The organism is Streptococcus sp. CSL10205-OR2 (assembly GCF_025660655.1).
Classification (GTDB): Bacteria; Bacillota; Bacilli; order Lactobacillales; family Streptococcaceae; genus Streptococcus.
This window is the reverse complement of sequence record NZ_JAOTIN010000010.1, coordinates 1-57,671: the sequence shown is the minus strand read 5'-3', so window position 1 is coordinate 57,671 and position 57,671 is coordinate 1. Positions and strand designations below refer to the sequence as shown.

Here is a 57,671-nt window from a genome sequence, read left to right as displayed (position 1 = left end):
AATGGTATTGTTGGTGGTGGTTATGCTTTAGCAGTTGGTGCAGCATTGACACAACAATACAACGGAACTGACAATATTGTTGTTGCTTATTCTGGTGATGGTGCGACAAATGAAGGTTCATTTCATGAGTCAGTAAATATGGCAGCAACATGGAAATTACCGGTTATTTTCTTTATTATCAATAACGGTTATGGTATTTCTATGAATATCAAAAAAGCAACCAACACACCTCACCTATATACACGTGCTGAAGCTTATGGTATCCCAGGTTACTATGTAGAAGATGGTAACGATGTTATGGCTGTTTATGAAACAATGGAAAAAGCAGTGAAGCATGTTCGTGGTGGCAATGGCCCAGCGATTGTTGAAGTTGTTTCATACCGTTGGTTCGGACACTCAACAGCTGATGCTGGAGCATACCGTTCAAAAGAAGAAGTTAATGAGTGGAAGAAAAAAGATCCCCTTCTTAAATACCGTGACTTCCTAATCAAAAAGAAAATTGCTACAGCTAAAAAACTTGATAGTATTGATGCTGATGTGGTTAAAGAAGTTGATGCAGCTTATGAGTTTGCACAAAATAGCCCAGATCCAGAACTTTCTGTAGCTTTTGAAGATGTTTGGGTAGACTAAGGAAAGGAAGAGGAGAAATTAATAATGACTGAAACTAAAGTAATGGCTTTACGTGAAGCAGTTAACCTTGCAATGACTGAGGAAATGCGTAAAGATGACACTATTTTCTTAATGGGTGAAGATGTCGGTATTTATGGAGGCGACTTTGGAACTTCTGTAGGAATGTATGAAGAATTTGGTGAAAAACGTGTCAGAGACACTCCAATTTCTGAAGCTGCAATTGCAGGTTCAGCAGTTGGTGCCGCAATCACAGGCTTACGTCCTATTGTTGACTTAACCTTCATGGATTTCTTGACAATCGCTATGGATGCTATTGTTAACAATGGTGCTAAAAACAACTACATGTTTGGTGGTGGGCTTAAAACACCTGTAACCTTTAGAGTGGCTTCAGGTTCTGGTATTGGATCAGCTGCTCAACACTCACAATCTCTTGAGGCTTGGTTAACTCATATCCCAGGGATTAAGGTAGTTGCACCAGGAAATGCTAATGATGCTAAAGGCCTATTAAAATCTGCGATTAGAGACAATAATATGGTTCTTTTCATGGAACCTAAAGCGCTTTATGGTAAAAAAGAAGAAGTTAGCTTGGACCCTGATTTTTATATTCCACTTGGTAAAGGTGAGATTAAACGTGAGGGTAAAGATTTAACCATTGTTTCTTACGGTCGTATGTTAGAGAGAGTTCTAAAAGCTGCTGAAGAAGTAGCTGAAGATGGTATCAACGTTGAAGTAGTTGACCCAAGAACACTTATTCCACTTGATAAAGAACTCATTATTGACTCTGTTAAAAAGACAGGTAAATTAATGCTTGTTAATGATGCTTATAAAACAGGTGGCTTTATCGGAGAAATTGCAACCGTTATAACAGAAAGTGAAGCTTTTGATTATCTTGATCATCCAATTGTACGTTTGGCAAGTGAAGATGTTCCTGTTCCTTATGCGCGTGTTCTTGAACAGGCAATACTTCCAGATGTTGAAAAAATTAAAGCAGCTATTTATAAAATGGTTAATAAGGGATTGTAATTTAAGATTTTCATACTCGTTATTATAGAAAATTTAATCACACTCTCATAAACGAATTGTTGTTTTCTAATGACTGTTAGTTGCTTAGTTAACAATAATGATATAAGAATAGAGAGAAAAGATGATGGCAACACCATCTCTTTTCTACGTTTATATTTTATTTGAAAGGAATTTTATGGCTGTCGAAATTATAATGCCCAAACTCGGGGTTGATATGCAAGAAGGCGAAATCCTCGAGTGGAAAAAACAAGAAGGTGATATGGTTAATGAGGGAGATATTCTTCTTGAAATCATGTCAGATAAAACAAATATGGAGCTTGAGGCAGAAGATTCTGGTATCTTATTAAAAATTGTCCGTGGCAATGGTGAGACTGTTCCAGTTACTGAAGTTATCGGTTATCTTGGTGCAGAAGGCGAATCTGTTGACAATCTTTCTGCTCCTTCAACTGAGTCTAAAGAAGCTCCGCAAGAAGTTGCAAAAGCACCAGAAATACCTGTTCAAGCAGCTCCTCAAGCAGCTGTTTCTGCTCCTCAAGGTAACAAAGGAAAAGTGAGAGCAACTCCAGCAGCCCGCAAAGCAGCTAAAGAGTTAGGTATTGATTTAGGACAAGTCCCTGGTACAGGACCATTTGGTCGTGTGCACAAGGATGATGTTGAAAACTTCCAAGGTGCTCAACCTAAAGCAACACCTCTTGCTAAGAAAATTGCTGAAGATAAAGGTCTTGACTTATCTACCATTACCGGAACTGGATACAATGGTAAGATTATGAAAGAAGACATCATGGCTGTTCTTAATGCTTCTAAAGCAACAACTGAAGCAGCACAAGCAACTAAACCAGTTGAAGAACCTGTGAAAGAATTGCCAGAAGGCGTTGAAGTGATTAAGATGACTGCAATGCGTAAGGCTATTTCTAAAGGTATGACGCATTCTTACCTTACTGCACCAACCTTTACGCTTAACTATGATGTTGATATGACAGAAATGATGGCACTTCGTAAGAAGTTAATCGATCCAATCATGGCTAAGACAGGTAATAAAGTAACCTTTACTGACCTGCTTGGTATGGCTGTTGTTAAAACATTGATGAAACCTGAACATAGTTATCTCAATGCTTCACTTATTAATGATGCTACTGAGATTGAACTCCATCGTTTTGTTAACCTAGGAATTGCGGTAGGATTAGATGGTGGACTTATTGTACCAGTTGTTAAAGGTGCAGATAAGATGACAATTTCTGATTTTGTTATCGCTTCAAAAGATGTGATTAAAAAAGCACAGTCTGGTAAATTGAAAGCGGCTGAAATGTCAGGCTCTACATTCTCAATTACTAACCTTGGAATGTTTGGAACTAAATCATTTAACCCAATTATCAATCAACCAAACTCAGCTATCTTAGGAATTTCAGCAACCGTTCCAACACCTGTAGTTGTTGATGGCGAAGTTGTTGTTCGTCCAATCATGGCGTTGAGTTTAACGATTGACCACCGTCTTGTTGATGGTATGAATGGTGCTAAATTCATGGTTGATCTTAAGAACCTTATTGAAAACCCATTTGAATTATTGATTTGATGACATCAGGTTTTCATAAAATAGATAATAAATCACTATTTAATTATTGAAATAAAAAGGAGATAATAATGGCAATTGAAGTGATCATGCCCAAACTCGGTGTTGATATGCAAGAAGGTGAAATCCTCGAGTGGAAAAAACAAGAAGGTGATGAAGTCAAAGAAGGTGACATCCTTCTAGAAATCATGTCTGATAAAACAAATATGGAAATTGAAGCGGAAGATTCAGGCGTTTTAATTAAGATTGTTCACGGAGATGGTGCAACTGTTCCTGTCACAGAAGTCATTGCTTACTTGGGTGAAGCTGGTGAAACTGTTGATGCTGGGGCAGCAACTGTTAAAGAAGCAACCAAAGAACTTGAAGCTGCTGGTCTAGAGGTTCCTAAAGCCCCTGCTCAAGAAGTAGCACAAGCACCAAAAACTGCATTAGCAGATGATGAGTATGATATTGTTGTTGTTGGTGGTGGACCTGCAGGATATTATGCTGCTATTCGTGGTGCTCAACTTGGTGGTAAAATCGCTATTGTTGAAAAATCAGAATTTGGTGGTACCTGCTTAAACAAAGGATGTATCCCAACAAAAACTTATCTTAAAAATGCTGAAATCTTAGAAGGTTTGAAAATTGCTGCTGGCCGTGGTATCAACCTAGCATCAACAAACTACACCATTGATATGGATAAAACCGTTGACTTTAAAAACTCAGTGGTTAAGAAATTAACAAGTGGTGTTGGTGGCTTGTTAAAAGCTAATAAAGTGACTATGTTTAATGGTTTAGCTAAAGTTAACCCAGATAAGACTGTTGTGATTGGTAGCCAAACCATCAAAGGTCGCAACATCATCTTGGCAACTGGTTCAAAAGTTTCTCGTATTAATATCCCAGGAATTGATTCTAAACATGTGTTAACATCTGATGATATTCTTGATCTTCGTGAAATTCCAAAATCATTAGCCGTTATTGGTGGTGGTGTTGTCGGAGTTGAGCTTGGATTAGTCTTTGCATCATATGGAACAGAAGTCACTGTTGTTGAAATGGCTGACCGTATCATTCCTGCTATGGATCGTGAAATTTCTCTTGAATTACAAAAAATCCTTTCTAAGAAAGGTATGAAATTCATGACGTCAGTATCATTGGAAGAAATTGTTGAAGCTAATAATCAATTGACCCTTAAAGTAAGTGGCCAAGAAGTTGTTGTTGACAAAGCCCTTCTTTCAATTGGACGTGTACCACAATTAAATGGACTTGAAGATCTTAACCTTGAGTTAGATAGAGGCCGTATTAAAGTTAATGAATATCAAGAAACATCTATTCCAGGTATCTATGCACCAGGTGATGTGAATGGTCAAAAAATGTTGGCACATGCTGCTTACCGTATGGGTGAAGTAGCTGCTGAAAATGCAATGCGTGGTAACACTCGTAAAGCGAACCTTGCTTACACACCTGCAGCTGTTTATACACATCCAGAAGTAGCTATCTGTGGTTTAACAGAAGAGCAAGCGCGTGAACAATATGGCGATATCTTAATTGGTAGAAACAGCTTTACTGGAAATGGACGTGCGATTGCTTCAAATGAAGACCATGGTTTTGTTAAAGTAATAGCTGATGCTAAATATCATGAAATCTTGGGTGTTCACATTGTTGGACCATCTGCAGCTGAAATGATCAATGAAGCATCAACCATCATGGAATCTGAATTAACAGTTGATGAAGTAGCGCTTTCTATTCATGGACATCCTACTTTCTCAGAAGTGATGTATGAAGCCTTCATGGATGTTTTAGGTGAAGCTATTCATAACCCACCAAGACGTAAATAAATACTGTAAAAGATAAATCTTAGGTTGTCTAAGATTTGTCTTTTCTTAGTTCTATCATTATCATAAGGTAAGGAGTTACAAATGAAATATATTGTCAACAATAGCAATGACCCAGCTTTTAATATTGCCTTAGAAGCCTATGCTTTTAGAGAATTAATGGATGAGGATGAAATTTTTATTCTCTGGATCAATGAACCAGCTATTATTATTGGTAGACACCAAAATGCCATTGAAGAAATTAATAAAGAATATACCGATGAGCATGGTATCAAAGTGGTTCGTCGTCTGTCAGGTGGTGGGGCTGTTTATCATGATTTAAATAATCTTAACTACACCATCATTTCTTCAAAATCAGGAGAAGAAGGCGCTTTTGATTTCAAAAAGTTCTCAGCTCCAGTTATCGAAACATTAGCAGATATGGGTGTTAAAGCTGAGTTTACAGGTCGTAATGACTTGGAAATTAATGGTAAAAAATTCGGTGGTAACGCTCAAGCATACTACAAGGGACGTATGATGCACCATGGTGCTTTACTTTTTGATGTTGATTTATCAGTTTTAGCAAGTGCCCTCAAAGTGAGCAAGGATAAAATTGAGTCAAAAGGGATCAAATCAGTGCGTGCACGTGTGACTAACATTTTAAGTGAATTACCTAAAAAAATCACTGTTACTGAATTTAAAGATGCCCTCTTAGAGCAAATGAAAAAAACACATCCTGATATGACAGAATATGTTTTATCAGATGAAGAATTGGCTCATATTAAAAAGTCAGCAGAAGAAACTTTTGGCACATGGGATTGGACGTATGGTAAAGCACCAGAATATACCATTTCTCGTAATGTTCGCTATCCAGCTGGTAAGATTACTACTTATGCCAATGTTGACAAGTCAATCATTAAATCGATTAAAATTTACGGTGACTTCTTTGGAATTAAAGATGTTAGTGAAATTGAAGAATTGTTAGTTGGTGTTCCTTATGAATACCCTGCAGTTCTTGAAAAATTAAAAACCATCGATACAACTGCTTATTTCTCACGTATGACAGTAGAAGAAGTCGCAAAAGCTATCGTGGCTTAATAAGTCTTTAACAGGAGAAGATATAGTCTTCTCCTGTTTTGTTTATAAATTATCTATCAAAGGAGTTTAATATGTATCAAACAAAAATTATTGGTGATCGTCTTTTTCATGTTAAATCAGAAGGCTATGGGGACTCTGTAGAGTTATTTGGTGTCAAACAACAAGGAGAAACGCCAATGAGTCTTGTTAATATTGCCTTGGGGTCATGTATTACCATGTGTGTGCAAGGGTATTTTAAAAAACACCATCACCTAAACGAGGTACCAATTGAAGTGTCTTCCTCTTATGAAGATGATCATTTCAGCTTAACAGTGGCTATTCATCATCCATATAATCAAGAAGAATCAGGAGCCATCCTAGCTTATATTGATGACTACTGTCGTGTTAAAAAACTTTTGCGTGATGACGTTAAGGTTGACATTTCTCTTTTAAAAACAGCTGAATAAGTGTGATGTCGTATGGCACATAGAAAGATGTTGTAAAAAAAATAAAATGGTTTACATCTCTGTATATTTATGTTACTATTAATAACGAATTTAAGGAAAGGAGTTTAGAATCATGAACAAATTATGGCTTGCTATGATGTTAGATAAAAATGAACTCCTTTCTGACCTGAAAATGTAGTGTTTTTAACACACAAAAAAGGGCTCATTGTAGGAGTTGTTCTACTATGGGTCTTTTTGTATTTTTATAATCTTTTTAGGCTGTTCTAGGCTAGCTGTCGTATAGTCATTACTCGATTGAAAGGATGCCTATAAAAAGATGGGGTCAAAAGAAAGAGGAAAACTTGATGTTTCAACTAATCTATCATTTTATTATGAAAAAGAAGTGGCGTTACTTGCTGATTGTGACGGCTCTTGTTATTTATGATGTGAGTCTGGTTATTCCAACTAAAATCATTGAGCAGGTTGTCGATTTGATGACAAAAGGGCAACTCACCTCGCAACTATTAGTTAATAATGCCATTTATTTAATCTTTGTTACTGTAATTTCTTATGTGACAGCTTATATTTGGGCGCGTTACTTGTTTCAATCTTCTGTCGAATTTCGTTTGAATCTACAAAAACAGGCTTTTAAAAAATTATTGAAAATGAGAACACCTTTTTTTGACAAGTTTCGTTCTGGAGATGTGATGACGCGCTTCACAACCGATTCAGAAGGACTCAAAGAACTAGTTGGTTTTGGTCTCATGGTTGTTTTTTATGCTGGTGGCACAGTTCTTTTTGTGATTCCTGTCATGTTTTTTATTTCATGGTCAGTTAGTCTTTTTGCTATTATTCCCCTACTCTTGTTAGCAGGGTGTATCTACTTTTTGGGGAAAAAACAAGATGTTCTAGTTGAAAAAAATCGTAATGCCATTGCCAGTCTAAGTGATGAAGTCTTAGAAGTCATTGAAGGTATTCGTGTGATTCGAGCCTATAGTAAAAAAGAAGATTTGTTCAAAAAATTTCAAGCGAGCACACAAAAATTAGCCAGACAAGATGATTACGTTAGACGCTATCAATCGGCATACGGTCCCTTATTTTTCTTCTTTTTAGGGATTTCAACGGTGATTATTCTTTTGATGGGAGCAAATGGCATTCAAGATGGGACCTTAACCTTGGGTCAAATCATTGCTCTTCAGCTCTACGCCTCATCTTTAGTTGAGCCATTTTGGATGTTGGCAGAATTTATTTTAACCTATCAAGTTGGTAAAACGTCTTTTGAAAAAATTAATGAATTGTTAGTAACCGGTGATGAACTTGAAAAAGACGGGAAGATTATCTTAACAAAACCAGAAGAGATAGTCTTTGATCATTATTCGTTTACTTACCCAAATGGTTCAAACCAAAGTCTATCTGATATTAGTTTACGTATTAAAGCAGGAGAAACTCTTGGTGTTGTTGGTAAAACAGGTTCTGGGAAGACGACTTTTGTGCGTCAGTTCCTAAGACAATACCCAGTAGGGCAGGGTGTTTTTAATATTAATCAAAGACCAGTTGTTGACTATCAAAAAACGTCTATCGAAGATGCCATTAGTTATGTACCACAAGAGCATATTTTGTTTTCAAAATCTGTTGGTGACAATATTGCTGTGGGAAATGCTGATGCTAGTCAAGAAGATATTTTAAAAGCTATTGAGACAGCAGCCTTTACTGACGATTTAAACCGCATGTCCAAAGGACTTGAAACTGCTATTGGTGAAAAAGGTGTTTCGATATCAGGGGGTCAAAAACAACGCATCTCAATTGCTAGAGCCTTCTTAAAGAATCCAGATATTCTCATCTTAGATGATTCCTTGTCAGCTGTTGATGCTAAAACTGAGCAAGCTATCATTGATAATATTCAAAAAGAGAGACAAGAAAAAACAACCATCATTGTGACTCACAGGCTATCAGCTGTTAACCATGCTGATTGGGTGATTGTTTTAGAGGAAGGTAAGATTGTTGAGGCAGGAAAACCTGCCGATTTAATTGCTAACAAGGGTTGGTATTATGAGCAATACTTACGCCAACAAACGAAGGAAGATTAATTCCAGTCAAAACACATGTTTCATGAGCCATTAAGGAGGTGTGAAATGATGACCAACGAAAAAGTACTTTTAGCGGGAGCTACAGGCTACCTAGGAAGATTTGTAATGCAGGAGCTGATAAAAAGAGGCTATCGGACTAAAATCATTGTGAGAAATAAAAATAACGTTAACCTGGTAGCGCCAAACCTTGAAATAGTTGAAGCCCAGGTAACAAGTTCAGAGGATTTAAAAGGTATTTGCGAGGATATTGATATCGTGATTAGTACAGTTGGTATTACACGTCAAAAAGATGGATTAACCTATATGGATGTTGACTATCAGGCAAATGCAAACCTAATCAATGACGCTAAAAAAAGTGGTGTCAAAAAGTTTATCTATGTTTCGGTTTTTAAAGGTGAACAGCTGAGACATTTAAAAATTTGTGAAGCCAAAGAAAAATTAGGTGATTATTTAAAAGCCTCAGGCTTAGATTACGCGATTATCAGACCAAATGGATTTTTCTCAGATATGGCGGAATTTCTCAACATGGCAAAAAACGGGACAGTGTATTTGTTTGGAGATGGCACATTAAAACTCAATCCCATTCACGGAAAAGATTTAGCTATTGCTGTCGTTGATTCTATCGTAAATGATGAAAAAGAATTAGCCATCGGCGGTCCTGAGCTACTTTCGCAAAACGAAATGGCAGTATTAGCATTAAAGGCGTATCACAAAAAAATCAGGATAGTGCATTTACCAGATTTTTTAAGAAGATTGACTCTTAGTGCCATTAGGACGTTTACTGGTCAAAAGATCTATGGCCCATTAGAATTTATAATGACGACCATGGCGATGGATATGTCTGCTCCAAAATTTGGCACGGAAAAATTAGAAGATTTTTTTAACCAAGAAGTCAAAAATATAAAAAAACGAGTGATGATCAACTAGAAAAAGATGGTCAGTTTGTCTTAAAAATCAGAAGTAATAGTGTTTGAATCTTATTCGTTTATTTATCAAATGGTTCAAGCCAAATTTTGACAGAAGTTAGTTTAAGCATTAAATCAAGAGAAACTTTCGCTAGTGTTGGTAAACCAGTAGATTTGATGGCTAAAAAAGGTTGATATTATGAATAATATCTATACCAACAAACGAAGGAGGATTAGTTTTGAGTGTTATTTTATCATTAGTAAAAGAATTAAAAGCAGTTAAAAAATTTTTCGGTTTGGGGATGCTTTTGCTCTTAATGTCGTCTCTTTTACAGCAAGTGTCACCACTCATTGTACGAAGAATTATTGATGGCCCTTTGAGTGATTTATCTAAAGGGTTGCCACTTAATCAAGCCTTGCTGTTAAGATATCTATCTTTATTTGTGACCTTAATGGTTGTTTATAGCATCGGTTATTATGTGTCAACTCGTCTTTTGATGCATTCTGCTAATAAAACAGCTGCCTTTTTACGCGAAAGAGCCTACCGAGTGATGCAACGACTCCCTATTTCCTACTTTGATGATAAGCCGGCAGGGAAAATCGCTACTCGGATTGTTAATGATACAGAAACCATTAGAACACAGTTCTATGCTAATCTTTTATCTCATCTTGTTCGTGCGAGTTTGAGAATTACAATTATTTATGGGATTGTCTTTTTCTTAGATTGGAAGCTGGGTACTCCCTATTTTTTATTACTGGCAACTTCTTTATAATCGTATTACGGAAAAGCCGATTTCTAATTTTTATGAAGCTAGAAGTGAAATCAACACGCAAGTGAATGAAACGATGAATGGTTCTGTTGTGATTCAACTGTACCACCAGGAAAAACGGATTATGAACGACTTTCTTCAGTTATCAGAGAAAATGCGTCAATCAGAAAACAAGGCTATTTTGATTGATAGTTCACTTTCTTGGAACTTGATGGAAATGTTGAAAAATTTTGTGATTGCTGGAACCCTAACGATTGTTGGTTATCAATTTTTAGCCAATCATTCACTAATCACACCAGGTAGACTATTTATCTACATCAATTATGTTTCTATCTTGTTTGATATGATGGGAAATTTAGTACGAAGTTTGCCAAATCTTAAACGGTCATTAACGACGGGAAATCGCCTGTTAGAACTCTTAGACGAACCGCTTGAAGATGATTCAGACAAAGAACTTACCATTGCTGTTGGTGATGTGGTTTTTGACAACGTTTCTTTTTCATATGAAGCTGATAAAAAAGTTTTAAAAAACATTGCTATCCATGCTAAAGCAGGTCAGACAGTCGCTCTAGTTGGTCATACAGGTTCAGGAAAATCTTCCATTATGAATCTGTTATATCGCTTTTATGATCCACAAGAAGGTCGCATCATGATTGATGGTCAAGATACCAAAGAGTTTTCAAGAGAGAGTCTTCGTAGTCATATGGGGATTGTTCTTCAAGACCCTTATATTTTTTCAGGGACGATTGCTAGTAATGTAGCCATGAATAATCCTGTTTTTTCTGATGAAGAGATTATGACAGCTCTTAAGCGTGTTGGTGCTAGTGACATGATAGCGCGATTAAAAAATGGCATTCATGAAAAAGTGGTCGAAAAAGGAGCAGCCTTTTCTAGTGGCGAAAGACAATTGATTGCTTTTGCAAGAACTCTGCTTGTTGATCCAAAAATTCTCATTTTAGATGAGGCAACGTCGCATATTGATACAGAAACAGAAGAGGTTATCCAAAAAGCCATGGCAGTGGTGAAAGAAGGTCGAACAACCTTTATTATTGCTCATCGCCTGTCAACCATTCAAGATGCTGATCAGATATTGGTTTTAGATAATGGTGAAATTGTTGAACAAGGAACCCATCAAGAATTAATGGCTAAAAATGGTCGTTATGCTCAAATGCAAGACATTCAAAAAACGATTGCTTAATAAGAAAAACCCTTTGGCTTTGTTAGTTTGTTTCTAACAAGGTCAAAGGGTTTTATTGTTTTAGTGACTAATCTAATAGGAGTAGTCCTTCTTTTCTTTCAAATGGATTTTTAGGGTTGATACGGTCATAGAAAAGTACGCCATTAATATGGTCAATTTCGTGTTGGACAACAATGGCATTATAGCCTTTTAATTTTAGTTTGTGTTTTTCATTATTTTTATCATAGTATTCAATGGTGATGCGTGAATGACGAACCACATAACCTTCTACAGTACGGTCAACAGATAAACAACCTTCGCCTTCAGCTAAAGCGGCATCTTGAACAGAGTGAGATAAGATTTTTGGATTATACATGACTTCCTCTAAAGAGTAGGCTTCTTTTGGAGGATTGCCTTCTGGGTCTTCAGGATTTGGTACTAAAACAGCAATAATACGTTTTGAAATATCAATTTGTGGTGCTGCTAAACCAACACCTGCACGCAGTTTCATTTTTTCAGCCATTACAGGATCTTGTGAGTGTTTTAAAAATTGCATCATTTTTTCACCAAGTCTGATGTCCTCATCAGAAAGTGGTAAGGTCACTTCTTTAGCTTTGGCACGAAGAGTAGGATTTCCTTCTCTGATGATATCGTCCATATCAATGAGATGACCAGCACGAATTAATTTTTCTTGAACAGACATGAGTATTCCTCGATTTCTAAATCTAATTTCATGTCTAACTATATCATAAAAAAAACAAGAAATAAAGTGGCACTATTTGACAAAAGGGAGTCTCTTTTGGTACAATGAATGATGTCCTAAGGACACACCAACTTTTTCTTGGTTTTAGGTCTGCCAAAACCTATGACTCGGATAAAGCATAAAAAGGAGAAAAATAATGGCAATTTCAAAAGAGAAAAAAAATGAAATTATCGCACAATACGCTCGTCATGAAGGTGACACAGGTAGTGTTGAAGTTCAAGTGGCAGTATTAACATGGGAAATCAACCACTTAAACGAACATATTAAAGTTCATAAAAAAGATAACGCTACTTACCGTGGATTGATGAAAAAAATCGGTCACCGTCGTAACTTATTAGCGTACTTACGTCGCACTGACGTTAACCGTTACCGTGAATTAATCGGTTCATTAGGTCTTCGTCGTTAATCAAGATTGTCAAAAGAAAAGTTCCCTTTGGGAGCTTTTTTCTTTTTTAGAAAATGAAAACATCTGAAAAACAGTAGCTAAGACGTTTTTTATTTTATCTCATTTGTGGTAAAATAAAAGGGATACATGATTGATACAAAGATGAGGTTATTTCTAGAGAAGTAGGCTGATTTTTGTAGCAAACGATGTATCAAATAATAAATAGATTCAAGGAGTTTTTATGTCAAAACAAGTGTTTAAAACAACTTTTGCTGGACGACCTTTAGTGGTTGAAATTGGTCAGGTGGCAAAACAAGCCAATGGGGCTGTCGTTGTTCGTTATGGTGAAACAACGGTCTTAACCGCAGCAACCATGTCTAAAAAAATGGCAACTGGTGATTTTTTCCCACTTCAAGTCAATTATGAAGAAAAAATGTATGCTGCTGGGAAATACCCAGGTGGATTCAATAAACGTGAAGGCCGTCCAAGTACCAATGCAACTCTAACCGCACGTTTGATTGACCGTCCGATTCGTCCAATGTTTGCAGAAGGTTTTAGAAATGAAGTGCAAGTGATTAACACAGTACTTTCATACGATGCTAATGCATCTGCACCGATGGCTGCTATGTTTGGGTCATCACTCTCGTTATCCGTTTCTGATATTCCATTTGATGGTCCAATCGCAGGGGTTCAAGTGGCTTATGTAGATGGTAAATACATTATTAACCCAACACAAGAAGAACAAGAGGCTTCTTCATTAGACCTCATTGTGGCAGGAACTAAACACGCCATTAACATGGTTGAGTCTGGTGCCAAAGAATTAACCGAAGATATCATGTTGGAAGCTCTTCTACTTGGTCATGATGCTATTAAAGAATTGATTGCCTTCCAAGAAGAGATTGTTGCTCAAGTTGGTAAGGAAAAAGCAGAGGTTGAACTTCTCCAAGTCGATAAAGACTTGCAAGCAGAAATTATTGCTCAATACAATACACAATTACAAAAAGCCGTACAAGTTGAAGAAAAATTAGCGCGTGAAGCAGCAACAGAAGCCGTCAAAGAAGAAGTTAAAGCTGTTTACGAAGAAAAATATGCTGATGATGAGGATCTTGCAACCATTATGCGTGATGTGGCTGAGATTCTAGAGCAGATGGAACACGCAGAAGTACGTCGCTTGATTACAGAAGATAAAATTCGTCCTGATGGTCGTCGTGTTGATGAGATTCGCCAACTAGATGCTGAAATTGATTTCTTACCACAAGTTCATGGTTCAGGTTTATTTACACGTGGGCAAACACAAGCCTTGTCTGTTTTAACTTTGGCACCACTTGGTGAAACACAATTGGTTGATGGTCTTGATGAGGTGTACAAAAAACGCTTTATGCATCACTATAATTTCCCACAATACTCTGTTGGTGAAACAGGCCGTTACGGAGCACCTGGTCGTCGTGAGATTGGTCATGGGGCGTTAGGGGAACGTGCTCTTGAGCAAGTTTTACCAAGTTATGAGGATTTCCCTTATGCCATTCGTTTGGTGGCAGAAGTCTTAGAATCAAATGGTTCTAGCTCTCAAGCGTCGATCTGTGCGGGGACACTTGCTCTTATGGCTGGTGGTGTACCAATTAAAGCGCCAGTAGCAGGAATTGCCATGGGATTGATTTCTGATGGTAATAACTACACTATTTTAACCGATATTCAAGGTCTAGAAGATCACTTTGGCGACATGGACTTTAAAGTGGCTGGTACAAGAGAAGGTATTACGGCTCTTCAAATGGATATCAAGATAGCAGGAATCACTCCTCAAATCTTAGAAGAAGCATTAGCACAAGCGAAAAAAGCACGTTTTGAAATTCTTGATGTCATTCATGACACTATTTCTGGACCTCGTCCAGAATTGGCACCTACCGCACCAAAAATTGATACCATTCAAATTGATGTCGATAAAATTAAAATTGTTATCGGTAAGGGCGGTGAAACCATCGATAAGATTATCGCTGAAACAGGCGTTAAGATTGATATCGACGAAGAAGGTATGGTGTCTATCTACTCGAGCGATCAAGAAGCAATTAATCGTACCAAAGAAATTATTACTAACCTAGTGCGTGAAGCAAAAGTTGGTGATGTCTATGAAGCTAAAGTCGTTCGCATTGAAAAATTCGGTGCCTTTGTTAATCTCTTTGATAAGACTGATGCGCTTGTTCATATTTCAGAAATGGCTTGGGCAAGAACTAACAAGGTCGAAGATTTAGTGGCTATTGGCGATACGGTTTCTGTTAAAGTGATTAAAGTGGATGATAAGGGACGTGTTGATGCGTCGATGAAGGCACTTTTGCCAAGACCACCAAGACCTGAGAAAAAAGAACGTAAAGAAGAAAAACATGACAAACAAGACAAATAATAACATTATGGCAGACATTGATAAACGCTTGCGTGCTTTTATCAATACACCGGATAATTTTTTAGATAGCATTGCTTTTGTGAACAGCCTCCATCAAAGCCCTGTTTGGGCCAGTGAAGCACCTTATGCTATTGAGGTTGATGGCAAAAAAGTGACACCAGTTTTTACTGATGAGAAGGATTTGGACGCTTTTAAAGCCGTTCAAGAAAGTGCTCAAAATCAACATTGGACTCTTCGTTCCAGCTTGGAAATTTTGGAAGAAGCGCTTGTTAATAAATTATATGGTCTTGTCTTTAACTTGAAAAAAACTGGTGATTTCGGTAATACAACTACTTTTAAAAGTCAGGAACTAGTGACATTTATCAATTATTTCACTGCTATTTTGAATCGATTGATGAATGAAGACAATCAAAAAGCAGAGAAATTGGAAAAATATTATCTGATACCATCATTTTCTTTGACAAAAGAAAAAAATGAAAAGAGACTATTTCCAACCATGACAAATCCTGATGGAGATATTTATATTCCTGTCTTTTCTAACTTAGAAAGTTTCGCTCGCTGGTATAATCATGAAAAGTTTGGTTTACGTTTTAGAGAGGCTAAGGGCAACGTGCTAGCTTGGCAACTCACTGAACTAAAACAACCGCAATCAGGAGAAAATGAAATATTGCCATCAAAAGGGATTGTGATAAATCCTTTTGATGAAGAAATGGAGATGCTCTCTTGGGATCAATTACCTTAAAGAGACGATAAAGGAGATTTATGGGTTGGTGGAAAGAAACCATTGCAATTGTTAAAAAAAATGATCCGGCAGCAAGAAACACCTTGGAGATTTTACTAACTTATCCAGGCGTTAAGGCGCTTGCTGCTCATCAGGTGTCACATTTTTTGTGGGAACATGGGTTTAAATTACTTGCAAGAATGCATAGTCAATTTTGGCGCTTTTTAACACAAATTGAGATTCATCCAGGAGCCCAGATTGCTCCTGGTGTCTTCATAGACCATGGCAATGGTCTAGTGATAGGAGAGACTGCCATTGTTGAAACAGGAGTCCTTCTTTATCACGGTGTGACACTTGGTGGTACGGGGAAAGAATGTGGGAAAAGGCATCCTACAGTGAGACGTGGTGCTTTAATATCTGCTCACTCGCAACTGATTGGTCCTATCGAAATCGGTGAATATGCTAAAGTCGGTGCGTCGGCTGTTGTTTTAAAGGATGTCCCAGCAGGTATAACTGTGGTTGGTATTCCAGCAAAACCAACAAAAAGTAAGGGGAAAGAATGATTAAAATTTATGACACGATGACAAGAAGCCTTCAGGAATTTCAGCCGATAGAAGAAAAGACGGTGAGAATGTATGTCTGTGGGCCAACGGTTTATAATTATATTCATATCGGTAATGCTAGAAGCACTGTTGCCTTTGACACCATTCGCCGTTACTTTGAATACCGTGGTTATCAGGTGAATTATATTTCAAACTTTACCGATGTTGATGACAAGATCATTAAGGCTGGGATTGAGTTGGAGATGACTCCAAAAGAAGTGGCAGATACTTTTATTGCGGCTTTTAAAGAAGATACTGGTAAACTCTTTGTCAAACCTGCCACCAATCATCCGCGTGTAATGGACTATATTCCAAATATTATTAATTTTATTACCGTCTTATTGGAGAAAAATTATGCTTATGAGGCTTCTGGAGATGTTTATTTCCGGGTGTCTAAGTTTAAGAATTATGGCAAATTAGCCAATAAAACCTTAGCGGACTTGGAAGTTGGTGCGAGTGGCCGTGTGGATGACGAGATGGCACTTAAAGAAAATCCTCTTGATTTTGCCCTTTGGAAATCAGCTAAAGATGGCGAGATTTCTTGGGATAGTCCATGGGGAGCTGGTCGTCCTGGCTGGCACATTGAGTGTTCTGTTATGTCAACGGAATTGCTAGGTGATACCATTGATATTCATGCTGGTGGTGCAGACCTTGAGTTTCCCCACCACACTAATGAAATCGCTCAGTCTGAAGCTAAAACAGGTCAAACCTTTGCCAATTACTGGATGCACAACGGGTTTGTCAATGTTGACAATGAAAAAATGTCTAAGTCTTTAGGTAATTTTGTCACTGTTCATGACATGTTAAAAACGGTTGATGGTCAAGTGCTTCGTTTCTTTTTGGCAACACAGCACTATCGTAAACCGATCAATTTTACCGAAAAAGCGATTCATGATGCAGACGTTAACCTCAAATACCTTAAAAATGCTTACTCACAATCCTTTAAAGAAATGGTTGATGAGAATCGTTTAAATGATTTTGTTACCCAGTTTACTACAGCCATGGATGATGATTTTAACGCTGCTAATGGGATTACCGTTATCTTTGAGTTGGCTAAATGGATTAATTCAGGCAACTACAATCAAGCTGTTAAGACTGTTTTTTCTGACTTGTTAGCCGTTTTTGGTATTTTCTTTGATGATGAGGAAGAGATTCTTGATGAGGCGATTGAAAAACTCATTGAAGAACGTCAACAAGCTAGAGAGAACCGAGATTTTGCTACAGCTGATCGTATTAGAGATGATTTAGCCAAAAAAGGCATTAAATTATTAGATACCAAAGAGGGTGTGAGGTGGACGCGTGCTTGATGTTAACCTGATTAACGGGATTGCCCTTGCTTTTGAGGGGGATGCGGTTTATTCGATGTATGTGCGTAGACATCTCATCATGACAGGGCAAACCAAGCCCAATCAATTGCACCGGATGGCGACACACTACGTGTCAGCCAAAGCACAGGCCATGCTGATTAATAAAATGATTGAAGAAAAGATGTTGACGGAAAAAGAAGAAGACATCTATCGCCGTGGCCGTAATGCAACGAGTAATACTAAGGCTAAAAACACAGATGTGGTCACTTACCGGATGTCAACTGGCTTTGAAGCGGTGATTGGCTATCTTCATATGACCGAACAAGTTGATCGTCTGGAAGAATTGATTGCCTGGTGCTTTAAAGTTGTCGAAGAATCATAAAAAAGACAAGAAAACTTGTCTTTTTTTGTTATAATGAAGGTATGGAAAATAATGATATAGTTTATGGCGTTCACGCCGTTATTGAAAGTTTACAGGCAAATACAGGCAATAAGCTCTATGTGCAGGATGATTTGCGTGGCAAAAATGTTGATAAAATTAAGGCTCTAGCTACTGAAAAAAAGGTGTCTATTTCTTGGACGTCTAAAAAAGCTTTATCTGAGATGACGCAAGGAGCTGTTCATCAGGGCTTTGTCTTGAGAGTTTCTGCTTATGCTTACTCTGAATTAGAAGATATTTTGGCTAAAGCTAGTCAGGAGGGGAATCCTCTCATCCTTATTTTGGATGGTTTAAATGATCCTCATAATTTTGGTTCTATTTTAAGAACGGCTGATGCTACTCAAGTTTGTGGTGTGATTATCCCTAAACATCGTGCGGTTGGGGTGACACCTGTTGTTGCGAAAACCTCTACAGGTGCGATTGAACACCTCCCGATTGCGCGGGTGACTAATCTTAATCAGACAGTTGATAAGCTAAAAGAAGCAGGTTTCTGGATTTTTGGCACTGATATGGATGGCACGCCATCAACCAAGTGGAACACTTCAGGAAAGCTTGCCTTGATTATCGGCAATGAAGGCAAAGGTATTTCTACCAATCTGAAAAAACAGGTGGATGAGATGATTACCATTCCCATGAGTGGACACGTGCAAAGCCTCAATGCCAGTGTGGCGGCTGCCATTCTCATGTATGAGGTTTATCGTCATCGCTTGTAAACAAACGATGTGTGCTGATAAGGATGGACCAAAAAATAAAAATAATAATCCACTATTAGAGAGTAAGAGGAAGTGCTATGAAACGACTAATTTCGTGTTATGCGAGTGATTTTGAAAAGATGACGAAAGACGACTTCAAACAGGCCATTAAAAGCAGTGAGGGACGCACTATTTTGGGGGAGACTATCGTGACGGCTGCGCCCTTGATTGATGGGGTGACTAATGCCGAGATGATGGCGAGTTTTGGCGCTGATCTGCTTGTGCTCAATGAGTTTGATGTCTTCACCCAATACATCAACGGTTTTTATGACACGCCAAATCCCATTGCTGAACTCAAGCGCTTGACGGGTCGTCCTATTGGGATTAACCTTGAGCCTGTTGATGAGAATGTGACTGTCGTTGATGAGAAAATCAGTCTTCCCAAAGGGCGTTTAGCGACCAAAGAGACCTTTATCAAAGCCCAAGAGTTAGGCGTTGATTTTCTTTTGTTGACTGGCAATCCTTCTACCGGAGTCTCCTTACAGGCGATTAAAGAAGCAATTAGTATAGTTAGAGAGTCCTTTAACGGCTTAATTTTTGCGGGCAAAATGCACGGTGCCGGTGTTGGTGAGACTGTTGTAGATGGTGATGTTTTGTCTGACTTTATCACAGCAGGCGCTGATGGTGTTTTAGTGCCTAGTGTTGGCACTGTTCCCAGTGTGAGGGAGCACGAGTTGGCACCAATCGTTGACCGTATCAAAGCAATGGGTGGTCTTGTCATGAGTACCATTGGTACCAGCCAAGAAAGTGCTGATGAAGCGACCATTCGTGAATTTGCTCTCAGCAACAAGCGCGTGGGTAGTGATATCCACCATATTGGTGATGCCGGTTATGGTCGTATGCCAATCCCAGAAAACATCCTCGCTTTAAGCATTGCGGTACGTGGCAGACGTCATACCTACTTTAGAATGGGACAGTCTGTGAGACGCTAAGACTAAATTGCTGAAATAAAAAAACTAATGATATCAGTTTTAGAGACTAGGTTTAACCTAGTCTTTTTAATGTGATCATTGCAATAAAATGTATACTATATTTGACATAATGATTGTTATATCATATAATGATAATAAGTAAGGGGGTTTAAAATATGACTGGAATGCTAATAATCATTATTTTGTTATGTTTCTTTGGGGCTTATTTGAAATATACCAAAGCCTTTAAACGTCAAATACTTGAACAATACAAGGCCTATAAGTTAAGTTTTTTTACTGTAATGGCCATTTTACTTGCTATTATTGTTCTTTCAACATTTACTGGGTTGAGACTCTCTGTTGAATTACTCTTTCTGCCGTTTTCTCTAGGAGTTATTGTCTATTCCAATTACAGTATTTGGCAAGATGCTTATTTTGATCTTAATGATAAAAACCAAGTTTATTTTTTGATTTCCAATTTGGTGGTTGCTCTTTTAAATTTTTCCTCTTTGTTAAGAGGTGCTTGGGAAATTCCTAAAATTTTAACTTTTCTCTTCTTTTTTAGTCTTGGATTGACAACATTAGTAAAAATCATTAAAGAAAAAAAAGGAAAAAACGAATCGTTAGGTGTTTGAAAGAAAATCTTAGTTTATTAGAAATAAATCGTTGATGAGAAAAGGAAATAAAATGTTGAAAGATAAAAAGATAACAAAAATGGATGAACGACAAGAACAAATTTTGTTTAGAAGTTATCAACTTGGCTTTTGGACTATGGTCTTGACACTTATGGTTTCATTTTGGTTCATTCGCTTAACAGTAGTTGCTCATGCTGGCAAGGATTTGATGTTACTAGCCCTATTAGTTGGGATTACCGTTCAGGTTGTTTATGCGACAATACACGATGCTTCCATTTTTGTTGATAAACGCTTTGGTAAAAATGGCTATCTTGTTGGTGGTTTACTCTTGTTCTTTGGGATAATAACTCTTATCTATACGATTTGGGAGACGGTGCAGGTAAATGGGAAAGTCTTACGCTTTTTGAGTGAGAATGATACTTCTTTAATGATCCTAGGTTTTGCACAAGTAGTTATAGGAAGTAGTATTTTGTATCGCCTGTATTTGAATGATAGAGAGAATAAAGCATGAAGAATTTAAAACTAAAATCAGCACGAGTTGCTAAAGACTTGTCGCAACAAGCCTTGGCTGATCTGGTTGGTGTGTCAAGGCAAACCATTGTTGCTATCGAAAAAGGGGGTTATAATCCCACGATTAAGCTTTGTATTGAGATTTGTAAGGCGCTTGATAAAACCCTTGACGATTTGTTTTGGGAAGAATGAGAGAAATTAAAAATAAAAAGGAAAAGAAGGGCTAAAGTACTTGACTTTACCCCTCTTTTTTTGATATGATTATAAGCGGTATTGTTTACCCCATTTCGTAAGCCCCGGAAAGCTTTTGAAATAACCCGTGGACCGGAACATCCACATTGTAAACATAAACGATTTGTATAGGAGAAATCATGAACAAAACAACATACATGGCTAAGCCAGGTGAAGTTGACCGTAAATGGTACGTTGTTGACGCAACTGATGTGCCTCTTGGACGTCTTTCTGCAGTAGTCGCAAGCGTGCTTCGCGGTAAAAACAAACCAACATTTACACCACATACTGATACAGGTGACTTTGTTATCGTTATCAACGCTGAAAAAGTGAAATTAACTGGTAAAAAAGCAACTGATAAAATTTACTACACTCACTCAATGTATCCAGGTGGATTGAAACAAATCTCTGCTGGTGAATTGCGTTCTAAAAATGCTGTTCGCTTGATTGAGAAATCTGTCAAAGGTATGCTTCCGCACAACACTCTTGGACGTGCGCAAGGGATGAAATTGAAAGTATTTGTAGGAGCTGAGCACACACATGCTGCACAACAACCTGAAGTACTTGATATCTCAGGACTTATCTAAGAGAAAGGAGCATTAAATAATGGCACAAGCACAATATGCAGGTACAGGACGCCGTAAAAACGCTGTTGCACGCGTTCGTTTGGTTCCAGGTACTGGAAAAATTACTGTTAATAAAAAAGATGTTGAAGAATACATCCCACATGCTGACCTTCGTTTAATCATCAACCAACCATTTGCAGTGACATCAACTGCTGATTCATACGACGTTTTCGTTAACGTTGTTGGTGGTGGTTATGCTGGACAATCAGGAGCGATCCGTCATGGTATCGCGCGTGCATTGTTACAAGTAGATCCAGATTTCCGCGATTCATTGAAACGCGCAGGTCTTCTTACTCGTGACGCACGTATGGTTGAACGTAAGAAACCAGGTCTTAAAAAAGCACGTAAAGCATCACAATTTAGTAAACGTTAATATCAGCGATATTACTATCTACAGGCACTTTGCAAGATTTTGCAAGGTGCTTTTTTGTTAATAAAAACTCATCCGTTAGATGACAATAGAAGGAGAAAAAATGAAACAAAACAGTTATTTTGATGGAGGGATAGTCGATTATATCCTCTACGGTATTTTAGCATGGTTGATAACAGCTCTAACAGCTGGTATTGGAACACCATGGGCAATTGTTATACTACTAAAATGGAAAGTCAGCCATACGGTTATTGAAGGCAGACGCCTTTATTTTAGTGGTACAGCTATCGATTTATTTGTCCAATGGTTAAAATGGTTTGTACTCATCATTATTACCTTTGGAATTTACTCTTTTTGGGTTGCGATTAAAATTGAACAATGGAAAGTGGCGCACACGCATTTTGTTGACGAACAAGAATTGTTATAAACTACTAGCTGAGCACAATAGCATCAGCAACTGAATATTAGAAAGCATTTTATGATAGAAGAATTAAAAAATTTACCGGCCTTTGTGGAAAAACTCCCTCTTATTATTGAACAACTTGGGCAAATTCCTGATCAAATAAGAGATATTATCTTAGAATTTGAAGAATTTGCAGCATTACTCTATACGGGGCTCATCATAGTCTTACTTTACATCCTTTTAAGCCTCCTATTTTTAAATATCTTGACTCTTATTGGTGCTTGGCGCACTTTTGAAAAAGCAAACGAACCTGGGTGGAAAGTTTTAATCCCAATTTATAACCTCTACATCCTCAGTAAGATTATCTACGGCAATGGTTGGCAATTTGTTCTTCTACTGATTCCCGTGATTAATATTTATTACAGCATAAGATTTAGCTTAGATATGGCAAAGAGCTATGGCAAAAGTACAGCCTTTGGTATCGGTATCTTCTTGTTGTCTCCACTTTTTATCTCGATTATCGGTTATGGTGCATCGGAATATCAAGGCGTCCAACGAGAGATGCTATTGATAAGAAAATAGAAACTCGGTTGGTATTGAAAACCAAGAAAAAACACTTCTCTTGTCTAGTGAAATAGATAGGAGAGGTGTTTTTTGATGTGGAAAATAAGGCAGGCAAAAATAAAACGGATAACTTCGACTATCCGTTTTCATATAGTTTTCGTTTCAAGCATTATATTTTTTATCCATTACTCTATGTTATAATAAAAATATGATAAGAGATGTCGTGGATAGAAAGAGTAGAATGAGAGAAAATATTTGTGACTCGTGGCTACGATAGAAATATTGAAAGTTTTAATAAAACCCATCTAATTATAGAGAAATTATATTTAGAAAGTAAACAATGATGACATTACAAAGAACAATCGAAGATATTACCTCCTTTATGTTTTTAGAAGATAGTAATCAAATTTGCAATTTGATAATTATTCCAGGAACATCACAAACACAACCAATTGATATTGCAAAAAAAATAATAGATTCTGGTAAAGCTAGTAAGTTATTAATTACTGGGGGTAATAATCCTAAATTACATGATGTAACAGAAGCAGAGTTTTTAAAAAATTACGCAATCAATATAGGTGTTTCAAATAAAGATATTATTATTGAGACAAAAGCAAAAAATACACTAGAAAATGTAATATTTTCGTCGCATATCGTTAAAAAGTTTGGATTAAAAAGTAAAAATGTTTTATTAATATCAAAGAATTATCATGCTAGGAGAATTTTAACAACTTTCGAAGAATACTTTCAGATGGATGTTAATTTTTTTGTAATCAGCTATATAGATGAATTAGGAATTACAAAGGATAATTGGTATGTTGACTCTGCTAGAAAAGAAAAAATATTTTCTGAGATTTATAAAATTGGAAAATATCACTTTAAAAACAAAAATGAATATGAAAAGAAAGCTGAATATAAACCAAATTAGTCGGGTTACTATTAGTAATAAAAATATAAAAGAATATAAAATAATCCTTTATTAAAATATAATCTCTAACTTTTGGAGGTCAGTACAAGCTCCAGCTAATCTTTTTCTTTCTATTGTTCCGATAAATCAGAAGTTTTATTCCAATAAATCACCTATTGTTCCGTACTGTGGTATAATGGAGTAGAAAGTGAGGATTTCTATATGGCATACATGACTGTCAGACAAGCTGCCGAACTTTGGGGAATTTCAGATAGACGTATCCGTACCTTGTGCAAGGAGGGAAAAATTCCTGGAGTCATTCGAGAGGGACGTGCTTGGAAAATTCCTGTTGATAGCAAAAAACCTGCAGATGGCCGTTATAAAAAGGCAGAAAGCCTTCTTCCCTTGATTGAGGAAAAAATGGTTAAACTGGCCACTTTGAGACCCTTAACAAGGGGAGAATTAGAACGCTTAAATGAAGAATTTACCGTTGAATACACTTATAACTCTAACGCCATTGAAGGTAACACACTGACTCTTCGTGAAACAGATATGGTTTTGAGAGGGCTAACCATTGATCAAAAATCTCTAAAAGATCATATGGAAGCCATTGGTCACCGAGAGGCTTTCCAATATGTTCAAGCTCTAGTATCAGAAAATCAATCACTAACAGAGCAAGTTATTAAAGATATCCATCACCTGGTTTTATCTGATAAAAAAGAGGATAGAGGTATCTATCGGAAAGTTCCTGTTCGTATTATGGGGGCTGCTAATGTACCTGTTCAACCCTTTTTGATTCGTCCTAAAATGGAACAGCTATTAGAATCTTATCTTGCGAGTCAAGAAAATATGATGACTAAAATGGCACGTCTTCATATTGAATTTGAAAGCATTCATCCATTTATTGATGGCAACGGTCGAACAGGTCGTTTACTGGTCAACTTAGAATTGATGAAAGCAGGCTATCCACCAATTGATATTAAATTTACGGATCGCTTAGCTTATTATCAAGCCTTTGATGATTACCATTCAAAAGGTAGTCTCTCTGAAATGGAAAATTTGTTCGCTAAATATGTTAATGAGCGATTGGATATGTACTTGTCGATTTTAGGTGATGAATAAGAACTTATTGAAAATGTAATAGGTAACTAATTATTGATTTTTTCCTTAGATTATCAACAGAAAAAAACAGGTTCAATAATGATCCTGTTTTTTTGTTTAACATAAAATGTACTTTTATTTTTAAGTCGTTTAGTTGCTTTAAAAACAATCAGATTTTCTCCTATTTTTTCAGTATAGAACACTTTATAAGATTGTCTAGTTAAGTATAACCTATTCAACATTGATTTTGATAATATCTTCAGCGGTTAGATATCTCATTTATCTACCAATTCTTTCAACAGTTCATCGTATTGGTTCATAGCTTTTTTTAGTTCTTTATCAAAACCAAATTTTGGTTTAGCTTTGCGAATGATAACCGTATTTCCAGATGTCTCGAATTCGATTTCTTCTCCAATTTCTACTCCAAGGATCTTTCTAATTTTATTTGGGATAGTAATGACGGTACTGTTCCCAGTTTTACGCAAAACAACATTCATGGTAGTTACCTCCTTTTGTAAATACATTATAAAATGAATATACAAAAAATAAAGTGAATACGTGATTACTTAACTGCATAAGCTCTAAAAAAATTTTTTGGGAATCATTTTAAGAATTATATCCAAACATCACGATAACTAGTGTGGCATATAACATCAACGCTAATACAACTAGATAGATTACTAATAAAATAATCTTTAAAGGTTTGCTTAAATTAAGTTTTGAATGATTCTTGATGACAGCAACTCCAAATGTGAGATAAAGGACTAAAAAAATAATAGAGATAAATCGAATCATTACATTAAGCTCCTTTTCGTAATATATAAAGACGTGAGACACCTTTTCGGCAATATTCTAACATAGAAAGCAGTCGTCCTCAATCAATGTGATGAATTGTTGCCAGAATTGCCATCAATTCTACCAAAACTTTCACTGATTGATAATAGATGGCTATCAAAATCAAAAAAACTACTAGGAGTTGGCTCCTAGTAGAATATATGATGTGATTTCTTTTCTATTACAAGTTATTATAGCTTTTTGCAATTTGTGCACCGACTTTAGCATTATTGTAGACTAATTGGATATTTGCTTTTAGGCTCTTGCCGTCTGTTAATTCAACAATCTTACTTAACAAGAATGGTGTGATATCTTTACCAACAATCCCTTTTGCTTCGGCTTCTGCAACAGCATTCTCAATAATGCTGTCAATATAGTCAGCATCTAATTCATGTTCTTTTGGAATAGGATTGGCGACTAGTACGCCTCCTTTAAGACCGAGGTCATCACTCGTCTTAACCATAGCAGCAATCGTCTCTACTGAGTCGGCTGATGTATTGAGTTTATATGGGCTTGTTCCAGTAAAGAAGGCTGGAAGGACATCTGTCTTATAGCCGACTACTGGGACACCTTTGGTTTCTAAATATTCTAATGTTCTTGGCAGGTCAAGGATGGATTTGGCACCCGCACAAATAACAGTCACTGACGTTTGTGCTAATTCTTCCAAGTCAGCAGACACATCCATCGTTTCTTCATAGCCACGATGCACGCCACCAATACCGCCTGTGACAAAGAATTTAATCCCGGCAAAGGCTGCACCAATCATCGTTGTTGCAACAGTCGTTGCCCCAATACGTTTGGTAGCGATGATTTCAGCTAAGTCACGACGTGACACCTTGGCGACATTTTTTTCTGTCGCTAAGCGTTCTAAATCGGCTTCTGATAAGCCAATCTTGTACTTACCATCCATAATGGCGATGGTTGCAGGAACAGCTCCGTTGTCTCGAATAATTTGTTCGACCGTTTTAGCCATTTCTACGTTTTGCGGATAAGGCATACCGTGAGAAATGATGGTTGACTCCAAGGCAACGATGGGTTTTCCAGCTGCTTTTGCGGCTTCAACCTCTGGTGAAAATTCTAAGTAGGCATTAAGATTCATGGGTAAAAAGTTCCTTTCTTTCTTGTAAAAACGATTGACGCGATAAATTTTTTCTAACCGTGTCTTGTGATTGAATGGTGTGGTAGGCATTGGTCAGACCAAATTCAAGGGTTTCTTGAGAACTAAACTCATTGAGCCAACCAAACAGAATACCTGCTGATAGGGAGTCGCCTGCACCTGTAGCATCTACCATTTGTTGGACTATTTTAGGGGTCATGACTTGTCGCTTCCCATCCTGATTAGCATAGAGCATTGATTTGGCTCCTCTTGTGATCAAAACTTGCTTGAGACCCGTTTGTAACCAAAGCTTTGCCAGGTCTTCTAAATCTTCACTAGACCCCAAGGGTTTATCAAAAAAGAGTTCGCTCTCATCTTGATTGACAATCAACCATTCAACACCGGTTAAATCTTTGGGAAGATTGGCCATCTTGGGTGCTGAAACGGGGATGATGGCTAGGGCCAAGTCTCTTTCTCTTGCTAACTTGATGAGATAGGCGAGACTCTCCTGAGGGAGATTGAGGTCAACCACCAAGGCCTTACTTCTAGACAAGAGGTTTTCGTATTGCTCTAACCATGACACAGTCATACCGTCGCAGATAGCCATGTTGGCTAAAGCCATACTCATGTCTCCATCGGTATCGATGATAGCTGTGTAGGAGCTTGTCGCCTCTTCTGGGCAGACATCAACCTGACGTAGATTCATGTAGGACTCTGAAGCAGATTTGATTAAGTCCCAATCTTGATCGTCCCCTGCTCTAGAAAGCATGACGACATTTTCCCCCAAACGCCCTAGGTTTTCAGCGATATTTCGACCAACACCTCCGATGGAAACCGAACTGCTGACGGGATTTGACGTCTTCAAAATCAACTTTTGCTTGGCGTAAAATTTGCGGTCGACATTCATACCGCCAATACAGACAACAGGCACCTCATCATTGATAATGTATGCTCTACCCAAGAGATAATTGCGCCTAATCAAGTCCGAAATCATGTTGGCAACAGCTGAACGTGATAATCCTATTTGCTCGGCAATCTCCTGCTGAGCGTAAAAAGGATGTTGACGGATGAGCTCTAGTACTGCTTGTTCTTTCTCATTAAGAATAAGTATCACCTCCTGTAAACAAATGTTTAAAAATGACTTTTGTCTAATATAAACTCATTGTAACCCTTTTCAAAAGAAAAAGCAAGGAAAAACTTATTGTTTAAAGGTGGGAAAAACGACTCCTTGAACATATAATACAGGAACTTCCTCGTTTCGCTATTCTTCTTGATTATCGGTTATGGGGCGTTGAGAAATCAAGGTACCCAGTGAGAGATATTTTTTTGGTGTGTTGGAAAATAAAAAGTAGACAAAATAAGTTGTTTTGTTAAGTTTTTGTTGAAAAAATGTTGTTATTTATATAAAAATGTAGTAAAAGTGTTATAATATTAAGTAAAATGGTAACAATCTAGTTAAAATAATACAGTAAGAAGAATTTTCATACTATGTTTTTTAATAGTTCTTTCAGATACTTTTTCGAAAGAATAATAGACATGATAATAAAATGGTATAATAATAGGTAGAATAACTATTTTCAAGGAGTATGCTTTGAAAGAAAATTTAATTAAATCAAAACATAGAGTACAAAAGCACGGAGAGGTTTTTACACCCTCGTGGATGGTCCAAAAAATGTTGGATACTCCTGGTGTAAAAGAAGCTTGTGAAGATATATCGGCTACTTTCCTTGAACCAGCAGCGGGGGATGGTAATTTTTTACAGGCTATTTTAGAACGCAAGCTAAAGGCAATGGTGAAAAAATATGATAAGCGAAATTGGAAAACAAAATCTTTAATAGCTTTATCGTCTATATATGGTATTGAATTTTTGGAAGATAATTTAGAAGTGGCAAGATCACGAATGTTTGTATACTATTTAGATTGGTATGAAGAGGCATTTGGTGTTAAATTAAGTAGTAGGACGGATCTTTATAAATCAGCACATTATCTTATCTATAAAAATATTGTCAGAGGGGACACTCTAACACAAAGACATCCAGATACCGGTGATTTGATATGGTTTAATGAATGGCAGATAGTAAAAGGACACCCAAGTACAGTTAAGAAAATTCCTTTTGCATTGACTGAGTTGTTAGGTAATGAAGTGGATGGAGAAAACAATATTGCCGAAGGTCAATTAAGCTTCTTTGATATTGATGATGGATTTACAATTAATAACCAAATTGTCAACAATGAACAAAGAATAGAAGAGATAAATATTCAGAAAGTATACTTATTGGGAGATTAAGATATGATTTCAAATTTTGAGTTTTTGTCAATAGATATGGATACAGCAGAACTGTTCAGAACCATTAATATGGCTGAAGAAAACTATACTCATGGTGATTATGAAGGAACTTTGACTAAAGTTAGGAAAGTTTCTGAAAACACAGCTAAATTGATTGCTGATAGGGAGTATCTTGAAATACCAGAACGCTCTAGTTTTAATGATGTTTTAAGAGAAATTAGATATTTAATTAGTAACAAGACGATTGTTGATTATTTTTATGAAATCAAGGGTAAAGGGAATAGTTCGGCACATGTTCTTAATCCACAAGATGCAACAAAAGAGAATGCTTTAAAATCTCTCAAGCAGGTTTTTGATATCTTGGCTTGGGTTATGTTAACTTATATTAATCCTGATATAAAAGAAAGTGCTATTGGTCAATTTTTAGAACCTAGAGCCCGAGAAATGTATAATACGGCTGAGCGAAAATTTATCTATATTCAAACAGTTAACAATGAAAATGGTCTTTTTAATGCTTTTGAAGGGACACAGAAGATTGGTGAGGGTACAGTATCTTCAGATGACATTGAAGCTGATTGGACACCTAACAGTGAATTTTTACGCCAAACTGCCCCAAAACGAATCAATCAATATATGAAAACATCTGGTCTTCCTTATACTCTTGGTTGGGTGGAGCTTGCTTATAGGAAATCAACTAAAACATGGTTCCACGATTATGATGTTCATAATGTTTTGAAACGCTCTGGAATCAAAAAAGCTGAACATCTCGAGGGGACAGAATGGTTTAAGACAGATCTAGAAACAGCTAAATCTGCTATAAAAGCTGTTAAAGAAGGAAAAAATTATTTGAATGTCCCTCTTGAAGAAGCGACTGTTGCTGAACAATTTATTGAGTTACGTCCAGAGCAAGAAGCAGCAGTTAAGCAAACGCAAAAAGTTTTTAAGAAAAAAAAGAGAATGCTTTGGAACGCCAAAATGCGATTTGGGAAAACATTGACTTCTTTGCAGCTTGTTAAAAATGAACAATTCCAAAAAGTACTTATCTTGACACATAGACCAGTAGTGGCAGATTCGTGGTTTGAAGATTTTCGCAAGATGAAAATGCATGAATCATATTATGAATTTGGTTCAATAGATAAAGGTGCAAGTATAGATGAATTGAAAAATCAAAACAAACCATTTGTCTATTTTGCCTCGATTCAACTCTTAAGATATAATAATGCCCAAACCAATTTAAAAGATTTTGCCAATGTTGATTGGGATTTGATTATTATTGACGAAGCTCACGAAGGGACTCAGACAGAACTCAGTGACACGGTTATGAAAGAATTGATCAAGGAGCATACTAAAGTTCTTGAACTGTCGGGAACACCATTTAATCTTCTTGATAAATTTGATGAAGAGCAAGTCTATACATGGGACTATGTCATGGAACAGACAGCCAAGAAAAAATGGGAATTAGAAAATCCTGACAAACCAAATCCTTATGAAACATTACCAAAAGTGTCTATGTACACTTTTGAAATGAAAAATAAAAATCGCTTCTCTGATGAGTCTAAGTCATTTAATTTTAGAGAATTTTTCAGAGTTGATAAAGAAGGAAAACTTGTTTACAAATCGGAAGTTAAAGGATTTCTAGATAATATTACTAATCCTGATAGTTCAACAAATTACCCTTTTTCAACAAAAGCTTATCGAAAAGAGTTGCGTCATACGCTATGGCTCATGCCAGGTGTAAAAGAAGCGAATGCTTTTGAAGAATTATTAAAAGAACATCCTATCTTTGGTAAAGAGTATAAAATTGTTAATGTTGTGAGGGGTAATTCTACAGATGATGGTATTGCTAATGATGATGACTTAGAAAAAGTACGATCAGCTATTACAGATGATCCTTCTCGTACTAAGACGATTACTTTAACTGTGCGTAAATTGACAACAGGTGTCAACATTCCTGAATGGACTGCTGTTATATTTTTATCAAATACAAATAGTGCCATGAATTATCTCCAGGCTGCTTTTAGGGCACAGACACCTTTTTCTCATGAAAAATTGGGAATGAAGAAAAACTGTTATATTTTTGATTTTGCTCCAGACAGAGCATTAACGGTTATGGCTGAAAGTGCTCAAATTAATTCTGGTGTTGGTAAAATAAATACACAGACACAAAAACAAGCCATGGCTCGTCTTTTAAATTTTATGCCAATTCTTGAATATTCTGGTAATGGGATGAAAACCTATGATGTCGATCGTATGTTGACTCAACTTAAGAAAGTCTATGCTGAAAAAGCAGTACGTTCAGGCTTTGACGATGATAGCTTATATAATGACAAATTATTATCCCTTAGTTCAGATGATGTGGAAATGTTTAATAAAATTAGAGGAATTGTTGGTTCAAATAGTAAACAAAATATTAGTAAAGTCGTGATTTCTAATAATGGTTTAACAGATGAAGAATATGATAGGGGAGAGAAGGCTCGAAAGAAAAAAAAGAAAGAGAGGACGGAAGAAGAAAAAGAAATTTTAGAAAAAATTAAAGAGGCTAAGAAGAAACAAAAGGTACTGATTTCAATTCTTAGAGGTGTATCAATTCGTATTCCTATGATGATTTATGGAATGAAAGTAGATTTAACAAAAGATATATCTATCAATGACTTTATTGCTCAAGTTGATGAAGAATCATGGAGAGAATTTATGCCTAATGGTTTTACTAAGGGAATGTTTAGTGAAATTATTCAATACTATGATCCTGAGATATTTATTGAAGCAGGCCATATAATAAGAAGAAGAGCTAAATCATACGATAAATTGGATTTTATTGAAAGAGCTGAAAAAATTGCCGAATTATTTAGTACTTTTAAAAACCCAGACAAAGAAACTGTTTTAACACCTTGGCGAGTTGTTAACATGCATCTTTCAGAAACTCTTGGCGGGCTGAGTTTTTATAATGATACCTTTGAGCACACAACATCAGAAGGAAAGCCAAAATTAAACTGGATACAAAAAGAGTTAACAGATAAAGTGTATTCTAAAAACACAAAGATTTTGGATATAAATTCAAAGACAGGCTTATACCCTTTATTTATTGCTTCAAGTATATATTTTAATTATATTAAACAGAATGATGATAGCCATTTTGAGGCGGATAAAATATATAGTGACATAATTAAAAATAACGTTTTTGCTATAGCAAAGACTCCTATGGCAAAGACTATCACAGAACGAACTTTGATTGGATTTCGTGATGTTGAAACAAATGTGAAGTATATCAATGATTTTTCAGATATTATAAAACATAACATTAATAGTGGTAAAGAAAAAATAGATAAGGAATTTAAAAAATTGAAATTTGATATAGTCATTGGAAACCCTCCATACCAAGAAAATGATAATGGGAAAAGGATAGATGGTACGGTTAGTGCATCAGCTAGTCCTCTATACCATCACTTTTTCAATATTTCTAAAACGGTTTCCAATCAAATTGTTGAACTAATTTTTCCAGCTAGATGGTTAACTGGAGCTGGAAAAGGTTTATCAGATTTTAGTAGAGATATGATAAGTGATACTCATATTCGGACATTAACAATATATAAGGATTCAAGTCAAGTTTTTCCTAATAACGATATTAAAGGTGGAATATTGTATTTAACCTATGATAAAGAATATCAAGGTAAAGCTAATATTACAGTGTATGATATTGATGGAGAAAAAATTGAATTTCAAGATTATTTAGATTCAGTTGGATTGGGTATATTTATTCCTTATAAAGAGTTGGTTTCCATTTATAAGAAGGTGTCTAAAAAAGTAAACTTAGATTTTCAAAATGTTCAAAGTATAACATCAGTGCGTAAGCCATTTGGACTTTCAACTGATTTCTTTAAAAATCATTCAAAATATAGTTCGCAATCTATATATGATAATAGAAAAACAAAAGAAGATTTTGAAATTATTGGATTGAATAAATTGAAAAGAGTAAGCAAATTTGTTTCCTCTGATTATCCTATTAAATCTGGGCATGATTTAATAGATAAATGGAAAATTTTTGTTCCATATGCTTATGGTTCAGGTGAGTTTGGTGAGATTGGGCCAAGTATAATTGTTGCAGGACCAAAGCAAGTTTGCACAGAAACTTTTTTAGTGATTGGTCCTTTTGATACTCGAGAGGAAGCTGAGTTAATGAAAAAGTATTTTAAAACAAAATTTTTCAGAGCTATGATAGGAATATTAAAAACTACACAGCATAGTACAACAACTTATCGCTTTATTCCTTTAGAATTATTTAAAAAAGATATGACATCAATAGATTGGAGTAAGCCTATAGAACATATTGATAATCAATTATATGAAAAATATGAGTTAACAAAAACTGAAATAGAATTTATAACTAAAAAAGTAAAGGAAATGAAATAAAATAGAATTGAGGAAAATTGATGAATAATTATTTTGATGATAGAGATTTTACAGATTATGTACACGATAAACTTGCTGTACCAATTATATATGAACAATTACAATGGAAACCAGATATTATTAATATTGATTATGCGAATAAGCGAGATATGTCGGATGGTATTGATTATCAAGCAACTGATGATATGGGTTTTAAGATAACTATACAAGAGCGTTTTCGTGATGAATTTTATAAGAACTATAATGATTTTACAATAAGATACACCAGAAGTAATTCTAAAACACCTCAGGAAAGAAAATCAGAATTTTTTAAAATAAGCGCGACACACTTTTTGTATGGAATTACTAATGGCAAAAAATTTCTTGATAAGAGAGATACGTTAACTGATTTTGTTAAATATATTGTCATAGATGTTAGTGTTTTAAAAAAATTATTTAGAGTTGGTATTATTAAGGTACCTGAAAACTGTTCATCCAAATCACGAATTGCAATTGAAAATGGTAAAAAAATATTATATACAGCAAAACGAAAAAATAATGATGGTTCATCTGAATTTATTGGAATTGATCCTTCATTATTAAAAGAAGTATTAAGAGATAAAATTGATGATCTTGTCATTTTACAAAGAGGTTTTTACTAATAAAATTGATTATTAATACTGGAATAATTAGTTGCTTACAGTTACTCACAAAACGATATGCGGATCATTATCGTATTAAGAAGGGAATAGGAAAACTTTTGCTAGTATTGTTGATCTTGTCTAGCTGTATAAGATGTTCGCATGTGTAGCTTGTTTGATTTAAGAGAAAATATTTCTAGATTATTAAAAAGGTATTTTAAGAAATAACTGATGAAATATAACATAGGGACTCATGTTATTTAGAAAAAATTATACAATTTATCTTAGAAATAGTTAATGTAGCGGATAAGAAATAATTAATTCTATATCTTTTGACTTTTTATTTAGATAAACATTACGATAAAATAAGATGATTTAGTGGAACACAGCTTAAAATAATCATTACAACTTGATTTCTATATATTTAGAATTATAATTCTTCTATTTTCTCAAAATCGTCATTAATGTAATATAGTAAAATAAGGTTTATATTTCTTTGCACTAGATTCCCCCTCATTTGACTTCTCCCTCATTTTCCTGTATAGTAGTCGTAATCAGAAAAGTAGCAAATGGTAGTTTTCAGGGAGCTCGTGGTGACTGTGAACGGGTAGCTGGTGTTTGTGAACATTGGACTGATGATAAAAGGAATTGTAAGACATATCAATTCGGTGGGCACCCCTTATCGTGCGTCTTCTTGTTTGAGAGGATTGAGATGTGATGGCTTTTTGCTATCATCAACTGAGGTGGCACCGCGCTATTTGAACTAACGCCCTCGCACAGATTTTTTTCTGTGCGGGGTTTTTTGTATTTAAAAAATTAGGAGGAAGAAAGATGAGTAAACAAGAAGAAAAAGGCTTTTTTGGTGAGTTTGGTGGGAGTTTTGTCCCAGAACCCATTCAAGTATTGCTGGATGAGTTGGAAACTGCTTTTGAAACCTACAAGGATGATGAGGATTTTCAAAAGGAACTAGCCTACTATCTAAAAGACTATTCAGGGCGTGAGACGCCGCTTTATTATGCCCAGTCATTGAGCACCGCGCTTGGTGGGGCTAAGATTTACCTCAAACGTGAGGATTTGAATCATTTGGGATCGCATAAGCTCAATAATGTCTTGGGGCAGATTCTTTTGGCGAAACGCATGGGGAAAACCCGTGTCATTGCTGAAACTGGGGCAGGGCAACATGGGGTGGCAACGGCAGCTGCTGCAGCTAAATTTGGAATGGCCTGTGATGTTTATATGGGGGCTGAGGATACCAAGCGTCAACGACTCAACGTTTTTCGGATGGAGATGATGGGAGCGACGGTGCATGCGGTCACTGAAGGCACTCAGACCTTGAAAGAAGCGGTTGATGCGGCCTTTGGCGCGTGGATGGCAGACTTGGGAGCTTTTTATGTCTTAGGCTCAGCTGTTGGTCCGCACCCTTATCCAACCATGGTTCATGAATTTCAAAAAATCATCAGTCTTGAGTCAAGAAAGCAGATATTGGACAAGGAAGGGCGCTTACCGGATGCGGTGATTGCTTGTATCGGTGGAGGCTCAAACGCTATCGGTGCTTTTTCAGAATACATTGCTGATGAAGAGGTTGCTTTGATTGGCGCCGAAGCTGCTGGGCAAGGTGTTGAGACAGATAAACATGCGGCAACTATGACTAAGGGAACCGTTGGTGTGGTCGATGGAATGAAGACCTATGCGCTCTTCCAAGAAGATGGCAAGATTGCTCCTGTTTACTCGATTTCAGCTGGACTAGACTACCCAGGCGTTGGCCCAGAACATGCTTACCTTAATTTTTCAGGTCGTGTTGATTACGTGCCAATCACCGATGAAGAAGCCGTTCAAGCACTACTCTTGTTGTCGAAAACCGAAGGCATCATTCCTGCGATTGAGAGCTCACACGCGCTTGCAGAAGCCATCAAACGAGCACCAAAAATGGCCAAAGACCAAATCCTTATCGTTAATCTTTCCGGACGTGGCGACAAAGACGTTGCAGCCATTGCAGATTATTTAGACGGAAAGAAATGATGGAGGAGAATCAAATTTCTTTACAATATAATTGATACAAAAAATAGAAACTCCAATGAGTCTCTATTTTTATTGATTATTAAGAAATTTATTTAATTTCGTTTAAATAAATCACCGTAATATTTAATAAGTTCACTAAGATTTTTTCTTTGATTCAAGTGTTTAATATATTGTTCTAATATGGTATCTTTATATTTTTTGTCTGTCTTCAAAAAATTACTGATACTGGTTACTTTTCCTAATTCATATTCATTAGCATATAATGGACTGATATGTTGAATAAGTTCATATATGAGATCTTCTATTAATGAATCAATGTCATCTTCTTTATAATTTGAAAGAAAATAATTAAATTCAAAGTTGTCATTAATAGAATCAATATCATCATTTTTTATATCAAAATCATTATTTGACAGTCTGTAGATAAATCCCATTAGGGCAATAATAGCTAATTTTCCATTATTTAAAATATTAAGTTCATCGGTAGTGAGTTTTTTAGTTGCAGTATTATTTTTAAATCTCTGAACTATAGTTTCTACTCTTTTATTTAAATCAATTAAATCTATAATGAAATTAATTTTTTCTGGATTTTTTGAAAATCTTTGAGCGAATATTTGCTTGTAGTGAGTATTGTTTGAAAATAAAGATTTTTTATTTGACCTGGCTGTGCCTGGCTTTTGAGAAACAAATGAATAATAAATTTGAGCAAGATCTTCATTTTTTATTTTATTATCCACAAATGATTTTGGTGCATTGATACCTCTTTTGATTTCTAAAAAATAGCCTTTGTCTTTTAATAAATTTTGTAATTGAATCATTTCAGGGGCATTTGCTTTAAGATCTCTTGGTTGAATAGGTTTTTGAGAATTAGTAGCCTCAGCAATATCGTTAAAAAATGACATAGAATCATTTCTATCTAGATCAACTTTGCTTTTTATGATTTTACACATCACAAAAAAGTCTTCTTTTGAAGCATCATAGTTTTTTGCGATTAGTGTAGTTGTTTGACCACCATTAACGATAGAAAAGTTATAAATTTTTATATTATCACCATCCACAATATAATCTTTACAAGCTATTGTTAGTCCGTTATTTTTGAACCAAAAATCATCCTTAGTTTTATTAATTGAGTGAACGATGGCATCATCAACGTTTTTAGATCTTATATATCTTCTGATATTTAAATTGAACAATCCTTTACTTTCAAATCTATTATATGCTTCAGTTAGACTACTAGCACTTATATTAACAACAATTCCTTCATATTTGTCTGAGCTATAATTTAGTTCATTTCTTGTGGTATCCAAATCAAATTTAAATTCGTCAACAACATCTAATTCAGACCTTAAGTTATCAATTAGTTTCTCTAATTCAGATTCTGTTAAAAAAATCAAATCCGAATATTGATTTTGGTGCTCAACTCTGCTTAGTACCTTGGACTCTTTAAATTTAGATAGTGAACTAAATACTATATCAATATTTCCTATATTTTCTTCTGTTAATCTATCTAGTGCATTTAAGAAGTTTTCTTTTAAAACACTTGAATACTGTTTTGTATCTTTTTTTTCAAAAGACTTAATGGTATTAATCATTTTTTCTATTTCAGCAATTGCTGAGTTTGAATCGATATTTTCAGAGTATTTATTTTGTCCAATTATTACTTTAGAATTTTCTTCATCATAATAGACAAAGTCAATACCACCATCATTTGGTCCGTCTGTAATATTTTCTTTTGTAATATCATACCAAAATTTATCATAATTTAGTGTTTTATAGCAATAAATAGCACAAACAAGAAAATCAAACGCTTTCTCAGATTTAAATTCAATATTTTTAGTTTTTCCAATGGAAATAATTTTTTTAATTTCATTATTGATTACAGTTGACATTTTTTCCTCCTAAAACTTCATTTAGATCATTATATCATTTATTTTTATAAAGTGAATTATTAACCTTAATTTTGATCCAAATCAATGATTAATACTAATCAAATCATAATATTTTTGTTAATATAAAAATATCTCCCTGAGACGATAGTTTTCTATCGTCTTTTTCTTTCTTTTTCCCATCACTTTTTAAACTAAATGATTTACAAATAAATGAGAATAAGGTAGGATAGAAACTCAGAAAAAACATCATTTTCAGAAAATAATAATAATTTTACTGAAATTTTTTGATAATGATAGAAAATGAGGTTAGAATGAAAAGAGTAGTTAATTCATATCGGTCGTCGCTGATTCTTCTAGGTTCAATGATTCTAGGTGGTTTGATTGGCTTTATTTGGGGTCCTGAGGCTTCTATGCTGCAGCCCATTGCAGACACTTTTTTAAATCTACTTTATTGTAGTGTGGTGCCTTTAATCTTTTTCTCCTTGTCTTCAGCGATTGCAAAGATGCAAAACTTGTCAAAATTGGCTAAGATTATGGGAAGTTTTTTCTTACTAACCTTTGTGACAGGGATTGTTTCCAGTTTATTTATGGTTGTGGCCACCTTTTTTGTCAACCCGGCTTCGGGGGTGACGATTGCTTTAAATGAATCGGTAGATACAAGTGATAGTAATCTCAACATTCTCGAGATGTTCACGGTCAATGACTTTCCTGAACTTTTTTCAAGAAATCACTTGATGGCGCTCATTGTTTTTACGATTATTTTTGCGATTGGGCTCATCCAAGTGGGTGAAAAAGGGAAACCTGTTGTTGCTTTGATGGAGACATTGACAGAGGTGATTGTTAAGGTGATTGGCATCATTATGAAGCTAGCACCGTTAGGATTGGGGGCTTATTTTGCTATCTTGATTGGGACTAATGGTAGTGAAGTGGTTGGTTCGCTTTCAAAAGCAGTAGGCTTGTACTTGGTGGTTCTTGTTATTTATTTCATCTTTTCACAAACCTTTGCAGCCTATGTGTCGGCAGGTTTTTCAGGTGTGAAAAAATGGTGGAGTACTTTTATACCAGTTTTATTAACAGCTCTTGGCACAAGTTCTTCTGCGGCATCAATCCCTGTTAATCGAGACCATGCTAAGAAAATTGGCATTTCTGATGAGATTGCTGATCTTGTGATTCCTCTTGGTGCAACGCTTCATAAGGACGGCGCGTGTTTGATTCAGATTGTAAAAATTGCTGTCTTATCGTCACTGTTTAACATTGACTTCTTTACGCCACAAAACATTTTTATGGCAGTCTTAATTTCTGTGATGGCATCGATTGTTGTTGGTGGCATTCCTGGTGGTGGTTATGTGGCTGAGATTTTCATCATTTCTGCCTTTGGTTTTCCAGCTGAAGCTATTCCAATCATGGTCTTATTAGGTACAGTTACTGATGCACCTGCAACAGCTTTAAACGTAACAGGCGACACTGGTCTTGCTATGATGATTGCTAGGATTGTTGATGGGAAAGACTGGATGATAAAAAAAGAACTGGCAAAAACACTTTAATGGTATAACACATAAAACCCAACCAAATTTGGTTGGGTTTTTAAATCATTTTATCGTAAATTCTGTTTAAATTATTGTTAAATTGTTGTTTTATTTTAAAAAAGAAAGGGTTTACAAAATTTTAGAACTATGTTAAAATACACACGTAAGTAGGATAAGGTAGATTGTTACTAATGAGATTAGGCGAGACTACAGATAAATTGAGGTCATGGACCTTGGTTTGTTTGTGGTCTCTTTTTTACTAGATGTGGAAAGGAGGGAGAGATGTATCGTATCGTTAAATTACTCAACAATAATGTTGCTTTAGTCAAAGATGAACAAGGCTTACAAGCTGTGGTGATGGGTAATGGTATCGCCTTTCAAAAAAAGAAGGGGGATTTACTTTCTGAGCGACAGATTGAAAAAGTCTTTTCACTCAATTCCTCTGAGTCTCAGGAGAATTTTCTCACACTTTTGAAAAATATTCCTCTGGATTTTATCACTGTCACTTACTCGGTCATCAATGAATTGTCTAAGACATACAACTATCCTGTTCAGGAGTATCTTTATGTGACTTTAACGGACCATATTTATTGTTCTTACAAGGGCATTATTGAAGGACGTTATGAGGAGAGTCATCTTCCTGATATGTCAAAGGATTATCCGCTTGAATATCTCATGGCTAAGGAAGCTCTTGCAATTTTTAGAGAAAAGCTATTAAGTGATTTCCCTGATGATGAGTTAGGTAGAATCTTGTTGCACTTTCTAAATGCAAAGAGTGTGGACACTAGTCAACCAAGCTTAAAGAATAATCCAACGCAAAATATTATTGCCATTGTTCAAAAAGAATTGGCACAACATCACATCAAACGCACCAAGGAAAATAGTTCTTTTTATGACCGGTTAATGGTTCATTTAACGTATTTCGTTGAGGCGATTAATAAGCGTGAGGATGATGATATGCATTTGATGGATATGGATGCTCATATCAAAGAGGCTTATCCCAAGGCTTATGAGATTGGTAGTCGCATTTATGAGGTGATTGCCAGTGAATTTGGGGTGGATTTGTCGCAAGGAGAACGTTTTTATCTGGTTCTTCATGTTCAGCGGTTATTATCATAAAAAGAAAGGAGACTAGCTTTGAATAAAGAGGAGATAACCTTGCTAGGTTTTGAAATTGTTGCCTATGCTGGCGATGCCAGATCAAAATTGTTGGACGCTTTAAATGCGGCCAAAGATGGCGATTATCAAAAAGCAGAGAGTTTAGTTGATGCAGCTAACGATTGTATTACTAGTGCTCACCGTGCTCAAACAACGCTTTTGCAAAAAGAAGCAGAAGGAGAAGACTTGGCTTTTAGTGTGACTTTGATGCACGGGCAAGACCACTTGATGACAACCTTATTGTTAAGAGATTTAATGAAACACATGATAACACTCTATCAGAAAGGGGAAAATTGATGAATACCTTAATTGCTCAAATCGAAAAGGCGAAACCTTTTTTTGAAAAGGTCTCTCGCAACATCTACCTACAATCCATTCGCGATGGTTTTATTGCTAGTATGCCAATGATTTTATTTTCGAGTATCTTTTTATTGATTACATTTGTTCCCAATATTTTTGGCTTTAGCTGGCCAGAGAATGTGACCAGTCTTTTAATGAAACCTTATGGCTATTCTATGGGAATTATCGCATTATTGGTGGCTGGAACAACGGCTAAATCTTTGACCGATTCGATGAATCGTAGTTTGGAGAAGACCAATCAGATTAACTATATCTCAACCATGCTTGCATCCATTAGTGGTTTGTTGCTACTTGCGTCTACGTCTGTTGATGGTGCTTTTTCTGGGGATTTTTTAGGGACAAAGGGTCTTTTAACTGCCTTCTTGTCAGCCTTTATCACAGTTAACATCTATAAGGTTTGTGTGAAAAATAATGTCACCATTAAAATGCCAGAAGAAGTGCCACCAAATATCTCTCAAGTGTTTAAGGATGTGATTCCTTTAACCCTATCAATCGGTGTTCTCTACCTTTTAGATATTATCAGTCGCAGTATTTCTTCTACAAGTGTTGCTGAAAGTATTTTGAAACTTTTTGAGCCTTTATTTACAGCCGCAGACGGCTATATCGGAATTACCATCATTTTTGGGGCTTATGCCTTGTTCTGGTTTGTTGGTATTCACGGGCCATCTATTGTGGAACCTGCGATTGCTGCCATTACTTATGCCAATGTCGAAACCAACTATCAATTGATTCAAGCGGGGCAACATGCCGATAAAATTCTGACTTCTGGCACTCAAATGTTTATTGTTACCATGGGAGGGACTGGTGCAACCTTAGTTGTCCCATTCATGTTTATGTGGCTAACCAAGTCAAAACGAAATCAAGCGATTGGAAGAGCTTCTGTAGTACCAACCTTTTTTGGTGTTAATGAGCCAATCTTGTTTGGGGCGCCTTTGGTGCTTAATCCGATTTTCTTTGTGCCTTTCATTTTTGCTCCGATTGCTAATGTCTGGTTGTTTAAGTTCTTTGTTGATGTCTTAGGAATGAACAGTTTTAGTGTCAATCTACCTTGGACAACGCCTGGGCCTATTGGGATTGTCATGGGGACAGGTTTTGCTCTCTGGTCATTTGTTTTAGCCATTGCCGTCATTGTTGTGGATGTTATCATCTACTACCCATTTTTAAAAGTTTATGATGAGCAGATTTTAGCTGAAGAAAGACAAGGAGTCAGTCATCAGTCAGCACAAACAGACGTTACGATGACAGAAACTATACCAGTTGTTGATGATACAAGTCATGCAGTGACGTCAACAAAAGAAGATAAGATTACCAATCAAACCAATGTTTTAGTTCTTTGTGCAGGGGGTGGCACTAGTGGTTTACTAGCCAATGCTCTTACAAAAGCTGCACACGACTATGATGTGCCAGTAAAGGCATCAGCGGGTAGTTATGGTGCTCACAGAGAAATGTTACCAGAATATCAATTGGTTATTTTAGCTCCTCAAGTGGCTTCCAATTATGAAGATATTAAAAAAGAAACTGACAAATTAGGGATTAAGCTGGCAAAAACCGAAGGTGCACAGTACATTAAACTCACTAGAGATGGTCAGGCGGCACTTGATTTTGTCCAAGCACAGCTGGCAAGGTCTAATGGATAATTTTGGAGGTTAAAATGGTAAAAACATTGCCAAACGATTTTATTTTTGGTGGTGCTACTGCTGCTTATCAAGCAGAAGGTGCCACTCAGATAGATGGTAAGGGACGTGTGGCTTGGGATAGTTATTTGGAAGAAAATTATTGGTATCGAGCAGAGCCTGCCAGTGATTTCTACCATCGTTATCCTATTGATTTAAAGCTTAGTGAAGACTTTGGTATCAACGGTATTCGGATTTCCATTGCTTGGTCACGAATTTTTCCAACAGGTTTTGGCGAGGTTAATCCTAAGGGTGTGGCTTTTTATCATCATCTTTTTGAAGAATGCCACAAAAGACATATCGAGCCTTTTGTCACACTTCATCATTTTGATACACCAGAAAAACTCCATAAAAATGGTGACTTTTTAAACCGAGATACTATCGATCACTTTGTAGCTTACGCCAAGTTTTGTTTTGAAGAGTTTAAAGAGGTCAACTACTGGACAACTTTTAATGAGATTGGTCCAATTGGTGATGGCCAATACCTTAATGGTAAATTTCCGCCTGGGATTACCTATGATCTTGAAAAATTATTTCAATCTCATCATCATATGATGCTTGCGCATGCTAAAACGGTCTTACTATATAAAGAAGCTGGTTATCAAGGGGAAATAGGTGTCGTTCATGCACTACCAACTAAATATCCCTATAATCCTAATGATAAAGCAGATCAACGTGCTGCCGAGTTGGAAGATATTATCCATAATAAATTCATTTTAGATGCGACTTTTCTTGGTCATTATTCTAAAGAAACGATGGCGGGTGTTCGTCATATTTTAGATAATAATGGAGGTCACTTAGATATTAGTGATGACGACATCACTATTTTAACAGCAGCTAAAGACAGTAATGATTTTCTAGGCATCAACTACTACATGAGTGATTGGATGTCAGCTTTTGATGGTGAAACAGAAATTGTTCACAACTCAAAAGGCAATAAAGGCGGCTCAAAATATCAAATTAATGGTGTTGGTCAAAGAAGATTTGATGTCAATATCCCTAGAAGTGACTGGGACTGGTTGATTTACCCTAAGGGTCTTTATGATCAAATCATGCGTGTTAAAAGAGATTATCCCAACTATAAAAAAATCTATATCACTGAAAATGGACTGGGTTACAAAGATCAATTCATCAATCAAACCGTTTATGATGATGAAAGGATTGATTATGTAAAACAACACCTAGAAGCTATTTCTGATGCCATCAAAGATGGTGCCAATGTCAAAGGCTATTTCATTTGGTCTTTGATGGATGTTTTTTCTTGGTCAAATGGCTATGAAAAAAGATACGGCTTGTTCTATGTTGATTTTAATACCCAAGAACGGTTCCCCAAAAAGAGTGCTTACTGGTTTAAAGAATTGGCTAAAAGTCATCAGATTCTGGATGCGTCATCTCTTAATTGGCCAAAATAAGTCAAAAAGATACTTTTTCAAGCATCTTTTGTAATATTTATGTGATAATTTTGTATTTTTTTGAAGAAAATATAGCAGTGGCGTTCAATAAATGTTATAATGTAACCAGCATTTTGCTAAAGAGTGACTTTGAAGGTGTTGGACTATTTTTTAAAAGGGTGCCTCAAAGCGTTTAACTATTTCATTTGTCGACTAAAAAATAGCGTACAAATTACCGTAGAATCAAGGAGAATTGACATGGACCATTTCTTTATCACCTCATACTTGACTTTTTATCTGAAATCCTCACTTTTTTTGGAGGGAGATGAAATTAGAATGTCTTATCCAGATTTAATCTATCGTATGATTCCTATAGGTTCCAAAAAAACATTGGTTCTTTTAAAAGATATTGAGCGTATTGACTCTTCATCGAAAACTGATGTTGAATCTTTGATTTGGGGGCTGATATTAATGGCGGTTGGTCTAGCTCAAATCCTACTTTTCCATCAATTGTTACTAGGGATTTTACTAGTTTTGGTTGGTTTATTAACAGTGGTTAGTTCTTTTCAGATGATTTTAACTTTTGAAACTAATTCTGGTGAAAAGCATCCTTTACCAGCTGTTATTTTTGAAAAAAATAGTCTTTTAGCGTGTCAGCATGCTATTGAGCAAAAACTGGAAATGCTGGCAACGACTGAAAGCTTTGCATGAAAAAAAGTCATTGATAATCTCATCATTGTCACTTAATATGAGTGGCAAAATGGCATCATTAGTCAATAAAAAAGGAGGCTTGGTAAATTTTACCAGCCTCTTTCTTTTTAGAAATTAAAGACGTTATTGAGATTTTCAGACATGGTGGGGTGCGTAAAGATTTGGTCTTTAAGATAGGTATATGGAATATCATGGTCCATTGCCATTTTCAGTTGATTAATGATTTCGTGTGCTGCTTCACTAAAAATAGTAGCCCCCAAAATAGCATCCGTTTCTTTGTTGACAATCACTTTTATTAATCCTCTAGAGTTATTGGTGATATAAGCTCTTAGAGTATTTTCAACCTTGAGGCTATTGGCTTTATATGGCAATCCTTGTTCTTTTGCCATTTTTTCAGTTAAGCCGATACTTGCTAAGGTTGGATTGATAAAGGTTGCCGTTGGGATGTTTTGACGTTTAGAGAGGCTGAACTGATTTTCTCCCATCAGATGACTGTAAACAATGCGGTAATCATCATATGAGATATAGGTAAATTGCATCTCACCTCTCACATCACCAAGAGCGTAGATGTTTTCAACAGTTGTTTGACAGTAGTCATCAACTTTAATGCCGCCTCTTTCAGTCAGTTCGATGTCAGTGTTTTCAAGTCCAAGACCATCCGTATTTGGGACACGTCCGGCTGCATACATGACCACATCAAATAGATGGTCGTTACCATCTGCAGTTAAAAGAACTTGTTCTCCTTGGTTTTTGACAGCTTCAACACTAGCGTTAAACTTAAAGGTGACGCCATCTTCTTCCATGTAAGATTGAGCTAATTCTGAAAACTCGTCATCCATTCGGCTTAAAATGCGAGAACCATGTTCAAAAATGGTCACCTTGGTTCCCATTTGGGTAAAGAGGTGAGTCATTTCAAGACCGATATTTCCTCCACCAATAATTCCTAAGGTTTTAGGTTGTTTTTTAAGTGCTTGTAGTCCTGTGCTATCAACGACATTTTTAGTCTCTAAAAGTCCCTTTATTGGTAAAACTCTCGACTTAGCTCCGGTATTGATAACAATGATATCAGCAGTCACTTGAATAGTCTCGTTTTCTGAAGTGAGTTCAACCACTTTGTTTGAAACAAAGCTTGCTTTAGCAAGATATAAATCCATGCCAGAGTTTTTGACATTGTTGGCACTACCTTCACGTAACATAGAAGTGACCTTGTTTCTTCTTGCCATAACCTCTTCAAAATTAAGGTGTTGATGTGCATCAGAAATCATAGTTTTGGTTGGTACACAGCCAACATTGATACAGGTTCCTCCATACATCATTGGGTCTTGTTCAACGATGGCAGCAGTTTTACCTTTGGCGACCATTTGACTAGCTAGGGGTCTACCTGCTTGGCCAAAGCCGATAATGAGAAAATCATAATGTTTCATTGGTTTGATTCCTTTCTTGTTCTTTTTTCATCATATCACCATCAAATAGAAATCACAACTATCTGCTATCTGTCTTGAAAGATTTCTTATTATTTTCTGATAAAAAATGGATAATGATTAATTTTTTTTGATTTTATTCTAAAAATGTTCTTTTATTTTAAGCTATTTTTTTGTAGAATATAAAGGTATATGCCTTTAGTTTCAAAGGATGAAACTTTAATGAAAAAATGATATGTTAGATTGGAAAATACTATAATGACAAAAACAACTGCCTCTTATCAGAAAGTTTTTAATTATGCTATTAGAAAATTAAGTGTTGGTATTGGTTCGGTGATTATTGGTGCCTCTTTTTTGGGAGCAACACCGGTTTTGGCAGATCAGCATCATGCCAAAGTCACCTATGATTATGTACTAGAATCAGAATTAACGCCTGATGAGCTTTCTTTCATTCAAAAAGGGAGTCCAAGGGACGAGATTGCTGAAGAAACGACTATTTACTTGGTTTATTCCCCCAATAAAGAAACGACTTTGCCAAAGACTAATGATAAGTCTTTGTTTGCCTATAGCTTTTTAGGTGGCTTGTCGCTACTTGTTGTAGGGGTGACGATAAAGAAAAATAAAAAAATAGGTAAAGGAGCATTGCCATATCTACTGATGGTTACGGGTGCCTTTCTTGTGCCTGCTTCTATGACAGTGTCATCTATAGAAGTGAGTGCGCTTAGACAGTACCATCAAGAAATACAAGCTGGTCAAGTCTTTGAGACAGCTGATATTGTGCTTGATATTCCTAATCATCATTACATTGGCTTTATTGAAGTAAAAAATGATGTTTCTAAGCCTGAGTTAAATCAAGAGACAAGCAATGATTCTTTGAAAGAAGAGAAAACATCGGAGATGTCACATCCAGAAACAGCTCCAGTCGTTGAAGATAAGGCTATTTCTTTTGCTGTCCCAACAGATTATCCAACGGTCAGCTTGGAAGAAGCTGAGATTTTAGAGGCACATCCAGAAACAGCTCCAGTTGTTGAAGATAATGCTATTTCTTTTGAAGTACCAACAGATTATCCAACGGTTAGCTTGGAAGAAGCCCAGATTGTAGAGGAACACCCATCAACAGCTCCAGTCGTTGAAGACAATGCTATCTATTTTGAAGTACCAACAGATTATCCAACGGTTAGCTTGGAAGAAGCTCAGATTGTAGAGGCACATCCAGAAACAGCTCCAGTCGTTGAAGACAATGCTATCTATTTTGAAGTACCAACAGATTATCCAACGGTTAGCTTGGAAGAAGCTCAGATTGTAGAGGCACATCCAGAAACAGCTCCAGTCGTTGAGGATAATGCTATTTTCTTTGAAGTCCCGACAGATTATCCAGAAGTAGTTTTAGAAGAAGCACGAACCGTAGCTGAGACTAGTCGTGAAACGTTGGCTTTTGAGACACGCTATACAGCAGATGACAGTTTGGAATATGGTCAAGTGCAAACACTAAGACAAGGTATTCCAGGCTCTGTTGTAACGACTGTAACCTATCTTGAAGAAAATGGAACTAAAGGTGTCGAATTAAGCCGTGAAAGTCAAACAACAGCACCTATTAATGAGCTTGTCAAACTTGGTACCAAACCATTTGAAGAGACAGAAGTTATTGTTGATAATGGCGTGGGTTATCAAGTGACTTATCAAACCACTTATCAGGTTAATGAAAAAACAGGAGAGGTCACCTCACAAAGACAAGAAATCGCTAGACAAGCACTAGAAAAACCTAAAAAGGAAAAACCAGTGGTCGTTGTGGATCAAGTGGTGACTAATCATGACGAACAAACACTTAGCATCACTTATGAAAAACAAGACCCTGATGCTGCCTTTAAAAAGCTAAAAGTGAGTGTTAAAGAAGGTAATCAAGTTGTTCAAACACTTGAGTCTCAATTAGAAAACAAAACTCTTCAACTAGATGGCTTCAAACCTTATACGATTTATCAGATAGAAACAACTCTTGTTTATGACACAGGTACAGGTGATGTTGAAGAAATATTAGAACCACAACTAGAAGTTGAATTCATTCCCAAGAAAATAGAATTTCGCTCTATCACAAAGGCAGAGTTGTTCCAATTAGATGCTAATCATCGCCTAAAACGTGTCACAGGACTAGAAGAAGCACCAACAGATGCCAGCTCTTATCTGGTGAAATTAACGACTAATCATGACAGTGCCTTGTTACCAGTTGCTCAATTTAGAGAAGTTGATGGCCATATTGAAGGACAAATCATTCATCCTCGTTTGGTGTCCTTTGCGTCAGACAATATCAGTGTCACAAATGGTTATCGTATTAAGGTAGACAAAATAACAACAGGTAATGGCATCTACACGGACTTTAATCAATTGATAAATGCTATGGCACAGAATCCTTCTGGTCAATTCCAATTGGGAAGTGATCTTTATGCGACACCAACTGATAGAGCTACTTATATCACTTCTAATTTCTCTGGCAGTCTTTCAAGTGTTGCTGGTAAACACTACACGATTTACCATTTAAATAAACCATTATTTAATCGCTTGGAAGGTGCTAGAGTTGAAAACCTTTCATTAAAAGAGGTTAATATCACTTCACAGGCAGACACAGCTAGTTTAGCCTTGTGGGCAAACAATGCTAATATTAACCATGTTTTTGTTGATGGGCAATTGACTTATGACCCAAACAACTCTAACACCCATCAGATAGGTGGCTTGGTCGCAACGCTTGCTGGCTCTACGGTTGATTCTTCCTATGTTAATTTGTCAATTACAGCAAGAGACCGTGCTAATAACAATGTTGCTGGTCTTGCAGCAAGGGCAAATTCATATTTTGCAACGTCTCGTCTGACTAATAACGTTGTTGCTGGTGAAATTAAAACGGGTAATCAGTCTAAAAAAGCAGCCCTGCTTGCTTTCAATTTTGGTGCAACTCAAATTGATAATAATACGAGCAATATGTCTTTAGACATGTTAGGAAGCGGTATTACCGGTTCAAATAACAAACGCGTGGGTGATGGTCAAAATGGTACCATTACTGAAGAACAGTTTAATGAAAAACTAAAAGCACTAGGTGTACTAACTGAGAAACAAGCACAACCATCATCTGATTATAAGGATGGTGATCTAAAACACTATCAAGCAGATAGAGAAATGGCGTACTATAACACGAAAAAATTGTTACCATTGTATGATCGTCATACGATTATCAAGTATGGTAATTTAATTGATCCAACGAGTGATTTATATCGTAAGCGGATTGTTTCTGTGACACCGATGGCTGTTAATCAATTTGTGACTAATCTTGAGATGTTAGACAATGTTAATCAGTTGTTCGTGCTTTATGAGGATGATAGTAAGGCAATTCTTTCCTTGACCGATCTTGGTGAGTATTCTAATACCAAAGTCAGAGAGTTTCGTTTATTAGATAAACTCCTTTACACGCCTGATTATTTTGTGTCAACAAAATCCCAGCTGCGTGATCAAGTGATGACTATTTTGTCTTCTGTTAATCTAGCGGACCCTGCTATTAAAACAGTATTAGCAGCAACAGAAAAGCAAGATATTAGGGCCTTGTATTTGGATGATTCTTTCGCACAAGTTAAGAATCAGTTAACAACCGTAGTAGAAAAACTTCTCTCAAGTTCTCTCATGGAAACAGATAATCTAGCGACTCAGCAGTATTTGTTAAGACATATTGACGATAATAAGGAAAAATTACTTTTAGGTTTATCTTACTTGAATCGCCTTTATGGTATTCAATTTGGCGATTACCATATCAAAGAATTGATGATGTATCGACCATCTTTTTATGGGAAAGCCGTTGATACACTTGATTGGCTAATCAATATCGGTTCACAAGGTTACAATAATCTTTTGTTATATAAAAATGAAGCCTTTTATGAAAACACCTTGCAAGTGATTGATAAACCATCTCTTTTGTCATTCTTAGACCATAATAGAATGATTTTTGCTCCTGAAATGACAGCAAATGACTGGTTTAAATCGGCGACAAAAGCTTATATTCATGAAGAAGCTTCGCGAGTTTTACCTGAGAAAAGTGTGGCTATTTATGACCGACTTCAAACAAAAGAATCCTATAGAAGCTATATTCTTCCTCTGTTAGCATTGAAAGAAGACAATGTCTATGTGGTAGCGACCCTATCCTCGTTAATTTTGGGCGGTTATGGTCGTGACATTGATATGAACATTAAAGAAACTGATAAAGCACGTTATCAAGAAGAGCTAAAACGTGTGCATCAGTTGATTAATGATAAGGCAAGAAGATGGCAAGACTTTGTCGACTTATTTATGAGGGTGGTCTCACCAACCAGTCAAAAGGTTTATGCGGATAAATTGACAGAATTATTTGCTGGGTACTATATCAAAGATCCAGTTAATGGCAAAATAGCACCTCTGTTCAATGAGAAACGACGCTGGGCAGAACCTTATGGTGACATTGACACATCCATTGATGATTTCTTTGGTCCAATCGGTAGGTATTACCCACAATCGCCTAACAAGGATTCTGGCTATGCCAATAAATCCTTAAATCGCATTTACTTTGATGGTGTTGATATCTTAGGACATGAAGGTGGGGCAACTTATAGTCATGAGATGACACATGCTTATGATGAAGATGGTGTGTTAAATGGTTATGGTTACCGTGATGGACAAGAAGCAGAGTCCTATGCTCTTGGCTTATTTGAATCGGTAACCAGTCCAAATAGTTATTACTATGGCTTTAACTTCATGTATGATTTGGAACATGGTGCCCACAATGATCGGATCTCTCGTTTCCAAACGAAAAAGGATTTTAAAGACTACCTTAGTGGCGTTTTTGATGTGACGTACCTCTTAGATGGTATTGAGGCAGATATTATTCTTAAAAAAGATAAGTCTGATCAAAAATTCTTCTTTAATAAGATAGAATTAGTAAAAGATACAGATACTAAAGCTGGTGTAACTCATGGTAAAGATGTGATTAGAGAAATTACCACACAAGAGTGGGAGCAAATGACCTTAACATCAATTTCTGATTTGGTTCGTCAAAAACTCGTCAGTCAGAGTGGTACTTTGTTGAAAAAAGACTATCTTCGTGATAATCATAATAACTATTATTTCATACCACTTTACTATCCTATTTATGCAGCTTATGAAAATGATTCTGGAACTAGTGGTGGCTTGATGTTTAGAAGAACTGCTTTTGAACTATTAGCAGCTTTTGGTTGGGATGAAGGCTTCATTCCTTATGCAAGCAATCAACTAAAACAAGAAGCCGAAGAACAGCAACAGCCATTATCAGATAGCTTTATCTTTAAGAAAATCTTTAATGGTCAATATGAAAACTATGAAGATTTTAGAATTAAGATGTTTAAGCAACGAATGGATAAGAAAGGCTATATTAAGCCGATTACAATCATGGTTGACAATCAATCTTACATCATCAACTCTTATGACACATTGGAAGCATTAATGACAAAAGCGATTGATGAAGATTTAGCTAAACTAAAAGTAGGACAATATGGTTTTGCTAGAGAAAAATTAAAAGCTGCCATCATGAAAGCTTACAATGACTTAACAGATGATTTTAGAACTTCTATCTTTAATAATTATGAAGATTTAGTGGTCTATCCTATTTAATAGAGTAAAACTGTGAAAGGTTGATTTGTCCATATATTATTGTTCCTCGATTACTGTGAAGGTATATAAAATATATTAAGGGAGGCTAGAAAGTTTGATTCTAGCCTCTTTTTGATAGGTTCAAGCATTATTAACCCCATTTTTAGAAAAAGGGTATACAATAGAGGCACAGAGAAAAAAACAAGACACTTTTTAAAAGATTTCTAGTGATAGTCACTGTCAATTCTTTTAAAAAAGCATTTGATTTTTATTCTGTGCAAATTGTTATCTTTTTTGGTATATTATATGGCGTGGAAGAGATAACTCTTTTTGTAAAATAGTTAACTGTTTTACTGGTTATAAAGGAGGGTGGTATGAAAGAATATGATCTGATAGTCATTGGTTTTGGTAAGGGTGGAAAGACACTGGCCGCTAAAATGGCTGCACAGGGAAAATCTGTTGCCATGATTGAACAAGATGCCAAGATGTACGGCGGAACCTGTATTAACATTGGCTGTATTCCTACTAAAACAATGCTTCATAGTGTAGAGACGGGTCACGACTTTAAAGATGTGATGTCAGAAAAAGAGGCTGTTACCAGTCGTCTTCGTCAAAAAAATTATGATATGCTTGCCAATGCTCCTACTGCAGATGTCTATACAGCTAAGGCACGTTTTATTTCAGATAAAGTGATTGAAATTAACAGTAATGGTGAAACTAGGCAGTTAACAGGGAAAGTTATTGTCATTAACACTGGATCGGTGTCAAATGTCTTGCCGATACCTGGTTTATTAGAGAGCAAAAATGTTTTTGATTCAACACAGATGCAAACGCTGACTGTTCAACCCAAAACACTGGGTATTATTGGTGGTGGTAATATTGGTCTAGAATTTGCTAATTTATATAGTCAATTGGGAACAAAGGTCACTATTTTTGACCCACAAAATCGTATATTTAGCCGTGAGGAAGAAATTATTTCTCAGATGGCACAAGAATATATGGAAGAAGCTGGTATTTCATTTGAATTATCTTCAACAATCACAAAAGTAAAAAATAATGATAACGATAAGACAGTGATTGTGACAGATAAGGGAGAATTTGAGTTCGATGTTGTCATGTATGCGACTGGTAGAAAACCAAATACAGCGGACTTAGGACTTGAAAATACAGATATCAAAGTTTCTGAACGTGGGGCCATTGTTGTTGATGACTATAGACAAACAACTGTTACTGATGTTTTTGCTGTCGGAGATGTTAATGGTGGTCCTCAATTTACTTATATTTCCCTAGATGACTTTAGAATTGTTTTTGACTATCTTAATGGGGATAAGAGCTATTCTATTGCCAATCGTCCAAATATTCCTAATACAACCTTTATTAATCCGCCACTAGCGCGTGTTGGTTTGGATGAAAAAACGGCTAAAGAAAAAGGTCTACCCTATAAGGTAAATAGTCTCTTAGTGGCTCAAATGCCAAGAGCTCATGTCAACAGTGATTTACGAGGTCTCTTTAAAGTTGTTGTTCATAAAGAAACAAAGGAAATTTTAGGAGCAACAATCTTTGGTGCTGAGGCACATGAAATTATCAATTTGGTTACCATGGCAATGGATAATCATATCCCTTACACCTACTTCAAAAAACAAATTTTCACTCATCCAACAATGGCTGAAAATTTAAATGACCTTTTTAATTTTTAAGTAGATATGTTAAAATAGGAAATAAAAACAGAGCACATTCTTTAAAAGAGTGATGACTCAAATAGGAGAAAAAATGACACAATATAAAAACTATGTTAATGGTGAGTGGAAATCATCAGACAAAGAAATTAAGATTTACGAACCAGCGACTGGTAAAGAACTAGGAACAGTTCCTGCCATGAGCCAAGAAGAAGTTGACTATGCTATGGCTTCTGCAAAAGAAGCTTTTCCAAAATGGCGAGCTCTTTCATACGTTGAACGTGCTGCTTATCTTCATAAAGCAGCTGATATCTTGATGAGAGATAAAGAAGAAATTGGTGAAATCTTATCAAAAGAAATTGCTAAAGGAATTAAATCATCTATTGGTGAGGTTGTTCGTACGGCAGAAATTATTGATTTTGCTGCTGAAGAGGGCCTTCGTTTAACAGGTGAGGTTTTAGAAGGTGGTAGTTTTGAAGCTGCCAGCAAGAAAAAACTAGCTGTTGTTAGACGTGAACCACAAGGATTGGTATTGGCGATTTCACCATTTAACTACCCAATTAATTTAGCAGCTTCTAAGATTGCTCCTGCTTTGATTGCAGGAAACGTTGTTGCCTTCAAACCACCAACACAAGGGTCAATTTCTGGTTTGCTTTTAGCAAAAGTCTTTGCTGAAGCTGGTTTACCTGCGGGTGTGTTTAATTCAATTACAGGTCGAGGATCTGAAATTGGTGATTACATCGTTGAACATAAAGCGGTTGACTTTATCAGTTTCACAGGATCAACACCTGTTGGTAAAAATATTGCTAAATTAGCTGGATTAAGACCAGTTCTTTTGGAAATGGGTGGTAAAGACTCAGCGATTGTTTTAGAAGATGCTGATTTAGAACTTGCTGCAACACAAATTGTTACTGGTGGTTATAGCTATTCTGGTCAACGTTGTACAGCAGTTAAGCGTGTCTTTGTTATGGACAGTATTGCTGATGAATTAGCAGCTATCGTTCGTGATAAAGTCAATGCTTTAAAAGTTGGACAACCAGAAGAAGATGCTGACATTACAGCACTTATTGATACTAAAGCAGCAGACTATGTTGAAGGTCTTATCAATGATGCTACTGAAAAAGGTGCGAAACCACTTAATGAGATTAAACGTGAAGATAATCTTATCTCACCAGTTGTTTTTGACAATGTCACAACTGATATGAGACTTGCTTGGGAAGAACCTTTTGGACCAGTAATGCCATTTATCCGCGTAAAATCGGTAGAAGAAGCTATTAAACTATCAAATGCTTCTGAGTACGGCTTGCAAGCATCAATCTTTACTAAGAACTACCCAAGAGCTTTTGCTATTGCTGAGCAATTAGAGGTAGGAACAGTTCATATCAATAACAAAACACAACGTGGAACAGATAATTTCCCATTCATGGGAGTGAAAAACTCTGGTTCTGGAACACAAGGTGTGCGTTATTCTATTGAAGCGATGTCACGCTTGAAATCTGTTGTTTTTGATACAGAATAACATGCTAACATCTAAAAGAGAGGGAAACCTCTCTTTTTTTTGATGAGAAAGAGCGATAAGCATATTACTCACTCCCTAAGATTATAAGTGCTATAATGATAGCCAGGAGGGTAAACCAATGAAAGTAAAAAATTTTATTGAACTAAAACAAGCTATTCTAGCTAATGAAAAAGAGATAGAATTGATGAATTCAATGAGTGTCCCTAATACTATTAAATTAAACCCAGGTCAACGTTTGACAGCTGGGTCAGATAATATTTTACTAAGTTTTATTAATGGTGATGGGGTTGCTTTGACACAAAACAATGCCATTTCAGGCATTGCCATTCAAACCTCACCAGCTAAAAGAGCCATTTATATTGACTCAACGCGCATGGATTTGGGACAAATGGCACTCAAAAACCTTGTAGTAACTGGAATGGTTCAGTTAATGACGCGTGGTATAAACAAAACCTTATCGGTTGTGATTGATGAATTGGATATTGTTTCAGCTGATTCGAGATTTTATCCAGAAAGACCGATGAAATATGGTGTTAATGTCTATCAAGGTGCTTTAACGATTTACAACTTTAATCCTGAAGAAGGTAGTGAGATTAAGGTTGTTGCAAACAACGTTTCTGTTGGTAGACAAAATGCACCAGTTCTTGGTAGTGGCATCTTCATCTCAGGCTTTAATGATGATTCAGGACCTGTTCATGTTGAACAATTAACCACTAACGATGTTTATTCAAATGGTATGATTCCGTCTGGTCAACCCAATCTCATTACCGGTGGTATTTTCATCGTTTATGGTGCCCACGCTAAAGAAATCGTATCAAACGGTGTTGTTGTGACTTATGGTACCAACGACATGGTTCTGGATGTTTGGGGAAGCGTTGATCGTTGGATTGTTAAAGAAGAAGTGATTAGCTACGGAGAAAGTGGTATCGGTTTTGTTAACTTTGGTGATGTCAAAGATTTCAGAGCAGAAAAAACGATTACAACCAATGGCTTAGGAGCAAGAGGCTTTAACCAATATGACGGTACTATCGAAAAAGCTTATTTTGAAAAAATTGTGACTAAAGGTAACGGATCCATCGGGATGCAATTCAGTAAGCCTGTTGGGGACATCACTATTGGTAGTGATATCTCAACATCTGGATCAGTTGGTCAAACCTTAGTCAAAGGTCAAATCATGACACTTGCAGCAGATGCTATCAGCGTTTTAGCCGGCGGTAGCATTAAAACCCTTGATGTTAAAGGAAATATTGAAACACACGGCGCAAATGTTGTTTCTTATCATGTTAATGGTGGCACAGTTGACAAAATGACAGTCGCAGGGAAAGTGATTGCTAAGGGTGAAGGGGCAAAAGAAGTCGTCGTTGAAAATGATGGAAAGACTGATTTGACAGCTATTGAAGCTTACCTTTAAAAAATAATATGACATGATAAAGAGAGAATCAAAAAGATTCTCTTTTTGTCATATAGTGCTCATTATCCTGGCTAAACTATAAACCGCATATCCCATATCAAATTCTAGCATTCTTTATTACTTTTTGATATGATTAACTAGTTAACAATCTCAGAAAGGAAAGAAAATGGCTAATAAATTTGATGAAAAAGTAAAGCACTATGATTCTCCACAGCAGCTTGCTTTGGCTGATCATTTTATCAAGGTGATACGTTCTTTGTTAGAAGAGTACCAGTTTGATACGATGGTAGATTATGGTGGTGGAACAGGAAACCTTGCGCTTGGTTTAGCTGACAAGGCTAAAAAGATTATTATCACAGATATCAGTCAAGCCATGTTAGATCAGGCAAAACAAAAAATCGAAGCAGCAGGTCACACCCATATCACCACAGAATTGGTGGATGAAACAAACAAATCCATCAAGGAATCCTATGATTTACTTCTTATTTCATTGGTCTTGCATCATGTGCCAGACTTTAAAGATTTGTTGGAAGAATTATTCGTCTCATTAAATGACAATGGTCAATTCATCATGATTGACTTTTACCAAGACCTTGATGCCAACTATAGTGGCTTTGATTTAGAGAATTTATCGAAAGAATTGGGGTCTCTTGGTTTGAAAACAGTGACTAAAGAACTCATTATTGAAGGGGATGCTCTTTTTATGCGTCCAGAAGGAAAAGCTTTTATTTTACAAGCGATTAAGACTGAAAAAGTTTAACAAAGTTTTATTTAATCAATAAGAAAAACCGGCTCTATAATATCTGTAGTGGGTAACTCCACCACAGAAGTTATAGGGCTTTTTCAATGCAGACAAAAAGTCCCATATGACTTATAATGAAAAGCGACAAAACCACTCATTAGAAAGAATCATATGGAACATCTTAAGAATACCACAAATTTATTAGG

General features: G+C 36.2%; 45 protein-coding genes and 3 pseudogenes (1 of these 48 running past the window's edge). 42 read left to right on the top strand and 6 right to left on the bottom strand.

All coding sequences use genetic code 11. From position 1 onward, the window contains the following. The 10 genes and pseudogenes from N7659_RS05945 to N7659_RS05905 all read left to right on the top strand — a co-directional run. Positions 1-630: the 3' portion of a thiamine pyrophosphate-dependent dehydrogenase E1 component subunit alpha gene (locus N7659_RS05945; RefSeq protein ID WP_199568180.1), read on the top strand. 339 nt of this gene lie to the left of the window's left edge; the window shows 630 of its 969 coding nt (coding positions 340-969); its start codon lies beyond the left edge, outside the window; it ends in the stop codon at positions 628-630. Between the two features lie 24 nt (positions 631-654). Then, on the top strand, positions 655-1,653 hold the full coding sequence (locus N7659_RS05940) for an alpha-ketoacid dehydrogenase subunit beta (RefSeq protein WP_199568179.1): 999 nt from the start codon (positions 655-657) through the stop codon (positions 1,651-1,653). Between the two features lie 175 nt (positions 1,654-1,828). Next, positions 1,829-2,084 (top strand): annotated as a pseudogene (locus N7659_RS08225) (biotin/lipoyl-containing protein); the annotation flags it as partial. A gap of 83 nt (positions 2,085-2,167) precedes the next feature. Then, positions 2,168-3,223: pseudogene (locus tag N7659_RS05935) on the top strand (dihydrolipoamide acetyltransferase); the annotation flags it as partial. A gap of 68 nt (positions 3,224-3,291) precedes the next feature. Beyond that, positions 3,292-5,034 (top strand): dihydrolipoyl dehydrogenase, encoded by a 1,743-nt coding sequence (gene lpdA, locus N7659_RS05930; RefSeq protein WP_263276281.1) that lies wholly within the window; start codon positions 3,292-3,294, stop codon positions 5,032-5,034. A gap of 81 nt (positions 5,035-5,115) precedes the next feature. Then, complete coding sequence (locus N7659_RS05925; protein ID WP_199568176.1) at positions 5,116-6,108, top strand: lipoate--protein ligase; 993 nt, start codon at positions 5,116-5,118, stop codon at positions 6,106-6,108. 71 nt (positions 6,109-6,179) lie between these two features. Next, a complete protein-coding gene (locus tag N7659_RS05920) occupies positions 6,180-6,554 on the top strand; it encodes an OsmC family protein (RefSeq protein WP_263276280.1) in 375 nt (124 codons plus the stop codon). Positions 6,555-6,898: 344 nt separating this feature from the next. Beyond that, positions 6,899-8,620: an ABC transporter ATP-binding protein gene (locus tag N7659_RS05915; RefSeq protein WP_263276279.1), complete on the top strand. Its 1,722-nt coding sequence runs from the start codon at positions 6,899-6,901 to the stop codon at positions 8,618-8,620. A gap of 45 nt (positions 8,621-8,665) precedes the next feature. After that, positions 8,666-9,547, top strand: coding sequence for an SDR family oxidoreductase (locus N7659_RS05910; RefSeq protein WP_263276278.1), 882 nt, complete (start codon positions 8,666-8,668; stop codon positions 9,545-9,547). Positions 9,548-9,764: 217 nt separating this feature from the next. After that, positions 9,765-11,493 (top strand): annotated as a pseudogene (locus N7659_RS05905) (ABC transporter ATP-binding protein). A 67-nt stretch (positions 11,494-11,560) separates the two neighbouring features. Here N7659_RS05905 and def read toward each other — a convergent pair. Beyond that, positions 11,561-12,175: a peptide deformylase gene (gene def, locus N7659_RS05900; RefSeq protein WP_263276277.1), complete on the bottom strand. Its 615-nt coding sequence runs from the start codon at positions 12,173-12,175 to the stop codon at positions 11,561-11,563. A 196-nt stretch (positions 12,176-12,371) separates the two neighbouring features. Here def and rpsO point away from each other — a divergent pair, with 196 nt between their 5' ends. The 17 genes from rpsO to N7659_RS05815 all read left to right on the top strand — a co-directional run bounded on the left by rpsO (position 12,372) and on the right by N7659_RS05815 (position 25,115). Then, on the top strand, positions 12,372-12,641 hold the full coding sequence (rpsO, locus tag N7659_RS05895; protein ID WP_199568171.1) for a 30S ribosomal protein S15: 270 nt from the start codon (positions 12,372-12,374) through the stop codon (positions 12,639-12,641). Positions 12,642-12,861: 220 nt separating this feature from the next. Then, positions 12,862-15,015, top strand: a complete 2,154-nt coding sequence (gene pnp, locus N7659_RS05890) for a polyribonucleotide nucleotidyltransferase (RefSeq protein WP_263276276.1) — start codon at positions 12,862-12,864, stop codon at positions 15,013-15,015. Next, complete coding sequence (locus N7659_RS05885) at positions 14,996-15,757, top strand: SseB family protein (protein WP_263276275.1); 762 nt, start codon at positions 14,996-14,998, stop codon at positions 15,755-15,757. Before pnp ends, N7659_RS05885 begins: the two co-directional genes overlap by 20 nt. Before the next feature lie 20 nt (positions 15,758-15,777). Beyond that, on the top strand, positions 15,778-16,299 hold the full coding sequence (gene cysE, locus N7659_RS05880; protein WP_317629567.1) for a serine O-acetyltransferase: 522 nt from the start codon (positions 15,778-15,780) through the stop codon (positions 16,297-16,299). Further along, complete coding sequence (gene cysS / locus N7659_RS05875; RefSeq protein ID WP_263276274.1) at positions 16,296-17,645, top strand: cysteine--tRNA ligase; 1,350 nt, start codon at positions 16,296-16,298, stop codon at positions 17,643-17,645. The genes cysE and cysS overlap by 4 nt, the downstream gene beginning before the upstream one ends. Continuing rightward, positions 17,638-18,027, top strand: coding sequence for a Mini-ribonuclease 3 (locus N7659_RS05870; RefSeq protein WP_263276273.1), 390 nt, complete (start codon positions 17,638-17,640; stop codon positions 18,025-18,027). Before cysS ends, N7659_RS05870 begins: the two co-directional genes overlap by 8 nt. 41 nt (positions 18,028-18,068) lie before the next feature. Further along, a complete protein-coding gene (rlmB, locus tag N7659_RS05865) occupies positions 18,069-18,797 on the top strand; it encodes a 23S rRNA (guanosine(2251)-2'-O)-methyltransferase RlmB (protein ID WP_263276272.1) in 729 nt (242 codons plus the stop codon). Between the two features lie 77 nt (positions 18,798-18,874). Further along, entirely contained in the window at positions 18,875-19,768 is an 894-nt protein-coding gene (locus tag N7659_RS05860; protein ID WP_263276271.1) for a haloacid dehalogenase-like hydrolase, read from the top strand. Positions 19,769-19,923: 155 nt separating this feature from the next. Beyond that, positions 19,924-20,382, top strand: a complete 459-nt coding sequence (locus N7659_RS05855) for a hypothetical protein (protein ID WP_263276270.1) — start codon at positions 19,924-19,926, stop codon at positions 20,380-20,382. Between the two features lie 34 nt (positions 20,383-20,416). Beyond that, positions 20,417-20,893, top strand: a complete 477-nt coding sequence (locus N7659_RS05850) for a hypothetical protein (RefSeq protein WP_263276269.1) — start codon at positions 20,417-20,419, stop codon at positions 20,891-20,893. Further along, positions 20,890-21,084: a helix-turn-helix transcriptional regulator gene (locus N7659_RS05845; protein WP_199568161.1), complete on the top strand. Its 195-nt coding sequence runs from the start codon at positions 20,890-20,892 to the stop codon at positions 21,082-21,084. Before N7659_RS05850 ends, N7659_RS05845 begins: the two co-directional genes overlap by 4 nt. A gap of 179 nt (positions 21,085-21,263) precedes the next feature. Continuing rightward, positions 21,264-21,710, top strand: coding sequence for a 50S ribosomal protein L13 (gene rplM, locus N7659_RS05840; protein WP_018370165.1), 447 nt, complete (start codon positions 21,264-21,266; stop codon positions 21,708-21,710). A gap of 19 nt (positions 21,711-21,729) precedes the next feature. Beyond that, complete coding sequence (gene rpsI, locus N7659_RS05835; protein ID WP_263276268.1) at positions 21,730-22,122, top strand: 30S ribosomal protein S9; 393 nt, start codon at positions 21,730-21,732, stop codon at positions 22,120-22,122. Between the two features lie 100 nt (positions 22,123-22,222). Further along, on the top strand, positions 22,223-22,546 hold the full coding sequence (locus N7659_RS05830) for a YjgN family protein (RefSeq protein WP_263276267.1): 324 nt from the start codon (positions 22,223-22,225) through the stop codon (positions 22,544-22,546). A gap of 51 nt (positions 22,547-22,597) precedes the next feature. After that, positions 22,598-23,104, top strand: coding sequence for a DUF5684 domain-containing protein (locus tag N7659_RS05825; RefSeq protein WP_263276266.1), 507 nt, complete (start codon positions 22,598-22,600; stop codon positions 23,102-23,104). Between the two features lie 322 nt (positions 23,105-23,426). Then, positions 23,427-24,014 (top strand): YdcF family protein, encoded by a 588-nt coding sequence (locus N7659_RS05820; protein WP_263276265.1) that lies wholly within the window; start codon positions 23,427-23,429, stop codon positions 24,012-24,014. Positions 24,015-24,215: 201 nt separating this feature from the next. Beyond that, positions 24,216-25,115 (top strand): Fic family protein, encoded by a 900-nt coding sequence (locus N7659_RS05815; RefSeq protein WP_263276264.1) that lies wholly within the window; start codon positions 24,216-24,218, stop codon positions 25,113-25,115. Between the two features lie 254 nt (positions 25,116-25,369). On the opposite strand, the gene N7659_RS05810 is transcribed toward N7659_RS05815, so the two are convergent. The 3 genes from N7659_RS05810 to N7659_RS05800 form a co-directional block, all read right to left on the bottom strand. After that, positions 25,370-25,591 carry an AbrB/MazE/SpoVT family DNA-binding domain-containing protein gene (locus N7659_RS05810; RefSeq protein ID WP_263276263.1) on the bottom strand — a complete coding sequence of 74 codons (222 nt, stop codon included), beginning with the start codon at positions 25,589-25,591 and terminating at the stop codon, positions 25,370-25,372. A 518-nt stretch (positions 25,592-26,109) separates the two neighbouring features. Next, positions 26,110-27,027: a pseudouridine-5'-phosphate glycosidase gene (locus N7659_RS05805; protein ID WP_263276262.1), complete on the bottom strand. Its 918-nt coding sequence runs from the start codon at positions 27,025-27,027 to the stop codon at positions 26,110-26,112. After that, positions 27,017-28,138 (bottom strand): carbohydrate kinase, encoded by a 1,122-nt coding sequence (locus N7659_RS05800; protein WP_263276261.1) that lies wholly within the window; start codon positions 28,136-28,138, stop codon positions 27,017-27,019. The genes N7659_RS05805 and N7659_RS05800 overlap by 11 nt, the downstream gene beginning before the upstream one ends. A gap of 477 nt (positions 28,139-28,615) precedes the next feature. On the opposite strand from N7659_RS05800, the gene N7659_RS05795 reads away from it, so the two are divergent. From N7659_RS05795 to trpB, 4 genes are all read left to right on the top strand, one after another. Beyond that, on the top strand, positions 28,616-29,311 hold the full coding sequence (locus tag N7659_RS05795; RefSeq protein WP_263276260.1) for a methylase: 696 nt from the start codon (positions 28,616-28,618) through the stop codon (positions 29,309-29,311). A 3-nt stretch (positions 29,312-29,314) separates the two neighbouring features. Further along, positions 29,315-33,718 (top strand): Eco57I restriction-modification methylase domain-containing protein, encoded by a 4,404-nt coding sequence (locus tag N7659_RS05790; protein WP_263276259.1) that lies wholly within the window; start codon positions 29,315-29,317, stop codon positions 33,716-33,718. 20 nt (positions 33,719-33,738) lie between these two features. After that, on the top strand, positions 33,739-34,359 hold the full coding sequence (locus N7659_RS05785) for a hypothetical protein (protein ID WP_263276258.1): 621 nt from the start codon (positions 33,739-33,741) through the stop codon (positions 34,357-34,359). A gap of 810 nt (positions 34,360-35,169) precedes the next feature. Next, a complete protein-coding gene (gene trpB, locus N7659_RS05780) occupies positions 35,170-36,357 on the top strand; it encodes a tryptophan synthase subunit beta (protein ID WP_263276257.1) in 1,188 nt (395 codons plus the stop codon). Positions 36,358-36,449: 92 nt separating this feature from the next. On the opposite strand, the gene N7659_RS05775 is transcribed toward trpB, so the two are convergent. Continuing rightward, a complete protein-coding gene (locus tag N7659_RS05775) occupies positions 36,450-38,246 on the bottom strand; it encodes an AIPR family protein (RefSeq protein WP_263276256.1) in 1,797 nt (598 codons plus the stop codon). A gap of 311 nt (positions 38,247-38,557) precedes the next feature. Between N7659_RS05775 and N7659_RS05770 the strand changes: the two genes are divergently transcribed. The 6 genes from N7659_RS05770 (at position 38,558) to N7659_RS05745 (ending at position 45,065) form a co-directional block, all read left to right on the top strand. After that, positions 38,558-39,790 (top strand): dicarboxylate/amino acid:cation symporter, encoded by a 1,233-nt coding sequence (locus tag N7659_RS05770; protein ID WP_263276255.1) that lies wholly within the window; start codon positions 38,558-38,560, stop codon positions 39,788-39,790. A 264-nt stretch (positions 39,791-40,054) separates the two neighbouring features. Continuing rightward, complete coding sequence (locus N7659_RS05765) at positions 40,055-40,891, top strand: PRD domain-containing protein (RefSeq protein WP_263276254.1); 837 nt, start codon at positions 40,055-40,057, stop codon at positions 40,889-40,891. Positions 40,892-40,909: 18 nt separating this feature from the next. Further along, a complete protein-coding gene (locus tag N7659_RS05760; protein WP_263276253.1) occupies positions 40,910-41,227 on the top strand; it encodes a PTS lactose/cellobiose transporter subunit IIA in 318 nt (105 codons plus the stop codon). Then, positions 41,227-42,927, top strand: coding sequence for a lactose-specific PTS transporter subunit EIIC (locus tag N7659_RS05755; protein ID WP_263276252.1), 1,701 nt, complete (start codon positions 41,227-41,229; stop codon positions 42,925-42,927). Before N7659_RS05760 ends, N7659_RS05755 begins: the two co-directional genes overlap by 1 nt. Before the next feature lie 14 nt (positions 42,928-42,941). Further along, positions 42,942-44,375: a 6-phospho-beta-galactosidase gene (gene lacG / locus N7659_RS05750; RefSeq protein WP_263276251.1), complete on the top strand. Its 1,434-nt coding sequence runs from the start codon at positions 42,942-42,944 to the stop codon at positions 44,373-44,375. A gap of 315 nt (positions 44,376-44,690) precedes the next feature. Further along, positions 44,691-45,065, top strand: coding sequence for a hypothetical protein (locus N7659_RS05745; protein ID WP_263276250.1), 375 nt, complete (start codon positions 44,691-44,693; stop codon positions 45,063-45,065). Between the two features lie 107 nt (positions 45,066-45,172). On the opposite strand, the gene N7659_RS05740 is transcribed toward N7659_RS05745, so the two are convergent. Then, the gene (locus N7659_RS05740; protein WP_263276249.1) at positions 45,173-46,489 is read right to left on the bottom strand and encodes an FAD-containing oxidoreductase; all 1,317 of its coding nucleotides are present in this window, start codon (positions 46,487-46,489) and stop codon (positions 45,173-45,175) included. A 255-nt stretch (positions 46,490-46,744) separates the two neighbouring features. On the opposite strand from N7659_RS05740, the gene N7659_RS05735 reads away from it, so the two are divergent. The 5 genes from N7659_RS05735 (at position 46,745) to N7659_RS05715 (ending at position 57,483) form a co-directional block, all read left to right on the top strand. Then, entirely contained in the window at positions 46,745-52,138 is a 5,394-nt protein-coding gene (locus N7659_RS05735; protein ID WP_263276248.1) for a ZmpA/ZmpB/ZmpC family metallo-endopeptidase, read from the top strand. A gap of 353 nt (positions 52,139-52,491) precedes the next feature. Next, positions 52,492-53,814 (top strand): FAD-containing oxidoreductase, encoded by a 1,323-nt coding sequence (locus tag N7659_RS05730; protein ID WP_263276247.1) that lies wholly within the window; start codon positions 52,492-52,494, stop codon positions 53,812-53,814. A 73-nt stretch (positions 53,815-53,887) separates the two neighbouring features. Continuing rightward, positions 53,888-55,312 (top strand): NADP-dependent glyceraldehyde-3-phosphate dehydrogenase, encoded by a 1,425-nt coding sequence (locus tag N7659_RS05725; protein ID WP_263276246.1) that lies wholly within the window; start codon positions 53,888-53,890, stop codon positions 55,310-55,312. Positions 55,313-55,430: 118 nt separating this feature from the next. After that, positions 55,431-56,723 carry a hypothetical protein gene (locus tag N7659_RS05720; RefSeq protein ID WP_263276245.1) on the top strand — a complete coding sequence of 431 codons (1,293 nt, stop codon included), beginning with the start codon at positions 55,431-55,433 and terminating at the stop codon, positions 56,721-56,723. A 166-nt stretch (positions 56,724-56,889) separates the two neighbouring features. Then, a complete protein-coding gene (locus N7659_RS05715) occupies positions 56,890-57,483 on the top strand; it encodes a class I SAM-dependent methyltransferase (protein WP_263276244.1) in 594 nt (197 codons plus the stop codon). Positions 57,484-57,671: the final 188 nt, after the last annotated feature.

Coding starts and splice junctions, on each gene's coding strand:
- rlmB (WP_263276272.1), top strand. CDS start 18,069: ATGGAAAATAATGATATAGTTTATGGCGTTCACGCCGTTATTGAAAGT.
- cysE (WP_317629567.1), top strand. CDS start 15,778: ATGGGTTGGTGGAAAGAAACCATTGCAATTGTTAAAAAAAATGATCCG.
- N7659_RS05850 (WP_263276269.1), top strand. CDS start 20,417: ATGAGAAAAGGAAATAAAATGTTGAAAGATAAAAAGATAACAAAAATG.
- N7659_RS05855 (WP_263276270.1), top strand. CDS start 19,924: ATGACTGGAATGCTAATAATCATTATTTTGTTATGTTTCTTTGGGGCT.
- N7659_RS05790 (WP_263276259.1), top strand. CDS start 29,315: ATGATTTCAAATTTTGAGTTTTTGTCAATAGATATGGATACAGCAGAA.
- N7659_RS05885 (WP_263276275.1), top strand. CDS start 14,996: ATGACAAACAAGACAAATAATAACATTATGGCAGACATTGATAAACGC.
- N7659_RS05830 (WP_263276267.1), top strand. CDS start 22,223: ATGAAACAAAACAGTTATTTTGATGGAGGGATAGTCGATTATATCCTC.
- N7659_RS05805 (WP_263276262.1), bottom strand. CDS start 27,027: ATGAATCTTAATGCCTACTTAGAATTTTCACCAGAGGTTGAAGCCGCA.
- rpsO (WP_199568171.1), top strand. CDS start 12,372: ATGGCAATTTCAAAAGAGAAAAAAAATGAAATTATCGCACAATACGCT.
- rplM (WP_018370165.1), top strand. CDS start 21,264: ATGAACAAAACAACATACATGGCTAAGCCAGGTGAAGTTGACCGTAAA.
- N7659_RS05735 (WP_263276248.1), top strand. CDS start 46,745: ATGACAAAAACAACTGCCTCTTATCAGAAAGTTTTTAATTATGCTATT.
- N7659_RS05810 (WP_263276263.1), bottom strand. CDS start 25,591: ATGAATGTTGTTTTGCGTAAAACTGGGAACAGTACCGTCATTACTATC.
- N7659_RS05825 (WP_263276266.1), top strand. CDS start 22,598: ATGATAGAAGAATTAAAAAATTTACCGGCCTTTGTGGAAAAACTCCCT.
- N7659_RS05775 (WP_263276256.1), bottom strand. CDS start 38,246: ATGTCAACTGTAATCAATAATGAAATTAAAAAAATTATTTCCATTGGA.
- N7659_RS05765 (WP_263276254.1), top strand. CDS start 40,055: ATGTATCGTATCGTTAAATTACTCAACAATAATGTTGCTTTAGTCAAA.
- lacG (WP_263276251.1), top strand. CDS start 42,942: ATGGTAAAAACATTGCCAAACGATTTTATTTTTGGTGGTGCTACTGCT.
- N7659_RS05815 (WP_263276264.1), top strand. CDS start 24,216: ATGGCATACATGACTGTCAGACAAGCTGCCGAACTTTGGGGAATTTCA.
- def (WP_263276277.1), bottom strand. CDS start 12,175: ATGTCTGTTCAAGAAAAATTAATTCGTGCTGGTCATCTCATTGATATG.
- N7659_RS05860 (WP_263276271.1), top strand. CDS start 18,875: ATGAAACGACTAATTTCGTGTTATGCGAGTGATTTTGAAAAGATGACG.
- trpB (WP_263276257.1), top strand. CDS start 35,170: ATGAGTAAACAAGAAGAAAAAGGCTTTTTTGGTGAGTTTGGTGGGAGT.
- N7659_RS05910 (WP_263276278.1), top strand. CDS start 8,666: ATGATGACCAACGAAAAAGTACTTTTAGCGGGAGCTACAGGCTACCTA.
- N7659_RS05915 (WP_263276279.1), top strand. CDS start 6,899: ATGTTTCAACTAATCTATCATTTTATTATGAAAAAGAAGTGGCGTTAC.
- N7659_RS05940 (WP_199568179.1), top strand. CDS start 655: ATGACTGAAACTAAAGTAATGGCTTTACGTGAAGCAGTTAACCTTGCA.
- N7659_RS05715 (WP_263276244.1), top strand. CDS start 56,890: ATGGCTAATAAATTTGATGAAAAAGTAAAGCACTATGATTCTCCACAG.
- N7659_RS05720 (WP_263276245.1), top strand. CDS start 55,431: ATGAAAGTAAAAAATTTTATTGAACTAAAACAAGCTATTCTAGCTAAT.
- N7659_RS05770 (WP_263276255.1), top strand. CDS start 38,558: ATGAAAAGAGTAGTTAATTCATATCGGTCGTCGCTGATTCTTCTAGGT.
- N7659_RS05845 (WP_199568161.1), top strand. CDS start 20,890: ATGAAGAATTTAAAACTAAAATCAGCACGAGTTGCTAAAGACTTGTCG.
- pnp (WP_263276276.1), top strand. CDS start 12,862: ATGTCAAAACAAGTGTTTAAAACAACTTTTGCTGGACGACCTTTAGTG.
- N7659_RS05755 (WP_263276252.1), top strand. CDS start 41,227: ATGAATACCTTAATTGCTCAAATCGAAAAGGCGAAACCTTTTTTTGAA.
- N7659_RS05920 (WP_263276280.1), top strand. CDS start 6,180: ATGTATCAAACAAAAATTATTGGTGATCGTCTTTTTCATGTTAAATCA.
- N7659_RS05785 (WP_263276258.1), top strand. CDS start 33,739: ATGAATAATTATTTTGATGATAGAGATTTTACAGATTATGTACACGAT.
- N7659_RS05925 (WP_199568176.1), top strand. CDS start 5,116: ATGAAATATATTGTCAACAATAGCAATGACCCAGCTTTTAATATTGCC.
- N7659_RS05730 (WP_263276247.1), top strand. CDS start 52,492: ATGAAAGAATATGATCTGATAGTCATTGGTTTTGGTAAGGGTGGAAAG.
- cysS (WP_263276274.1), top strand. CDS start 16,296: ATGATTAAAATTTATGACACGATGACAAGAAGCCTTCAGGAATTTCAG.
- rpsI (WP_263276268.1), top strand. CDS start 21,730: ATGGCACAAGCACAATATGCAGGTACAGGACGCCGTAAAAACGCTGTT.
- N7659_RS05740 (WP_263276249.1), bottom strand. CDS start 46,489: ATGAAACATTATGATTTTCTCATTATCGGCTTTGGCCAAGCAGGTAGA.
- N7659_RS05745 (WP_263276250.1), top strand. CDS start 44,691: ATGTCTTATCCAGATTTAATCTATCGTATGATTCCTATAGGTTCCAAA.
- N7659_RS05820 (WP_263276265.1), top strand. CDS start 23,427: ATGATGACATTACAAAGAACAATCGAAGATATTACCTCCTTTATGTTT.
- lpdA (WP_263276281.1), top strand. CDS start 3,292: ATGGCAATTGAAGTGATCATGCCCAAACTCGGTGTTGATATGCAAGAA.
- N7659_RS05725 (WP_263276246.1), top strand. CDS start 53,888: ATGACACAATATAAAAACTATGTTAATGGTGAGTGGAAATCATCAGAC.